Origin of the sequence: Methanobacterium veterum (genome assembly GCF_000745485.1) — an archaeon.
Classification (GTDB): Archaea; Methanobacteriota; Methanobacteria; order Methanobacteriales; family Methanobacteriaceae; genus Methanobacterium_D; species Methanobacterium_D veterum.
In genome coordinates this window covers 1-50,409 of record NZ_KN050693.1, presented here as the reverse complement: position 1 = coordinate 50,409, position 50,409 = coordinate 1, and the positions used below count along the sequence as shown (strand labels likewise).

Sequence of the window (50,409 nt, the reverse complement as noted above, 5' to 3'; positions counted from 1 at the left end):
CAGAGGGTTTCCATTGCGCGCGCCCTTGCAAATGATCCATCACTTTTACTGGCCGATGAACCAACAGGAGAACTCGATACAGAAAATGCAAGGATAATAATGGAATTACTTCAGGAATTAAATCAAAATGACGGGTTAACAATAGTAGGAGTTACACACAACCCGCTATCTGCAAAATATGCAGATGAAGTAATCAGAATGCAGGACGGAAATATAATCAGCTGAAAAAAGGTTTAAACCTTTATTTATTTCTTTTAATTTTATTATAATCACCATAAACAGAATGTAGGTCTCTTTTTCAAGAATTATTTATAAAAAACGTTTTTTTATTAGAAAAATATACTGTAAAAACACATTTTACTGATAATTTCACCCAAGGGTAATAATTATCTCATAAAAAATCAATAATAATGTATAATGCAATTAGTCTGTCATTAACCCATATAATAACATAATTCCATTAAATTTAGTATTTAGCATTTTTAACTGGATACAGCTAAAATTTATTTTTAGTAACTTAAAATCATTATCCAGTTATATACCATCAAAAAAGAGAATATGAAAAAACTAAACAAACTAAATTTAAAAAATAAACTTCTTTTAAATGGAGTATTACCTCTTAAGGCCCCTTTAACTTCTGAAATTATAGCAGGCCTCATATTAGCTGCAGTAGGGATTCCCGAAGTTATGGGATATGCAGAAATAGCAGGAATGCCCATCATAACAGGTATTTACACTATTTTGCTCCCCCTTGCAGTATTTGCTCTTTTTTGCTCTTCACGTCACCTAATAGTTGGAGCAGATTCAGCAACTGCAGCAATTTTATCAGGTACCCTCGTCTCAGTAGCTGCACTTGGAAGCCCCCAGTATATTGCACTTGCATCTACAGTTGCACTATTATGTGCTATTTTACTAATTTTTGCCAGTATATTCAAATTAGGATTTATAGCAGATTTTATGTCCAGAACTGTCCTAATAGGTTTCTTATCCGGAGTTGGAATCCAGATAACTGTGAGTCAGCTTTCACACATGCTCGGAATAGCTGGTGAAGGCGGTTTAAATACAATTCCCCAATTAATCAATGTTTTCACACACTTACATGAAATTAACCTGATTACAACAATAATATCCATTATTGTAGTATTCACAATCATCATAATTAACCGTATTTCACCCAAAATTCCAGGAGCATTAATAGCATTTGGAGGCACAGCCCTAGCTAGCTTTTTGTTTAACTTTCAAGGTATTGGAATTCCAGTTTTGGGCAATATACCTGGCGGCTTTCCAAATTTTATAGTACCCACCATAGATCCAAATGTTTTATCAAACCTAATTATAGCTACAGCTGCGTGTTTTGTAGTTATATTATCTCAAAGTACTGCTACATCCCGTGCTTTTACAATTCAATACTCAGAAAGTAATGATGAAAATAAAGATATTTTTGCTTTAGGTCTTGCAAATGGGGTCGCAGGAATAATGGGCACATTTGTAGTAAATGGAAGCCCTACAAAAACAGCAGTAGTCGATAATGCAGGAAGTCGTACTCAAATGGCATCATTTGTAACTGCTGCTGCAGTCCTAATGGTTATCTTATTTTTCACCAAACCATTATCTTTTTTACCTAGTGCAACTCTTGCAAGTATTGTTTTTTTAATTGGGGCTAATATGATTGATATATCCCATTTAAAAGATATCCGCCGCAAAGTACGGGCAGAATATTTCTTAGCTATTATTACTACAGCAACTGTAGTTATTATGGGCGTACTATGGGGAATATTACTTTCAATTATTCTTTCAGTTATTTTACATCTAAGTAACAGCTACAGACCTACAAATAGCATTTTTGCAAGAGATAAAAAAGGTAACTGGATGTTCAAACAAGTTGAAGTTGGTGAATCAACTGAAGAGGGCTTAATTATATACCGATTTAACCGAGACTTATACTTCGCAAATTCAGATAAATTAAAAGAAGAAGTGCTTAAACTAGTAGATGCAGCTGATCCACCCGTAAAATTATTTGTATTGAATACTGCAGGTTTTTCAAGGGTTGATTACACATCTGCAGAAATGTTTAAAGATTTATACCATGATCTTAAAAAAAGAAATATCCAGTTTGCGCTGACATCAATGTTACCTGATCTTAAAGACCAATTCGATTATTTGGGGCTAACCAGACTTATAGGTGAAGAAAATATTTATGAAAACGTGCTTGAAGCACTTGAAGCTTATGGAAAGAAGAAATATTAAATTTAAGATTAAATACTTAAAAAAGGAATTTTCAGCAGATGAATTATAAAAATAAAATGAAATTAATGGTTTTTATTCATCCCCAGGAGAAATCCATTTATCCCTGAATGCCTGTTTTTCTTCGGCACTCATCCAGTGTCTTCCATCACAAAAAGGCTTATTTTCAGATTTCCCACACCTGCAGAGTGTAACTCTATTCCTGACTTCGTAGGTACTTCCATCTGCAGATTCAATTGGAATTCCTCCCCTCACCCAAACAGGACCATCACATTTTTTCTGCGGATCATTAACCAGAACTATGGATGGTTCAAATTCAGGTTCAACAGGTTTTCCTGTCTCTTTATCCCACAGCACAAGACGGCCTGAGGGGCAGCTTTTAGCTTCTTCAACTGCAAGTTTAATATCTTCTGGATCTTCAGACTTTAGCAGTTCCCTTATACCCCCTCCCCTCAGGCAGAAACGGGAGTGGTCGCATAAATCCCAGACGTCATTCAGCATAAAATCGTTTGTTTCGAGCTTTCGAGCTCTTTCCATGTAATTTTCTTTAGTCGCCACTTCAGTCCCATCAAAATTAATTTTTATATGCGATCCATCACAGAAAGGTTTCCTTTTGGATGCACCACAGCGGCAAATCGTATACCGCTCTTTAAGTGGATATTCCTTGCCTTCGCTCCATTCACATACATGTCCTTCTTCATTTGTTACCATTATCTGTTCAAATAAAGGTACATTTCCTGAAATCATGTACGGTCCATTTTTAAGTATCTTTATTTTCATTTTTTCCGCCATATTTATCCCCCAATTACAAATTTAAAGCTAAATTTATAAACTCAAAATTTATTTTAGAGTACAGTCTACTTCAGGTAAAAATGGTTTAATATCAAGTAAAGGAGAGCCGTCAAGGGCATCCAGCCATTTTACAGTAAGAACATTTCCCTCTACTTTTATAAGTTTGACCATGCATAAAGCAATTGGATTTGGCCTTACAGGAGCTCTTGTAGAAAATAAACCCTGTTCTTTTGTTTTTCCCGGAGGAATTACCATCAGTTTGTAATCTTCAGCCCTATCTAACCCATATAAAATAATCAAATGTTCACGTTTTTCTATATCCTGCAAACCCTGAGCATATTCTTCAAAAACAGTTATTTTACTTAATTCTTCTGAAAAACGTCCCTGGCGAGGGGAATCTCCTTTTACTTTATATGGAGAATTTATAGTTCCTATTGCTTTGAGTTTCATGCGTAAATATATGTTCATAAAAATAGTTAAAAATTGCGGCTTTAAATTAGGGAAGCTAAGAATGGAGATCCCACAGCAAATGCCAGAAATGTTATACCCATACCTATTTTAATCCTTTTTGAAACCTTTGCAGTATTTTGGATGGATTGATCCTTTAATATGGACGCTGCAGATATCAGAAATACCACAATTGCAGCAAAGAGTGGTGCTAAATAAAGTATATTAAATATACCTATAAAATAAAGCACGGGACTTGCAACACTTGCAATTATCATGAAGGCTGCTGCAAGGATCGAGGCTGATTTCATCCCATAGATTATTGGTAGTGTAGTTGCCCCTTCTTTTCTGTCACCTTCTACATCTTCCATGTCTTTAACTATCTCACGGGCCATCGTCATCAAAAAAGCAAATAACCCCAGATAAATTGAAGTCTCCATAGCACCGACTACCACACCTCCAAAAACAAACGTGAGGCCGGTAAAGAATGAAACCACAATATTTCCAATGAGGACCATTTTTTTAAGATTATAAGCATACAAAGCCAGTAGAATTGATGTTAAAAGAGCTATGATTCCAGGTAAAAGCCCAATTATAAATGCAATAATTGTCCCAACTGCAAAAAGGGATAAAGAATAAGTTCCAGCTGCCTTCAAAGATATTCTTCCAGATGGAATTGGGCGGTTTGGTTTGTTGATGGCATCTATTTTATGGTCAAAATAATCATTTATTGCATTTCCGCCCCCTATTACCATAAAAACCACAATGCACGCTAAAAATGCGCTTAATGTAAAGTTTCCACTTATAAATATGACTAAAATCACAGCTATAACAGCCATCACCGCATTCCCTGGCCTTATTATCTCTAAATATGCATTCATGAAATCACTTTAAAACTAATTCTGTTATCAGATAATCTAAAACTAATCTGTCAAATCTGGTTATTTAAGTTAATGTAATTATCTTCTATAAAACTAAATACTCCAAAAAACTTAGTAATAAAAGGAGGTGATTTTATGTTATTTACTGCAGTTAGCAAACATGATTCTAAACAATGCCCGCTTAAAACAGGTGAAGGCGTGAAAATGCTTAAGGACATGTTTTCAGAGGAAAACTTAAAAAAGAACAATATCAATTTATCCGACGCTTTTATCAGCTGTCCCAAGGAAAAACATTCCACACATGAAGGAGTTTTTATAATAAATGCAGAAAGCGAAGCTGATGTGAAAAAATTATTTGGAACTATGGATGTTGAAATAAAAGAGGTGGTTCCATTTAAGGATATAGTTAAAAATTTTTAAAATTAAGTTAAAAAATTATAGAATAGTTTTATCAACTTTTTTTAAATATTCAGACGAATACTGGATAAATGCTTCTAATTTTTCTTTTAATTTATCATCTAAACGACATAATTGTTGAAAATGATGATTATGTGTATCAAAGGAGCTTTCTTGATTAATAAGCATATTCCTTTCAGATAATTCTTCATTTAATTCGGAGGTTAATGCCCTTATTGATATTAATTCTTCCAGCATCACAGGATCAAAATCTGCAGTGATAATGTTAGAAGCAAATGTATTCCAAACCTCCATTTTAAGAACCTTAAGATTTACAGGGGAATTTTCTTTAATATCCGTTAAAATGCTTTCAGCACTTTTTTTATTGTCTTCTACAGTTAGTTTTAATGCTATAACTATTCTTTTTATTTGTCTTTGTTCTTTCTCCAGCCCTATTTTATAGTTTAAATAAAGACCAATGATGGCCACAATTATTGAACCAAGCAGTATATAGATAGAGGCGAAAACACCTGAAATCCACTGCATCCCCAGCAAAGTAGTTAAAATTAAGATACAAACAAATACGGCTCCAAAAATCGCCTGAGTAATCTTTCCAATAAAATTAGTAATGACAGAACTCCTTAAAATAATTAAAATCATCCATAAAAATAAAAAAAACACTGCAGTTAACAAAAAAATCAATATATAAACTCCAAGCGTTTTTTCACTGCTAAATAAGAAACTCAAAATGAGCAGTAATATAAATACTAATGATGCTCCCCCAATAGACATTATAACTTTGTTCTCCATTTTAGCTCCCCCAACCTGAGTTAATAAACATTATTTTTCAATATTAATAAGGTTTTTTAAGTATTTTATTTGATCAGCTAGTTAAAGTATTCAATAAATCAAAAATAATAGAAGAAATTCAGTAATCTATTAAAATATTATTAAAACAAGAATATGAAATATTTTATAGAATTACAACTAGTTTATTATCATCTATGTTTTTCCAAAGATGCATTTCTTCTGATTTTTAGCTGTTTTATTCATAGATAAGCTCCTATAACTGCAGATATAACATATCCTACAAATGTAACCATATGAATGTAAACCGACCAATGACTTGTCAGCATTTGTATTAGGCCAACTACTATTATAATTGCCAATATAGTTAATCCAGTATAAATTCCATTTTGTATCTTTTTTCTTTAGCGAAATAAGTAGCTATAAAACCTCCAAGTATATATGAAATAATTAATAAAAACGTTTCAAACCATGAAGCCCCTTGGATAGCTTGAAATGCACCAACCCATCCCATTACTCCAAAAACAGAAATTGCAATTAGATACAACATAAATGAAATAATAACTCCAAAAATTATAGATACAACAGGATGAAACCTCATAACACAACCCATTCTTTATAATATAAAAAGATTATTTAATACTTTTGATTGAAAATATGTAAAAATAATATTTATGGCAAAAATAAAGTAATATTAGTTATAATTTGCAATACACCTTGTTATATACATCTATAACAAAAAAATAATATTAATAAAGCTGCATTCTGACTAATTTTTATTTATAATCTATTAATAGGTAAATATGGCGAGAATAAACTTTTATGAGATCTATAAATTTCAGTTAAAAATAGAATTACTATAACCTAAAAAACTCAATAAAATAATAGAAAAAGAAATTTATATCTAAACCAGCTGGTCAACCATCCATTCAGGTTTAAATTCCATTATATCTTCATATGATTGGCCGACACCTAAAAACAGGATTGGTTTATTAATTACATAGCCAATGGAAAGTGCTGCTCCACCTTTTGCGTCTGCATCTGCTTTGGTTAAGACAATTCCATCCACACCAACCGCTTCGTCAAATTTTGAAGCCTGTTCTACAGCATCGTTTCCTGTTAGGGAATCACCGACGTAAATAATAAGATCTGGTTTTACAACACGCTTAATTTTCTTCATCTCATCCATGAGATTAACATTTGTCTGCATCCTTCCGGCAGTGTCGATTAAAACTATTTCTTTTCCTTTAGCTTTTGCGTGTTCAACTGCGTCGTATGCAACTGCAGCGGGATCTGCACCTTTTTTGTGCTTTATAATTTTTACACCAATATTATCGGCGTGGTGAGTTATCTGTTCAATTGCACCTGCCCTAAAAGTGTCTGCAGCTGCAATAACTGGCGTGTAACCCTCATTTATGAAATATGTGGCCACTTTAGCTATTGTGGTAGTTTTACCTGTACCATTTATTCCTACAAACATGATTTTAAGCGGTTCTCCAGATTTTTGTGCTTTATCAGCCATTTCTTTGAGGTCTTTAGTTTCAACTCCCAGTATTTCAGAAATAGCTTTTTTAAGGGCGTCTCTTGTAAATTCTGCAACGTCGCTTCTTCTTCGGATTTTTCTACCCACTAAATCTTCTTTTACAGAATTAATTATTTTTTCAGCGACTTCCATTGCAACATCACTTTCCAGGAGTGACATTTCAAGTTCAAATAGTATATCATCAATATCTTTTTCAGATATTGTTTTTTTGGTAACAAACGAGAACATTCCCGATTTTTCTTCCTCTACTTCTTCAGGCTTTTCAAGTTCTTCAGGAGTTTCTACAGGTTTCTCTTCTACCTTTTCCTCTACTTTTTCTTCCTTCTTTTCTCTGGAAAAAATTCCGGATAATCTCCCCCTAACTCCAGTTTCAGACTCTTTTTCTTCAGCTGGAGGTTCTTCAGTCTCAAGCTCTTTTTCTTCAGTTGAAGGTTCTTCAATTTTTTCCAGTTTCTCGAAGGTTTCAGTAGTTTCTGGCGCGGTTTCTTTGGTTTCCCCTGGAATTTCTTCCTGGCGAGTTTCTTCTGCTTCCTCTTCGCTCGAGAGTTTATCACTTAGTTTTCCTATTGTGCCGCTAAATTTCTTTTTAAGTGATTCAAACAAAATGTTCACGTCCTCATTTACCAGTAATTACTTAAAAAAAAAGAATATTATTGCCTTTGGGCTTCTTCACTTTCAACTTTTTGAAGTAGTGCTTCAGCTTCAGGACTTTTTCTCATAATGAACTCAGTTAACTTCTGTATATCTCCAGACATTTTGTCCACTAACTGTTCCAGCTCTTTTCGCTGGGAAGATATACTTTCTTTAGCTTCATCTATATTTTTCTTTGCAGCAGCGCCTGCTCCAAGTCCCATTATAACTTGATCAGTATTTTTAATCTCTGCAATAAGAAAAGAACCTGCACCTACTGGTACAAATGTTTCTGTACCTTCTTTTCCTTTAACAGCTTCTAAAGTTTCTTCAGCTGACATTAATTCAGCTATAGAAGCATTAACTGATTCAACTTGTTGTTTTAAAACGTCCAGTTGGCCCTGGTACATGTTAATTTCATTTACCATCTGTTCGAGCCTTTGTCTGTCTTCCATGAGATCACCCTATTAAGGCTTTAATCATTGGATCTTGGACGTCATCTTTTGAGATTTCTTTGATGTCTTCTATGACAATTTTGTTTCTGTTTATTCCGTGTTTGCTTCCAAACTCTGAATAAATTTTTTCGTGTATATCGTCTTCATTTATGGCTTTCAATTCCTTTGTAAAAGGCTGAAAGGCGTTTCCCATCATAAATTTACCTTGAATTCTAAATATTTTTGTTCTCATTCATATCCCTCAAGAAAACCTAATGCTTCTTCAATTCTTGCAAGTTCAGGACCTGTAGTGTTCAATCCTACAACCACACCATTGGAATTTGCAACTGCACATGCTCCAACAAGCATTATACCCTTATTAACTGTCCCAACATCTGCAGGAACCTTCATTATACCTTCTACAAAGGAGAGTTCTTCTTCAGTTGCAGAGGGGTGTGCCAGTATTCCTTTATTTGTTGCAGTAGCAACAGATCCTGTAATTTTATAGTTAGCTATACTTCCTCGTTCGACTTCAACGTCTAAAACGTCACTAATTGTTTTTAATGATTCATCAGAAAGCAGCGGGTTAACAATAGCTCCAAAATCATTTGCAAGTATGATATTACCTACTGCAGTGAACTTATCAGCAATTCGCTCTACTTCCACTCCAGATTCTTTGATAGCTTTTATCTCACTGTCAAGAGCATATGGTGTTACTATGAACCCATTTGAATTCCCAACAGCCAGTGCTCCAGCGAGATTACTACCGCCGATAGGGGTCTTAATTACAGAAACCCCTAAAGTATCCTCTACAAGATTTTCCAGCGCTTCTGATAAATTAGAGGGAACTATTGCAATTTTATCGGTTGTAGAAATTGCAACACCAAGATTCGGGTTCCCATTCAAATTAGCTCTTCTTATCATCAAGTTCACCTATTCAACTAAGGTGACTGCAACTGAACCATCTTCTTCCTGTACAGCTTTTACTTTGATTTTAGGAGGTATCTTTTGAATTCCTCTTTCCCATATTTTTTCGTTGACAGATGCGTCTATTTTAACGTCTTCTGTTTTCATATGTTTTCCTATGAATTCTTTTACGTAACGTATTGCTCTTGGGGACCTGATAGTCCTTGGAACATTTTTTACTTTCCTTAATGGTATAACATAGACTCTTTCCATTTGAAAATCCCCTTAAACTTTTAAGCTACTTCTTCTCCAATGTCTTCTCATTTTTGGATGAGACATTACTTTTCTATTGGTTTTAATTCGTACCCATACAGGCACAGTCCTACTTTGCTTGTTAGCTTTAGCAAGCCTTAGTTTTTTAGCTAATGGCCTATTTCTACTCATTTTTTCACCACATTAAATATTGATTTGTGTTAAATTTTATTTTTCCAGCCCACAACTCGGGATTGGATATGACTTGGAAATATCCTGCTCGATGCGCTTTCGCCTTCAATTTCATTTATGAGGTATCTGATTTCAATCTCATAATCAGAATTGTTTTCCATACTGGTCTGTTCCTTTTTGACTTCAAAAAGCACATCTGAGAGATTATTAATAGTCTTGTGACCAAATCCGCGGAGGGTTATATATTCAACATTCTGTCTGCCTTCAAGGCTGTTGATTTCGTTTCCTTTAAGTTTAGGGATTCTGTCATCCCTTCTTGTACCATCTGCAACCACGTTATAATCACGTGAAACAAGGTCTAATGCTTCTTTATGAATATAATTTATTCCATTATTTGGAAATCCATCATTGATGATAATATCAGTTGCATTTTCCAGTATCTTTTTATCGGCTTTAAAAACGCGGTGTTTAAAACCAAGCGCAGATGCTGATTTTGCTGCAGGTTTAAAGGAATCAAATATCCCAAAATTCAGGGTTACAAGTTCAACCTCATATCCCAATTTTGTAAGGATTACAGCAATAAGCGAACTATCTTTTCCTCCGCTGTAGAGAACACACGCTTTCATTTTCTTGTTATGTTAATCTCTCTTTTTTGACCAACAAGATTTGTCAGGAGATGTTTGAGCTGATCATCAGTTATTTTAGATTTTACTCGCCCCATTTGAGCAAGCTGAATAAGTTGAAGTTCTATTTGTTCAACGAGTTCAGGTTTAGTGAGTCTCAAATTCGCAAGTCTGCCCCGGGCTTCAGAAGTTAATATCTGCATCATAGCCTGCTTTTTTTGAGCTTCCATCTCTTGGCGGGCTTGTTCTTGTTGTTGGGGTGATGCCTGCTGCGCTGCAGCTTGCTGCTGTAACTCTTGCATCCTTTTACGTCGTAGTTCTTCAATATCGCTCAAAATTCAACCTCCATTATTATCTTAAATTTAATGAAAACTTTACTTAATATTTAGCAAGTTCAGGAATATCTTTTTTAACGATGTTTGATGCTTTGTCAACGAAGGATTTTCCTTCAGGAGTTATGATTCTTCCTTCTTTTATTTTGGCAATGAATCCAGCATCTTCAAGTTGATGTAAAGCTGTTCTTATTACAGAACCGCTGCCTTTCCTGAATTTTTCTGGTTCGCTTCCTCTATCTTTTTTTCCACCATAATAGGATCTTAAACTGTTCAGTCCAACAGGGCCATCAATGTAAACCTTTCTTAAGATTGATGCACATCTTGTGTACCACCAGTCTGCATCTTCAGGTCGTCTTTCTTTGTGAACTCCTGTTTTGACAAATTTCGCCCATTCTGGCGCGTTTATACTTTTATTTTCATTTAAATCCTTTGCAATTGCACTGATAAGCAAATCTGCAGGAACATCATAAACTGTAGTCATATTTAGCCTCCTAATTACCTATTTTTTTTATAAATTACAGCAACGTTACCTCTTAAATCAACGAGTTTAGACTTTGATTTTTCAGTTATCTCAGTTATATAATTTTGTTTTTCTGAGGATATACTTTTTGAAAATTTCACTTTAATTACTTCGTGAGCTTTAAGCTGTCTTTTTATTTCATCTATAACATTTTCATTTATTCCAGATTTTCCAATATTTAGTGTGAATGTTGAAAGTGATCTATTCATTAATTCCTTCTTTGATAATGTGGGACTCAACTCTTCTCCTCCTTTTATCTTTCTGCTCTCTTATATATGGAAGGGTTACTACATTTCCACATTCAAGGCATTTTATAATAATACATGAATTTTTCAACCGGATTTGACAATTCTTTCCAGGTTTCAGAAATTTATAACAGTTTTTACAGAATCTCCTCTTCCAGATTCTTGGCATTCTTACATTATATTTTGTTGCAATGTTTCTGGCCATTTCTACATAGCGATCTGACCTATGCGGGTGGGTATTATATGATTCTTCTGCAAGTTTAAACAGGACATCTATTCTTTCTTCTGCTATTTTTAACATCCATCTTGGTCTTCTTCCCCTTCTCAAAGTCTAGCCTCTAATGAGTCATTAGTTAATGTTAGAATATAGAAATGGATCTTAAGTTCTTGTGTAGGGGTTGAATTGCTGAATCAATAATTAACACAGTGATTTACAATTGAATCTGCATTATCCGTAATCCTAATACAACATATAATCTACTTAAGAATAATATTATAATTTATCTGGTATTCTATTTAAAAAGCTTTTCCCTCTACCCTACAAAACTTTCAAACCTAAATGAAATTTGCAAAAAGGTGAATCAAAATATGAGATATCAAAAATGATTGATTTAAATCATAGGATTGAAATTAACTATTTGATACTCCCATTCTATCAAACTGAAATTATTTTAAATATTCCAGAAAATCCACATTTCCTACAGGAAAACTTTTATCACCATTTATCACATCGATTATCAAATCAGCAACTTGTACTGGTGGGATGTCACTGGTATCTATTTCATTGACTTTATCGCCGTGAATTTGGAACGCTTCGTAGGAACATACATCGATAGCTTCAGCTTCAATATTTTCACGTATTTTAGCTGCTTTCCATCCTTTAATCTTCATACGATCACGCAAAACATCAGGATTTGCCCTTAAAACAATTACTATATCTGAATTTTCAAAAAGATGTGAAAGATGCCCTTCCACAACTACATACCTGTCAGGGCCGTCTACCTCCCTAATTATCTCATCCATCTCATTGAAGAGAGCATCCAGGTCTACTATTTTGTATCCCCTCTCTTCATCAATTCCATTATATAGATGTTTTTCATCAACGAGTTCATTGATGTTAACGAGGTATGCATCTATTTTTTCTACAAGTATCGATGATACAGTAGTTTTTCCAACACCAGGCGTTCCTGTAATAAGGATTATCATTTTTTCATTTATTTTAATTTTTCAATTAATATTTCAGCTATTCTTTCTCCTGAAAGGAGCATTCCACCAAATATTGGACCCATTCTTGGAGATCCGTAGACTGCATTTGCTGCCATTCCTGTGACATACAAACCAGGATATACTTCTTTGGTGTTATCCATAAGAGCTTTTTCTCCAACTTCTGCCCACATTGGTTTTTCACCTATGATAGTGCCTGTTTCAGTGTTGAGTTTTGGCCCTACTTTTTTCTCTACAACTTTTACAACTTCACAGTCGTGTCCAGTTGCATCGATTACTGCTTTAGTTCTTATGGTAAGCGGATCAACGTGCAATCTTCCCATTTCAACTGCACTCCAGTTCAAGACAAGACCAGCGACGTCTTTACTTTCTTTCATCATTACGTCTTCAATACTTATTAAATTAAAGATTTTAAGACCTGCTTGTGTTGCTTTAGAACAGAGTGTTGACACGCATTCCACTGAATCAGCGACATAGTAATCGTCATCATATTTTTGGGAGCCGATGCCAAATTCATCCAGAATTCTTTTACTTTCTTCCTGGACAACTATCTTATTGAACATCATGCCGCCGCCCCACATTCCGCCGCCGATGCTTAGTTTTCTCTCAAATAATGCGACTTTAAGACCTGCTTTTGCAAGGTAATATCCGGCTACAAGTCCTGATGGGCCTCCACCACCTATTGCAACATCAATATCTGTGTAATCTATGAAATCTTCCATGAAACTTTCAATTATCGCTCTGGATATTTTTACGTCATCTAATTCCATTTTTTTCACCACTGTTTCATAATTATTTGAGTTTTACTTCTTTTTAACAATTATCCTTAAAACATCCCCATCATTCAGCACATGATCCAGTCCAACTTTTTGACCTTCAAATTTTACTGATGCCCCCCAGCCCTTTGCATGCCTGAAATTCCTGACAAATTCACGGTGAAGTTTACCTGCCACTTCTTTCACTGTGGAACCTTTCCTCACAATAAGTGGTTCCTCATAATCTGCTTTTCTGCCTTGAGGTTTTAAATAAATACGGATAAGAGCTAACTTATTAAATATTTCTCTTTTAAGTTCTTCAACATTAATTTGCTTGTTTGCAGATATAAATATTGCATCAGGCATATGAGACTTAACTTCATCAAAATAATCTTTATCAATTAAATCTATTTTATTTACAACTTCTAACATCGGGATATAACGGCAGCTTACATCCATACTATCGATAAACTGGTCTACAGTTACATCATCCCTTATAAGGACATCGGCACTGTGAATTCCATACTCATTCAGCACCGATCTTATGGTTTTTTCATCTATGTGTGTAAGTTTTACAGTAGAAGAAACTGTCAGCCCGCCCATTTTTTTGGGTTTTACCGTAACATCAGCCCGGGTTTCATTAGGCCTTATCCCTATATTTCTAAGTTCTTCAGATATGACATTTATATGCTGAGGGTTAAAAACATCGAGTATTATAAGTATCAGATCAGCATTTCTTGCAACTGACAGTATTTCTCTTCCACGACCTTTTCCCTTTGAAGCGCCTGTTATTATTCCCGGAATATCAAATACCTGAATTTTAGCGCCTTCATACTCCATAACGCCTGGAACTATCTCTAATGTTGTAAATTCATATGCTCCAATTTTAGATTCAGCATTTGTAATATCGTTTAAAAGGGTTGATTTTCCAACTGATGGAAATCCTACCAGTACCACTGTCGCATCCCCACTTTTTTTCACATGGAAGCCTGACCCTTTTGTTCCTTTACTGCTTCTCTTTATAGACTCCTCCTTAAGCTGAGATAATTTAGCTTTAAGCTTACCTATATGATGTGAAGTAGCCTTATTATACGGCGTTTTCTTAATTTCATCCTCAATCTGTTTAATTCTATCTTCAAGAGCCATAATTCTCACATAAAATTAGTTCAAGTTATAAAAATCATTATAAATACATAAAATACCTATTTACATAAATACTGCAAATATGACACATTTCATAAAATGACAGTTCATTAAACGTTAACTATTAAATAGAATTACTATTAATAATTACTGTTAGCGTTTTCATTCTTAAAAATGTTTTTAATCATTTCATTTAAAATTACAGTTCTTTAAACATCATTTAATTAAATATAGTTACTATTAGCTTTTTCATACTTAAAAATGTTTTCAGTTTCAGATCATATTATCACCATAGAAAGTAATAATAATTAGTTGAAACTTAATATCAAGTGTCAGATTGGGTAACATATTTTTATAGGAGTTAATTAGGTGATATGATGGATGTTAGAGAAATTATGGTAGAGGGAGTAGAGACCATAGATGAAGATGAAAATCTAGAAGTTGCTTTAAAAAAATCTACAGAGGAAGGTGAAGGCGGAAGCCTTATAGTAGAACATGATGGAGAAGTAGTGGGAATAATTACAACATGGGATGTTTTGGAAGAAATCGGTAATGACCATAATTTAAAGGATATCAAAGTTCATGATGCAATGGAAACACACCTCGTAACAATTCATACCGATGATAAAATAGAGCATGCTGCCAAAGAAATGGTAGACCATGGTATCTGGAGATTACCAGTAGAAGAAGCTGGTCAAATTGTAGGTATTGTTAGTGCAACTGATATTCTTGTAAATAGAATACGGAACATCATGTAAATCATAATTTAGTCAATAAATATCTATAAAAGCTCGAATTTCCCAATTATAAATTAATAAAATGAATTAGATCCCCAATGATCTAATTCACGTTCCAAACTACATATCCGCCTACAGAATGTGCAAATTTGAATCTACTTAAACCTGCGCCATTTTCAAAGTACAGCCGTGTAAACATGGAATTTTCAAGTTCCTTGTTCATAGCCACAGCCAGGCAACTGTTATTGTCCATAGCTAAAAGTATGCTTATTGAGCTCTGATTAGAAACAATTTGATTCATTACTATTTGATTATTTTTAATTACAATCAGCTTATGAGGCGCCAGTATTTGAGTTTGATTATTCTGAGTATATGCCAATCCCGCAGTTATCTGAGTTCCATTTATCTGCGCAACAATACCATTTTGCGCATGAATCGCTACAGTACCGCCTAATGGGCTGACAGATGCCTGCTGTGCAGAATAACCATAACCCTGTCCAGTTCCGTTTTGGAAATTCCAATTTCCAAATTCTGACCACACTCCAGCCTTAATAATCATATCTGCACTTAATATAAGCTTGTATGGAGCAGAATTGGTAGGATGTGTATACTGTAACACATTTTGAGCCTGAACCGGAGTTAAATTATAATCTTTTGTAAGCATAGTTTGGGCTGCCTGTTTATCAACTGGTAAAATTTTGTTCAATATTTCAACACTTTTACCAGTATCATGTGTATAATTTTCAAGGGTTGAAATACCCTCTTCACCGCTTGAAGTCAACATCCTAAGTATTCCGACAGATAAGTTTTCGTTGCTCGTTAGCAAAGCCCTTCCAACCCAGTAGGCACGAGGCGTATTTTGAGACCCGCCGTCAAAAGTAACCGGCCTGTCCCCTACTGCCGTGAAAAAATGGCCAAAATCCCACCATGAAGTTAAAACCGTATTTGGAGGGGTGTTATCTTTGACCCATGTTAATAATTCATACATTGAATCATCTGCACTTGGAACTATTTGATTTGAAAATGTATATGCTGTTGCTACAGGTGAATATGCCACAACTGCAATTACAAATAAAATGGCCAGTGCAGAGTATCTGGTATCTTTTATGTATTTTTTGAAGTAAGGTACAAGTAAACCAATTAAAATTCCTGCACCTAATACTATTGGGACTGAAAAGTTTTCAATAAATCGTTGCCCTTTTGTTAGAAGGTAACCCAATCCCAAAAGCCATATTGTAAATAAAATTACGTATAAAAGGTAATTTTTTTTATCTTCTGTTATATGAGGATCCTCTAAAGTATTCCTTTTTTCTTCAATAACATTTGCTCTTTTTTTAGACTTTCTTCTAGGTTTACTCTTCCTTTTTGGTGCTTTTAATTCTTTTGTACGAGTATTCTGACTTAGTTTCAATAAAAGGAAAGGAATAATCATAATTCCCAGCATAAATGGTAATATTCCACCTACCCCATCTACAACATTCCAGAATCCAGGGGTTAACATCTCTCTAACTGACAAATATACATTTGGATATGATGTTCCTTGAACTGAACTCTGTAATTGAGTAGCTTGAGAAATACTGGAAATAATACCTGTAAATTCCGAGAATCCCATGATGATGCTTACTAAAAGAAATCCTGCAACCGCAAATACTACCAGCGAAAAGAGTACTGGCTGATCCAGAAACCATTTGAACCTATTAGGATACTCTTTAGATGGTTTAACTGTCTCCATTTTGAGAATATAATTTGAAATTAAAAGATATATAATTCCAGTACCTATCACGAGATAAAACATATACCACCATTCTTGCCATGCCATTGAGTAAACAAGTACTGAAATAGCAGATAACATTATATAAATCAATCTAGTCTTGATATTCTTTGCAAGCGTGCCTACAATAAAAAATCCGACAATCAGAATTGGGAATAGCGCGGCAAAAATGTCAGTGTCAAAAAATCCTGCGAATGTGTGGGAAAAGTACCATGGAGCTAGACCCGCTAAAATTCCCGCAGTTATCCCCCCATAATCATTGGTAAGCCTCCTCACAAATAAATAAGCAGGAATAACAGCCAGCGATGCTATAAATGGGGCCAGCCACACAGCAACTCCATTTAAGGGCACGTTTGTAAATGAATTAATCAGCTTATATGCAAACGCAGTGATATAAATAATAAGCGGGGGGTACTCTGCTGATCTACCCGAGGGATAATAAGAATGCAAATCCCATGGAGTTCCATTTATTATTGTATCTCCAAGATAGCCGTGGTTAAGATAATCCTGAGTCAATCTATAGTTGTAGTAGGAGTCCATTTCACTGAAGTATGGAAAACCATTTTGATCCTCAAAATATGCTTTATAATCCTGGGGCACCCCCGATACAGACATTGCATCCATTCTAAGTAGGAAAGCCATTAAAAATAACAGGAGTATAATCAGCGCTGGTTTAAGTTTGAACAAAGTCTCTTTTGCATCCATATATGATCCTCTAAATTACTATTTTATGAGTGAATTTTATTATACTCAGTTTAGTACAGAGGTGTTTAAAAAGGTATAGATACTACGGCTTTTGTACTTTCAAAAACTCAGCCATATTTATAAAAGCATTAAGTGATTTAAAGAATAAAATATAACAAAACAGATTATTAAAAATAGTTTATAATAAAATAAAGATCTATAAAGTCTATTTTAAAAAATTAGAAAATGAACTAAATTAATTCAATTATTTAGCTTCCTGTTCTTCTACAGATTTTGTAAATCTGCATTTTGGGAACCCGCTGCAGCCTATAAATTCTCCATACCGACCCATTCGTTTAATAAGCTGTTCACCACATTGAGGACAAACGCCAACAACTTCATTTGTCGATTCTTTACCATTCCTACCACATTTTGGATCCAGACATGCCCTCTGACGTGGTTTTCCAAATGATATCATTGGAAGTCCGCACTTTTCACATTTGGTTTTAAGTACGTTGGTACCTCTAGGTATAGGGTAAGTTACCTTACATTTTGGATAAGCAGAACATCCCACAAATGTGCCTTTGGTCCTGTAAGAATATTTCATAACCAGGTTACCGCCGCACTTACATTGGCCTACAATTCTGCTTTCCTGGTAAGCCTCATAAAGTTTCTCACCGATCTTAGATTTATTTTTCTCAATATCGTCGAGAATAGATGAAAGTCCAACTTTAGCTTCTTCTATAACGTTGTCTTTGGTAATCTTATCCGCCATGATATCTTCAAGTTCAGTTTCGAACTTTCTTGTAAGTTCCTCGCTTGTTATATCCTCAGAATACTCTTTTAGTGTATCTATAAGGTGTTCACCAAGTTCATTAACCTGTATTTTCTGACCTTCAATGTATTTTCTGTCGTAGAGGATAGATATTATATTTGCCCTGGTTGATTTAGTACCGAGACCTCTTTTCTCGAGTTCACGTATTAAAGAAGCTTGATTGTATCTTGCAGGTGGTTTTGTTTCCTTTTCTTCGCATAAAATTTCATTAACCTTTAATGTATCCCCTTTCTTAATGTCAGGGAATTTTTCATCTTCAATTTTCCTGAAGGGATAATGTTCAAGCCATCCCATTTTTGCCATTCTTTTTCTGCTGAATGAAAATTCCTGCGAATTAATATTTAATTTCGTTTTCATGGATTCTTGAAGTGCATCTTCTCCAAATACAGATATAAACCTGTAAACTATAAGTTCATACAGTTTCTGTTCATTTGTATCCAGCCCAGTAGGTAACGTACCTGTTGGGTGAATAGCAGGGTGCGCTTCATCTGTTTTTTTACCTTCATTTGGTTTTAAAGGTTTTTTGAGTGCATCTACATGCTTTTTGAACTCTGCATTTTTACTCAACTGCTTAAGTATCTTATCATATCCGATACTTTTTGGGAGTTTCTGTGAAGAAGTACGGGGATAAGAAGTGTAACCTTCTGTATAAAGGTTTTGAGCAATTTGCTGGGTTCTTTTAGGGCTGAATCCAAATACTCCGTATGCCTCTGACTGGAGACTTCCCAGATCAAAAGGAACTGGAGGTGTTCTTTTGTTTTCCCTTAAAGTAACATCTGTTACAACTGCATCTGCATCCCCACAGTCAGCTAAGATGCCGTCTGCTTCTTTCCTTTCAAATATTTTCCCAGCCTTATGATCAGCGATTATATCATCTTCAAGAGCTGCTTTTATAAGCCAGTAAGGAATTGGTTTGAAGTTTTTAATCTCTTTTTCACGATCAACCAGTATAGAAAGTGTTGGAGTTTGAACTCTACCTGCAGAAAGCTGAACATACCTTGATGTAGCTTCTCTTACAGAATCAGTGAGATATTTGGATATATTAACCCCAAATAAGAAATCAAGTACGTGTCTTGCAATACCGCTGTCAACCTGATGAAAATCGATAGGGATTGGATTTTCATAAGCTTTAACTATATCTTCTTTGGTAAGGGTTGAAAATTTCATCCTTGTAGCTTTATCTATACTGTCTTCACCACATGCATACTTCAATGCATTATATCCAATTACAGTTCCTTCTATATCGTAATCGCAAGCATGAATAAATTTATCAGCGCCTTTTGCAAGCTTTTTAATGGCATCCACATAATTTTTAACGTATTTTTTCTGTTTATCTTTATCATAAAGTGGAACCCAATCTATATCAAAAATTTTGTCCTGTTTTGAATTTGTAGGTGAAAGGGAGTATAAATGTCCTACCGCAGATAACACAGTTGTTTTTTTCCCATTTTCTTCAAATTCATAGTACGGAACCTTTTTATAGCTATTTTTAATTGTATTTCTAGAAAGCGCATTAGCTATTTTCTCAGATGATTTTGGCTTTTCACAAATTATGACTTCATGCATGATATCACTCAAAATAGTACTCAAATAACATTTTATATTATATGTATTATTATAGCATATTGATTTAATTATTTTTAATATTAAGATAAATATATGTAATAATCATCTTATTTAAATCTATGATCTATTAATATAGTAACCTTCGTATATTTAAAGACATATACAATTTATTGAATTATAAAATTTTTATATTTCAAGTCATGTAAAATAGTTAAATACTTCTTATTCAAGATTTAAATGATATACATCAAGTAAATTATATTTAAATTCATGAAATAATTAAACCCTGATTTTCAAGCAGTGTACTCACAATCTTTTTCTATTACATATTGATATTATTAGATACAAAGGAGATTAAAATGTTAATTGGCGTTATATCCGATACTCACATTCCAGAGAGAGCTTCAAAGATACCTGAAAAAGTGTTTGACATATTTAAAGATGTGGATATGATCCTGCATGCAGGAGATCTGGTATCTTACGATGTACTGGAGGAACTTGAAAAAATAGCTCCAACTAAATGTTCTCAAGGGAATATGGACCGAGCTTGCGGCATTAAACTTCCAAAAAGTGTTGTTTTTGAGGTTGAAGGCATAAAAATTGGGCTCAACCACGGCCAAGTCTATCCCCAAGGAGACACCCAACAGTTAAAATATATTGCAATGGAACTTGGAGTTGAAATCCTTATTACAGGCCACACACACTGGTCATTCATAACTGAATTAGAAGACGTGCTTCTTTTAAATCCAGGCAGTCCAACTGTTCCAAGGTTATCCGATCCATCAGTTATGCTTCTTAAAATTGAAAATAAAAAAGTTGATGTAGAAATAATTAAAATTGGAAAACCAGTATGTAAGGCCCTTAATTTTCAGAAACCATAATAAAATCAGTTTTATTAAATTTGACAATATAAAATAATTTTAAAGGAGTTTAAAATGAGTGAAAAATGGAAAATTGAAAGTAAAAGTGAACATTACTATAAAATGGCAAAAAAGGAAAAATACAGATCCCGAGCATCATACAAATTAATACAGCTTAATAAGAAATTCAGAATTATTAAACCTCGAGATTACGTGGTAGATTTAGGTGCTGCACCAGGAGGCTGGTCTCAAGTAGCGCTGGATATAGTTGGAGATGACGGGAAAGTTGTTGCTGTGGATCTTCAAAGGATAAGACCATTTGAGAATGAAAACTTTATTCAGATTACAGGCGATTTTACAGAAAGTGAAACTGTGGAAAAAATAAAGGATTCGCTTGAATGGAATGCAGATATAATCTTATCTGATGCTGCACCTAAACTAACTGGAATAAAAGACATTGATCAGCTTAAATCCATTGATATCGTGGAAAATGCATTAAAAATTGCAGATGAAGTCCTTAAAATTGACGGCAGCATGATTATAAAGGTATTTCAGGGAGAAGGATTTCAATCACTTCTTAAAGAGGTTAAAAAGAAATTTAAAATAGTTAAAACAACAAAACCTCCGTCTTCAAGGAAGAAAAGTGTTGAAATGTATTTAATAGCCTTAAAAAAATATTAGTTTTTGAATAAGAATTAATTTTTATAGTGGGGCATATGGCTAATGAGAAAATACATCCAAACAAGAATATGTTCATTTAATTAACATTACTAACTGATAACGAATATATTAAAATGTAATTCGATTAAATAACTAAATCTCAATAATTTAGGGATAATTCAAATAAAACATTGGAATTATACCCAAAGATCATAATCATTGCCCCAAATGCATCCCTATTCTCTATTAAAGATCAAATAGTGTACTCGTTTTTACTACTTAGAATTAGATTTTAACCTTTTTATTGTTATTACTTTATTGAATTAAATTATTATCATAAATGAATAACAATAATATTTTTATTTGAAATAAGTATTATCTAAAAGCAGTGCATAAATTATATTAATGAATAAAAATAATATAATAATGTATGAAGCACATAGATGAAGAACTTTTTAAAAACTCATTTTATTTCTTGTTAGAAAGTGAAGAACTACCAAGAGAAACGTTAATAGAACGTATCAAAGAATTACCTCGAGATGAACTGGAAGATATGGCCCATAGAGCCATAAGTTTGGCATTGCGCGAACGAGAAGCACGTCATGCTCTGCAGTGCAAAATTAATCAGCGATTTCATGACACGTTAGAAATGACTTTTTACTAAGTCTTCTTTTATTCCTTTTTTGTGCTTAAACTAAAATTAATGTAAACAAGCCGGATTCACTCCAGCTGTCCACCTATAAAAAATATTCATTTTTAATAGCTAAGAAACTTCACCAGTTACAGTACTTACACTTTTTTGAGTTTTCTGTAATTGAGCAATAGCTGCATTAAGTCTAGTGTTAACTACATCCTGAGGCTGATTTGTAGATAATGCACTTTCCACATCTGTTATTGCAGTCTGCGCTTTTACAAGCTGAAGTTCAGCATCAATAGTATCATTTCTAATTTTACTACTTGAAGATTTACCCGCTTTAGACTTAACTGTATTAAATGAATTATTCAACGTAGAATACTCCGATTTTAACGACGCCAAAGTATCATAAGCAGAACCAGTACCCACATTAGAGGAAACTTTAGATGATACATCAGCAACGACTATATACGCAACAACACCTATGAAAAGGACCAGCAATATTATTCCCAGAACTGATATTGTCATTGATGTAAATTTGAATAAGTTTAACCTTGATCTTTTCATTATATCACCAGATTAACCGTTTTAGGTTTTATAAATTATTGAAAATAAACTTCATTAATTAATTAATTTTTATCATTTGTATAGTAAAGGATATTATATTATACATAGATATACTTTAACAATGGACACCATAACCGAAAAATCAAAAACATCAGTAGCAAAATTTGAAGAGTTTTTCAGCACACCCGAATGTAAAGAGATTGTTTCTGAAGCGCTCGCCAAGTATCCTGACGAAAGATCTGTAGTAGTGAACTATTTACAGCTCGAGATGTTTGACCCGGACTTGGCTGATTTGCTGATCGAAAAGCCAGAAGAAGTTATACAGGCAGCACAAAAGGCAATAAAAAACATAGATACAGCCAGAAAAAATGCGGATTTACAGGTGAGGTTTGAAAATTTAAGTAATGTAATTCCTTTAAGGGACCTAAAAAGTAAGTATATCGGTAAATTCGTTGCAGTTGACGGAATTATTAGGAAAGCCAATGAAATCCGTCCGCGAATTGTAAATGCGATGTTTGAATGTCGAAGCTGCATGAGGCTTCATGAAGTTCCCCAAAAAAGCAACATGATAAGCGAACCTGCACTATGTCAAGAGTGCGGTGGCAGATCATTTAGATTAATTCAAGACGAATCTGAATTTATTGATACTCAGACTACAAAGCTTCAAGAACCTCTTGAAAATTTATCTGGGGGAGAACAGCCCAGACAGATTAATGTAGTTTTAGAAGATGATCTTGTGGACACCATAACTCCAGGAGACATAATAAGGATTACAGGAACTTTAAAAACAGTTAGAGATGAACAGACAAAACTTTTCAAAAATTATATCTACTGTAACTACATTGATGCACTTGAACAGGAATTTGAAGAACTTCAAATAAGTGAAGAAGATGAACAGGAAATAGTAGAACTCGCAGCCGATCCTGACGTTTATAATAAAATTATTAATTCAACAGCGCCTTCAATCCAGGGTTATAGAGAAGTAAAAGAAGCTATAGCTCTCCAGTTGTTTGGAGGTTGTGTAAAGGAGCTTGAAGATAAAACCAGGATCAGGGGAGATATTCACATACTTATTGTTGGTGACCCCGGTATTGGTAAATCTCAGATACTTAAATATGTATCAAAACTGGCACCAAGGGGAATATATACAAGTGGTAAAGGTACAAGTGGTGTAGGACTTACCGCAGCTGCTGTTAAGGACGATCTTGGAGGATGGTCGCTTGAAGCAGGTGCATTGGTCTTAGCAGATAGGGGTAATGCTTGTGTAGACGAACTGGATAAAATGAGGTCTGAAGATAGGTCCGCTATACACGAAGCATTAGAACAGCAGACAATAAGTATTGCAAAAGCAGGTATAATGGCAACTTTAAACTCTCGATGCGCCATGCTGGCAGCAGCGAACCCGAAATTTGGAAGATTTGACCGTTATAAATCTGTTGCAGAACAGATAAACCTTCCAGCACCGATACTTTCCAGGTTCGACCTCATATTTGTTGTGGAAGATAAACCTGACGCTGAAAGGGATAGAAAACTTGCAGGCCACATTTTGAATATACATAAAAGTGCGGAAATTCCTTTTGAGATTGATCCGGAACTTTTAAGGAAATATATTGCATATGCAAGAAAGCAGCCCAGCCCTGAACTTACTGATGATGCCATTGAAGTACTTAAAGAGTTTTATGTTGGAATGAGGGGCAGCGCAGAGGATGAAGATTCTCCAGTTCCAATTACAGCCCGTCAGCTTGAAGCGCTGGTCAGGTTATCTGAGGCAAACTGTAAGATACGTTTAGGAGAAAAAGTTACTGCGGATGATGCAAAAAGGGCCATTAAGCTGCAGCAGGAATGTATGAAACAGGTGGGATATGACCCTGAAACCGGAAAAGTTGATATTGACAAAGTAGAAGGACGTACACCTAAATCAGAACGTGATAAAGCCAGAGTTCTTCTTGATGTCATTAAAGAGTTAAGTGAGGAATACGGCGGTAGAGTACCAGTCAACATACTCACTGATGAAGTTTCCGATAGGTACAACATAGGTGAAGATAAAGTCAAGCAGATAATAACAAAACTTAAACAACAGGGACTAGTATTTGAACCTGCATCTGGATATCTTAAAACAGTGTGATTTATCCACACCCCATTTTTTTTATTTTTCAAAATTTTGACTATTTTTCCATGTCCAAAGAAATTTATAATTTCACAGCCGAGATCATTACTTTTTTAAGTCATGAAAAGTATAACTATATCCATTATAATTTAAAATGTTATTTTTAAGATTATAACTAAACCAATTCAACTTTATTGGAGGTTGATAATATGAGCGATTACGATAAATTATTAGATAGAGCTATAGACCAGTTACCCCAAAAGGTTTTTGAAACAAAACGATTTAGCGTTCCTAAAGCATATTCAGTAATTCAGGGAAACAGGACAATTATACAGAACTTTAAAGATATTACAGAAGCATTAAACAGGGACCCTCAGCATGTTCTCAAATTTTTACTCAGAGAATTAGGAACTGCAGGGAATTTAGAAGGAAGCAGAGCTATAATGCAGGGTAAATTTACACACTACCTCATAAATGAAAGAATAGACGACTATGTAAAAAGATTTATCATGTGCCACGAGTGTAACAGGCCAGATACCAAGATAGTCCGAGAAGACCGTGTATTTTTACTTAAATGCGAAGCATGTGGTGCTAAAGCTCCACTTAAGACATTATAAATGGTATTTCCCATTTATAAATACTATTATTTTTAAATGAATGATTTTTATGTTCTGTCCAAATTGTGGAAAAACTGAAGAGAAACTTTTTGATAATCTCTGTAAATCCTGTTTTTTAGAAGATGTTGTTTTAGCTGAGGTTCCTGATCAAATAGAAATAACAATATGTGCCCACTGCGAATCTCGCCTTGAGAAAGGAAAATGGCATGATTTAGAAATATCAGACGAAGAAGTTATACTCAACACGTTAAATGACAATATAACATTAAACAAATATGCCGAAGATGTTGAAATTGATCTTGAACTGATTTTAGAACGAGGATCTACCCTTGAATTTATTGTACATATCACAGGATCTATTTTAGGGGAAATAATCGAGCAAGACTATAAGTTAAATGTTAAAATCAATAGAAATGTCTGCCCAGAATGCAGTAAATACATGTCAGGATACTATGAGGCCGTAATTCAACTAAGGGCAGATAACAGAAATCCCGACGAAGAAGAGATAAACTCCATTGACATGCTCGTCGCAGACAGTATCAATAAAATTTCAAAGAAGAACAAAATGGCATATATAGCAGAGCGCTTCGTGCTTAAAGAAGGAATAGATTACTATGTTGGTTCTCAGAAGGTTGCTAAAAGATTATCGAATATCTTGAAGGACCACTTTGGTGGAGTTATTAAAGAATCACCTCGGCTAATGGGCCGTGACAAATCTGCTGGAAAAGACCTTTACAGGACATGGATTTCTTTTAGAATACCTTATTTCAGAGTTAATGACTTTGTTAAATATGGAAATATTTTAGGTCAGGTTACAAGTATAGAAGGTAAACGAATTTCAGTCCATGATTTAGTTTCGCAAAGCCAGACCTCAATCCAGTGGCGTGATTACGATAAAATAGAAACAGTTGCAAAGAAAGAAGATATTAAGGAAACAACTGTAACTGCAAAATCTCCAAATTCAATTCAGATACTTCATCCCGTTTCATATGAACCGTTAGATATAGATATAAATCCTGAAATTGCTGATGTTGAAATTGGGTCTCAAGTACCTGTAGTTGAAATAGAAGGGAATGTTTATATTTTAGGGAACTTTAAAAATAATTAAATGTGCAAAGTGATAATTTAAATATTAATAAATTATCTGATTTTCAATCATGATGATAAAATTCATTTTTAGATAATTTACGGTGATATAATGGACATAGATAATACAATAGACATGATAGAAAGAGGAACACTGGAAATAATATCCCACGATGAACTTAAAGAAAAACTTCAAAAAGATTCTCCTGTAGCTTATATCGGTTATGAACCCTCGGGAAAAGTCCATCTTGGACATGCTATCACCGTTAAAAAGATGATAGACCTGCAGAAAGCAGGGTTCAAAATTAAAATTCTTCTTGCAGACCTCCATGCATATTTAAATGAAAAGGGAACCCTTGAAGAAATTAAGGAAATTGCAGATTACATGAGGAAATGTTTCCTTGCCTTTGGATTGAGTGAAGAAACTGAATTCATTTTAGGTTCCAGTTTCCAAACATCAGAAGAATACACCTGTAAAATATACCAGCTTGCACTTTCAACTACTCTTGCACGTGCAAAACGAAGTATGGCACAGATAACAAGACATGAAACTGATCACCGCGTTGCAGAAGTAATATATCCTCTTATGCAGGTTATAGACATGCTGTTTTTAGATGTTGATGTTGCACTTGGTGGAATGGAACAGAGAAAAATACATATGCTTGCAAGGGAAAACCTACCGAAAGTAGGGTCTTCTGTACCAGTTATAATCCACACACCACTTCTCCATGGAACTGACGGCTCTGAAAAGATGTCTTCAAGTAAAGAAAATTTCATAGCTATTGATGATTCTCCCGAAACTATAAAAAAGAAGATTAAAAACAGTTTCTGCCCAGCAGGAGAAGTGGAAGGAAATCCGATAATTGAAATAGCAAAACACTTCATATATGACCATAAAGACACCATGTTAATTGAAAGACCTCCTAAATTTGGAGGAAATCTTGAATTAAGTTACAATGAGCTTTTAGAGTCATATAAAGATGGAAAATTACATCCCCTTGACCTCAAAAATACAGTAACAAATGAATTAATTGAAATTTTAGAACCTGTAAGAAACTATTTTGAATAGGTGATTTTATGGAATATGAAATGAGAATACCTCCAGGAACTCCATCAAAATTGGTGGAAGAAGTTATGGAAAAATACGACAAATTAGAATTTAAACAGACTGAACACGGACCTGTAATTGTCGGTGAAAAACAGGACCTCGAAGGTGCACAGGACATTATTATCAGGGGTTTAAACCAGAGAATAAAAGAATTAGAGGATAAATAATAATTATCCTTTAAATATTTTGGGCTATTTACCACTTATAAATGAATTTGAACCAGAAAATAAAATAATTAATGGATAAACAATAATTATCCTTTAAAATTATTAGTTAAAATTTAAAATCTTGAACTATCAAGATGCATGCTTATTTTTATTGTATTTTTACAACATCTCTAATATCATCAATTATATCCTCTACTATATCATCTATACCGTTTTGATCGCTCCATGTGCAGAGTTCTGTTCCTGGAACATCACCAATATCTTCAAAGGTGCTTTCATCGCTCCAGGCTCTTTGTAAATCTTCAGAACAAAAACCTAAATCCGTATCATGATTTTCATAAATAACATCCCATGTTTCAGAGTCCCTAACTTCCCAGTACCAGCTGTAGGTAATGGCACATTTTTCCTCATCTGTTCCACTGGTTAAATCTTTAGTTAACCCCTGACAGACTTTTGATTCCTCTTCATAGCCTACAACTAAAGATCGGCCGTCATCAAGATCAATCTTCTTTTCCCAGATATCTTTAGGGCCATCAACTTTCTCTAAATCCATATTAACTATCATATCTGTAAGTTCATCTTCATTTACCATACTTGTTTCTCCGCAAATAGTAAATAAACTCAGAATTTCATTAGAGCTTGTTTTTTGTACAGATGATATTTATGATTTAAATAATACTTAATTTTTGTGCATATTCATAATTCCATTAAAATAGATCTATAATTTGCATGTATTATTTGCATGTATTATTTGCAAACAAAACAAATTGAATATCTCCCTAAAAAAACAGGTTAAAAATTTAAAGAAATAAAAATACAATTAACTAAACACATCTACCAATTTTGGAAGATATTACCCTCTTTGTTAATTCCATTATTTACAAACAAAACAAATTGATATCTCCCTAAAAAAACAGGTTAAAAATTTAAAGAAATAAAAATACAATTAACTAAACACATCTACCAATTTTAGGAGATATTACCCTCTTCATTTCATCATAAACTTTGTTAATTCCATTATTTGCATTTATAACAAAGAAATCATTCTTTTCTGCAAGGTCAAGGTATCTTTCCCTTATTTTTTCAAGAAAGATCTTATTTTCAAAGCTATCTTTACCATCGCACCGCTTAAGAGCAGTTTCAACATCCAGATCAAGCAATATTACCATGTCCGGTATTTTAACAAATTTATTTAATTCGTAAAGCCATGAAGGGTCATTTTGATAAACAATACTCGAATAAAAACACCTGTCACTTATTACAATTTTACCAGATTCTTCTGCAGCCTCGATTTCATCCATAAGTACCATGCGGTCGGCAGCAAATAAAAGAGCCAATGTTTTCTGGAAATTTTCTCCAGTTGCGTCAGGATCCCTGAGCATTTTCCTTATTAATCTCCCAGTATCAGAATCAGTGGGTTCAAAAACCCGCATAACTTCAAATCCGCATTCATTGAGCCATTCCTCAAGAAGAAGAATTTGTGTTGATTTTCCCGAGCCGTCAATGCCTTCTAAACATATATACATACTGGTTAATTATTTCCATAATCCTAAATATAGTTTGAGCTTAATGATCTGTTACACATCTGGCATTAAAAAGTATAATTAGCTAAAACTAAATAAACTACTATACTAAAATTTATTTTAACGCTCATGTCTGATCCTGTGCACGGTTTATACTTCATGTTGTGATACTTTTAATTTAAGTTGACTTGTTTAAAAAAAATTCATTATTTAATCAATGATTAACATAAATTACAGCACTAACATCAACACCATGTAAAAATTACATATTTTAAGGTCACAAAACTAACAGTCTTCAAAATCATATAAAATCAAAGATTTTTTTTATGCTCAGAAAAATACATAGCATGCGAAAATCACGGATTTTCGCGGTTATAAAATCTCTGATTTTGTAAACATTTTTCTCTAGCTGTTAACATTCCAATACATGAGCGTTTTTGAAATTATTTATGATTATAAATCCTGTTATTTACATTTATCCGGAGGAATACAATGAAAATAGAAATACCAGAACTACTGGCACCTGCAGGATCTATGGAATCCCTGAAAGCAGCTGTGAATGCAGGGGCAGATGCCGTATACCTTGCAGGGAAGCAGTTTGGGGCACGGCATTATGCAGCTAATTTTGATAACACAGATTTAAAAGAAGCTGTTCATTACGCTCATTTAAGGGGTGTAAAAGTTTATGTAACAGTTAACACTCTCATTAAAGATCAGGAACTTCCAGATTTAGCTAAATACTTATTATTTTTATATGAAGGTGGAGTAGATGCAATTTTAGTTCAAGATATTGGCGTTGCACATATTGCAAAAGAGCTTGTTCCAGATCTTGACCTCCATTCATCCACACAAATGACAATTCACAACACTGAAGGAGTTAAATGGGCAGCAGAATTTGGATTCAAACGGGTGGTGCTTGCAAGGGAAATGAAACTGGCAGAAATAGAGGAAATCAACAAAAATATTGAACCCGGAGAAATTGAACTTGAAATATTTGCACATGGAGCTCTATGCTACTCCTATTCAGGACAGTGCCTTTTATCTTCATTTATCGGCGGGCGCAGTGGAAACAGAGGTATGTGCGCACAGCCGTGCAGGAAACCATATGATCTAATCCTAGGCGAAAAAGATGAATACGGCCGGCCCATTAATACAACTAAAGTTGAGATAATGCAAAGCATTATCGAACATCAAAAATCAAAGATTTTTGAAGTGAAAACTAAAGAGAAATATTTATTATCGACACGTGATTTAGCGATTTACGAATATCTTGATAAAATATCGAAATCATCCGTAAGTTCACTCAAAATTGAGGGCAGAATGAGGTCTCCAGAATATGTGGCAGTTGTTGTGAGCACATATAGAAAAGCACTGGATTCTATTAAAAAAGGAAGATGGAAGCCCAGAAAAAAAGACATTGATGACCTTAAATTAGCGTTTAACCGTGATTTTACAGGAGGGTACCTTTTAGAAAAAGACGAAAGCTCGGTAATGAGTCGGGACCGTCCTGGAAACAGAGGAGTTTATGTTGGGCCTGTCACTGATTACAAGAAGAAAGATAAAGAAGTTGTAATTGAAATTAAAAATCAAATTATCCCTGAAAAGGGAGACGGCATCGTTTTTATAAATAAAGATCAAAATAAAAACGATTATGGTATGGTAATACATGAATCTCCATCTATTTATAAAAATAAAGCTACGTTCACTGTTCAACGCCCATTAAGACCTGGAACTTTAGTTTATATAACACGCAGGAGATCGCTGCTTGATAAAGCTCAAAAAATAATTAGTGATGATAAACATCAAATAAAAGTTAATTTAGATATATTTGTAGAAAATGATGGTTCTATTTCACTTAAAAGTAAATTTAATGGTCCAGATAATGCTCAAATTGAGCTGGAATTAGTTCCTGATTTTAAAATGGAAAAAGCAGTTAAAAAACCCGTAACTGAAAAAATAATTGAAACCCAGTTTAGAAAAACTGGAGGTACCCCATTTGATATAAAAAATATAAATATACATTATCCAGGGGGATTTTTTGCACCAGTCAGTGAATTAAACAAGCTCCGCAGGGAACTATTTGAAAAAATAGAAGAAAAATTAATTTCAGCATCCTGTCCAGGTAAAAATAAAATGAAAGAAGCGCATGATAAATTAAACAAGCTGCTCCCTCAACTGGACACAAAAGCAAATAATGCTAAACTAGCTAAAAAATCAATTAATTTAGCGGTATATGCCGACAATCTGGACGTCCTAAAAGGCGCTGCCAGCGGGAAATGCGATAGAATTTATTTTGACCCATTTACCGGAAATACAGCACGGGACTGCTGCCCTAATTTAAATATGGAATCAACCTTAAATTTAATCAATGAAGCTGTGTCGATCTGTAAAAATACAAATACTGAATTACTTTTAAAATTACCTAAAATTACTCCAAGCCATTATTTAGCCTCTTTAAATTCTTTTCTAGCTAAAGCTTTTAATGCAGGGATTAGTGGAGTTATGACCGATTCTATTGGAGCTGCAGAATTTATGTTAAATCTCAATTCTCAGATTAATCTTTTTGCATCTTCCGGACTTAATATATGGAATTATAAATCAGTTGAAGAACTGCAAAACATTTTTAGTAATTTTACTGTATCCCCTGAGCTTTCAAAGGATGAAATTAAAAGGCTTGCTTTCAATATTCAAACTAGAGGAATTGATTCAAATTTAGAACTTTTAGTACAGGGAAATATGGAATCTATAGTTTCTAAAGACTGCATTCCCCATATTGCAGGAGATAAAGTTCTTAAAAATAAAAATGCCGGAAAATCATTTCTGGGAATAGAAGATGCTAAAAACCACTTATTCCCGATAAGATTGGATAATGAATGCAGGACCATCATTTTAAACTCAGTGGAGTTGTGCCTGGTAGATCATATGCCCCAAATTTCTAAAATAGGCCTTGATACAGTTATAATTGATGCAAGAGGCAGAACTCAAAAATATGCCCATGATATGAGTCATATCTATAGAAAAGCCATTGAGATCGGGGCTAAGAATGACCAAAAATCAAAACATGAACTTAATGCTTTAAAAAATAAAGTTAAAAAGATCTCTTTAGGTGGGATAACAACTGGGAACTTCCTCAGAGGAGTTACAGAACAATAAATTTCCCGACCAATTACCCCCCCCCCAATTTCATAACTTATAGAAAAATATTAATAATTTTTTTAACATAGTTGTTATGGGGGAGAGTGATTAATTGAGCAGAATTAACAAATACTTATCCATAATACTTATTTTTGCGGTGATTTTTACATCGGGTTGTGTTAATACACAAAATAATTCCACAGGAAACAATACCAATCAATCTCCAAACACAAATAACAGCTCTTTTACACCAAATGTGATTGTAACTGTAGCTTATCAAGGATCATGGAATGGTACTATTTCAGACAACACAGGAAATAGAACGGTGCAGGGAACTTCCAGCAATAATTATAATTTAGGCCCAAATCCCGGTACAGTATCCGTTACTTTTAGAAAAACAGATAACCGCACATTGCCGTTACGGGTACAAATATTTCAAGGAAATAAAGTTATTGAAAGCCAGAGTACCAATGAATCGTTTGGAACCGTGTCTATAAGCCATATATTTTAAATATTCTTTATTTTAATTATTAATCCATTATAGTAAATGATCCTGTGGCTCAAAATATCCATTTCAATTAATTTGAAACTTAATTTTAATTAAAAAGATGTTACAAAATTTGCTAAAATCTTTGGTTAGTAAATTTAAATCTTGTTTACTGCCATATCCACCATTTAATTTTAAAGTCATCCCCCTAAATTTTATTTTTAAATTTTTAGTTGCACCCAATTAGTATTAAACTTTTTATATTAATTATTACATATATAAATAAGAATTAAAAAAAGTTTCAGTTTTAACAATTTATTTTAAGGTTCCTGAAGAGTGGTATGATGAATAAAGATAAAAAAAAGCAGAAAATTGATGAAAAAAGCAAAGTTGAAGATCTAGAAGAATTTAGAGAATATCCTGAAGGAAAAGGACTCACCACAGACCAGGGGGTAAAGGTAAATCATACCGACGACTCCCTGAAAGCTGGAAAAAGAGGACCTACACTGATGGAAGACTTTCATTTCAGGGAAAAAATAACCCATTTTGACCATGAAAGAATCCCTGAAAGAATAGTGCATGCAAGGGGCGCTGGTGCCCACGGTTACTTTGAATGTTATGAGTCAATGTCTGAATATACAATGGCCAAATTCCTCCAAGAACCTGGAAAAAAAACACCAGTATTTGTGAGGTTTTCAACAGTAGCAGGATTTAGAGGTTCTGCAGATACTGCAAGAGATGTTAGAGGCTTTGCAACTAAATTTTATACTGAAGATGGTAATTATGACCTCGTAGGCAATAATATACCCATATTTTTCATACAGGATGCCATTAAATTCCCTGATTTAATCCATTCAGTTAAACCAGAACCCGATAATGAAATACCCCAGGCATCAACTGCCCACGATACATTCTACGATTTCGTGGTAAGCGCGCCGGAAACAACCCACATGATCATGTGGGCACTATCCGACAGGGCAATACCTAGAAGCTACAGGATGATGGAAGGCTTCAGCGTCAACACCTTCAGATTCGTGAACATGGAAGGAAAAGGCAGATTTATCAAATTTATATGGAAACCACTGCTTGGAGTGCATTCATTGGTCTGGGACGAGTCAATGAAGCTTGGCGGAGAAGATCCGGATTATCACAGGCGTGACCTCTACGAAGCAATAGATAACGGAGATTATCCTGAATATGAGCTTTATGTTCAGATGGTTGAAGAAGAGGATGAACACAACTTCGATTTTGACATTCTTGACCCCACCAAACACTGGCCTGAAGAACTTATAACGCCTAAAAAGATTGGTAAACTTGTTTTAAACAGAAAACCAGATAACTTCTTTGCAGAAGTGGAACAGGTAGCATTTTGCCCTGGAAATGTAGTCCCAGGAATAGATTTCAGTAATGACCCACTTCTACAGGGCAGGCTCTTTTCATACATTGACACGCAGCTTATCCGGCTGGGCGGCCCAAATTTCCACGAAATACCTATAAATAGACCATTAGCACCGGTGCACAATAATCAACGCGACGGATATCACCGACATACAATTAATACTGGTAAAACCAGCTATTTCCCCAATACACTGGGAGATAACTGCCCTAAACCCGTTCCTAGAGAAGATGGAGGCTATGTCCATTACATGGAAAAGGTGGAAGGTAAAAAAATAAGGGACAGAAGTGATAAGTTCAAGGACTTCTACAGCCAGGCCAGATCATTTTACAACAGCATGTCTGAGCCCGAAAAGCAGCATATTATCAGTGCTTTCCACTTTGAAGTTGGAAAAGTAGAGTCAAAAGAAGTCCGCCAGAAAATGGTGGATCAATTTGCAAATGTAGATAAAGGGCTTGCTGTAGCAATTGCAAAGGGAGTTGGTGTTTCACCACCACCAAACGGTGCAGATTCAAGCACTGCAGACAATTTCCCATCATTCAGTATGGAAAATACAGTAAAAGACACTGTAAAAACCAGGAAAGTTGCCATACTTGCAGAAAACGGTTTCAATTATGATGAATTAGTGAAGGTAAAGGACGCCCTTGAGGACGCTGGGGCAAATTCAGAAATCATATCCATGTACCTCGGAATGATCAAAGCAGATACTGGGCAGGAAATTGAAGTTGACAAAAATTACATTTCTACAGCATCTACTCAGTTCGATGCAGTCTACGTACCTGGAGGTAAAGAAAGTGTGGAAACACTGAAAAAACGTGGCGATGTAATTCATTTTGTAAATGAGGCGTTTAAACACTGCAAAGCCATTGCCGCAGTTAGTGAAGGCATGGATTTACTTATAGAATCAGATATAACAGGGTTTTCAATTTCAAAAGGAGAAATAACTTCAGATAAAGGTGTAGTTACTACCGTTGACAATACTCAGATAAAAAATTTTGCTAAAAGTTTTATTGAGGCAATTGCCGTGCACCGCCACTGGAACCGTGGAACAAAAGAAGAGATACCCGCCTGAATTAAATTCATTTTTCTTTTTAATTGAAGATCAAGTTTTTTTATCGAATTCAGAAAGTATCCTACCGTTAAATTTTATGGACTTCATATTTTAGGGGAGTAAAAAAATAGGATTATGGTGCAGCCCAAGATCCCTCAAAAAAACAGATATTTTTACACATCCAAGCAGGAGAAACTAATTAGAATATACATATATCAAAAAAGAGTTATAACGCCATTATTTTAAAACCCTTTGAGACATATCACAAGAAAAGTATTAAAATTGAACTGCTCAAAAAGGTTAAAATTAGATAAAATAATAAAATAAAGTTGATTTTTTAATAAAAACGTATTATAATTTATAAAATTACGTATAAATTATTATTATCTCTTTAAACCATAAAATTTATATACAAAACCACACATTAGTAATTTAGGTCAATACTGATAAGTATTGATCTCATCCCCTTTTAATTAATATTTTAAGTAAAGTACTTAAATTCATGGACATTGAATATTTTCATTTGGTGTCCATGGATACCCTCTAATTTTATAAAAAACCCCTTTTTATGATATTTGCAGGAATTATACTTCCTTTTAAATTGCAGATATAGAAATTATCCTAAGAACATGGATATTTACATGAAATTTACCTGTACAACCTCATTATAAAAAATGATTAAAAAAATAGATTATGAACGTGAAAAACATGTTCTTAATGTTTTTAAACTATACCATTATTTAATCTTATTAATTATCCTTAGAAGGGCTTTATTTCTAACAGGTATGGTAAAATAAAATGTCGAACCTTTACCTAACTCTGATTCAACCCAAACACGCCCACCATGACGATCCACTATTCGTTTAACTATAGCCAGACCTATTCCTGCACCTTGATACTCATCAATTGAATGTAATCGCTTGAACACTTCAAAAATATGGTCACTGTACTGTTCTTCCATTCCAATTCCATTGTCACTAACTGAAAAAACATATTCTTTATCTTTTTTTCGAGCTGAAACGTGAATTTCAGGCATTATACCATCCTTACAGAATTTAAGCGCATTTCCAATTAGATTCTGGAATACGCGTGCAATTTGATCTTCATCGGCGAAAATTACAGGAAGAATTGGATCACTGGTTATTTCAGCATTATTTTCAGCAATTGAAGATTCTAAGTTACTTAAAGCATAATCTAAAGCTTCTTGAGCATTGAATTCTTTAAATTCGTTTCCTTTTGTCCCAACACGGGAATAATCAAGCAAGCCCTGAATCATGCTTTTCATTCTCTTTGCACCATCAACCATGTACTCAATGAATTCATCAGCGTCATCATCAAGCTTACCCTTATAACGTCTTTCAATTAACTGCGCATAACTGGCAATAGTCCGCAGCGGTTCCTGCAGGTCATGGCTTGTAATGTAAGCAAAACTCTGTAATTCTTTATTAGAACGCTGCAGTTCAGTTATAATTTCTTTTAATTGTCTTTCACTATTCTTTCTTTCAGTAATGTCACGACTTATAGACAGTATCGATTCAATTTCGCCTTTAGAATTATATTCAGGTACGGCAGTGGTCTCAAAATATCTAAAACCATCATTAGTTATAGAACTGTATTCAAACTTCTGTAATTCACCAGTATCCAGTAATTTTTGATATTTTGACCTCCACATTTCAGCATATCTCATAGGGGTGCCTGTTTCCTCAAAGGTTTTACCCATATAAAAGTCAGGGTAATTACCCTGCAATTCTAAAATTTTAAAATTAATAAAAATGTATTTAAAATCAGTGTCGATCCGTGTTATAAGATCAGGTGAATTTTCTGCAAGTGCCCTAAATGATTCCTCACTATCTTTAAATTTTCTAACTAATTCCTCTGACTTAATTTTATACTCTGTTAATTGATTTCTGGATTTATAACTCATTAAAGCTTCCATAACTACAGTAGATATTAATTCAACTATTTCTAAATCATCCTGACTAAAATCTCCATCTGTATGAACCAGTCCAATTTCGCCAAAAACTTCACCAGAATACATTAAAGGCACGCCCATGAAACTTTTAATTTTAACATGGTCTTCTGGAGGTTCAATCCATTTTGGATGTTTATTAATGTCATTAAAAATTAAAGGCCTTGCTTCATTAATAACACTCCACCTAATTCCTTTAATAGGTAAATCTGTTTCCATAACCAACTGTTTACCCTCGGGTGTTTTACGTTCGCACGCCCCAGAAAAACTTGTTGCAATAGTATTTAATAATTTTTTAGGTGTTATCTCACATATAAAACCAGAAGAGCTGCCCATAATTTCCTCAATAATTTTTAATGACATTTGAGCTAATTCTTTTTTACTTTTAACTCTTAAACCGGCCTGAAATATTTTAATTATGCCGTTTAATACTTTGTTATTTCTTTTGATCTCTTCTGCTGATTTTTTTAACTCTTTTTCAATTTCTGTATGTTCAGTAACATCCCGAATTTGAACTAAAAAACCAAAATCGGCTTTAGAGATAGTCCAATCAATAAAAGCAGTTCCAGAATTTACAGAAGCATAACTTCCGTCATTTCTGATATTTTCATAGTTTAAACTAGATTGAAACTTAACCAAACCTGTTTTAATCAATTCATCCTTTCTTAATGCAATATCATGACTATCAAATAAATTAATTTTTTTAAAATCATCTAAAGAAGTAATACCTGTTATTTTTAGGGCAGTATAATTAACATCAATTAAATTACCCTTTTTATCATAACAAAAAATACCAGTAGGAGACTTATCAAATATTTCCTTGAATATGCTATTTTTTGTATTTAATTCAATACCTCCCCTGAAAATATTGATTAATATCTTTTTAAAAACTATAAAGAAGTTCTTACTATTACTTTATTTTTAAAAGGTATAACTTTTTTCATCAGTTATTCAATGAAGTTAACGTTCCCTAATTCTAGCTATTTTCATAAAATAAATGTTTTTATTGGTTAATTTAATTTAAAATATATAAATATACAAAATTATTCTTTAAAGCAGTTTTAATTAATTGATCCTAAATTTGAAAGTTATATCCCTAGTTTATAAAAGTGTAATGAGAGCATTAAAATTAATTAATAACTCATTTAATGCTCAATCATTCCTCAACTTTTATTGCTTCATCTGGACATACATCCATACATACTTCGCACAAGCTGCATTCCCCTTTGTTCTTGATTACAAGAGTATCTTCCTCAATTACAAGAACTTCCATGGGGCATACATCTGCGCATTCCCCGCATTCTGCACCTTCGCATTTATCGTAATCTACTGTTATTTTAACCATTTAACTCACCTGCTGTTTTTCACTATGCTGATCTAATTGTTCCCAGAGAACGTTATTATCTATGCCTAATTCCACCTAGGCTTTTACCCCTTCCAGGAAATCCTGAAGATACTGAGTCTATTTCATCTAATTTACCTTCCCCAAAGTATCTAATGTTTTTTTCTACACTTCCAGGACTGATTTTATAAATTTTAATTCCTGCATTTCTTAAAATACCAAAGGCAACATTACCTAATTCTCCTATAATCAGAGCTTCAACACCTTGATCTACTATAAATTGTGCCGCTAAGTTCCCGGCTCCCCTTTCATTTTTTGCAGGATTTTCAATGGGTAAAACATTTTCAACTTTACCATTTTCCAGATCTGCAACGATAAAATTGGGGCTTCTTCCAAATACGTTGCTTATATTTGATTCCAAACTAAGTCCAGTTGATGTAATAGCTACTTTCATTTAATTCACCTCCAGTATGTCTACAATTTGTAACATTCCAACTTCCCATCCCCAAATACCCTCCATATGCACTGAAATTACTTCTATTTCCCGCCAGAGTTTAAAATTTTATGAAAAGTTGGCTGATAAATACCCATTATTGCTGTTTTTTCTGTTTAATACGTTTATAATCTATTTAACCAAATCGATTATATCTCACCCAATGTATTCTCTGTTGGTTCAATTTTGCCTATTTATTCCGTTGAATATGTTTTAAAATACCTGATCTAGGTTCTCAAGTATGAACCTTACCCCAACATGTTTTGAATATATATTCATAACTTTAATATAAACTATTGCATTTCAAAGCACCAAAAATGAGGTAGTAAATAAAACTAAAAATTTAAATTAACAGGTGCATTTAATAAATACAAATTAAATTCCATATTCAATCAAGTATTATGAAAAATTTCTAACTATAAAGACATATTTACAAAATATATGCATAGAAAACATTTAAATATCTAAAATTCAGCAAAAAGATCCCAAATATAACTGCAGATCTGTAAGTATCAAAAATATTATATCTTAGTTTTGAATATATATTCGTTTATCCTTTAAATACAGCACAAATTAGAGTGATGAAAAAAATGTTAGAAACATTAGAAATATACAAAATTATTATAGCAGCAGCCTTTATCGGTTTTATCATCTACGCAATGGTCAATGACCCAATAAAGAAAAACAGACTGCATTAAAATACATAACAAATACTTAAAAAAAAATAATAAGAAATAAACTCAAACAAAACTAATATGGTTTATTTTTATTATAGAAATCTTCAAATATGGGGCGGTAATATTCAGCAATTTCATTAACCTCAGGAACACTAGAATCATCTTCAGAATAATATAACGCCATTATAATTCGACATGTTTTATTTAAATTATCAAAGTAAATTACAAAGTCTATATTTTCAGCATCACCATCAAAATCATGTTCATTTAATTTTCCCCAAACCTCAGGAATAGATCCTTCAGTTAGTTCATAATCAGTGTAAACCAAAATAAAACTTTTAGGCAGGGAAGTCTCTTTATCTCCAATATCTTCAATCTTTACATCTTCTGTATCTTCTTTTATTTCCTCAAACTGCAACATTTTATCACATTTATTATTTTCATAGAATATGTTTTTAAAGTTAAATTATTTTATATTTTTAGCTGAAACCTTAAATTGACTTTTAAACAGAAGTTCTATATTTTAACCTGTAAGTCAAAAACATAATTTCCAGCCTTGCTATTTAAATTCAAGTTTTTAATGTTTTAAATGATTAAAAAACTTGTTTTAAAACTTTTTTGAGAATTTTATTTGCTCTTACAATAACTAATTTTAAACTGAATTTTAACTAATTTAAAATTTATAGGGACTCCTTAAAGGGTATCATGAAATAAAACGTAGAACCTTCACCATACTCTGATTCAACCCAAATTTTACCATTATGGCGATCTATAATTCTTTTAACAATTGCCAAACCAATTCCTGCCCCATCATATTCTCCAACAGAGTGTAATCTTTTGAACACTTCAAATATTTTATCACAATACTCCTTTTCTAACCCTATTCCATTATCTGCAACAGAAAAAATGTATCCTTTAATTTCTTTGCTTGCAGAAATATGAATTTTAGGTTTAAGCCCAGCACTATGGAATTTAAGCGCATTTCCAATTAGATTCTGGAACACACGTATCATCTGGTTTTCATCTGCAAAAATTATTGGAAGAGCATCGTAAGTAACTTCTGCATTATTTTCATTAATTACAGGCCCTAAATTATTTAAAGCATGATTTAAAGCACTTCCCGCATTAAAATCCTGGAATTTTCCACCTTTTGTTTCAATACGGGAATAATCAAGCAAACCCTGGATCATCTGCTTCATTCTTTTTGCACCATCAACCATGAATTCAATGAATTCATCGGCTTCATTATCCAGCTTACCTTTGTAGCGCCTTTCAATCAGTTGAGCGTAACTGGCAATGGTCCTTAAAGGTTCCTGGAGATCATGACTGGTAATGAAGGCAAACTGCTGTAGTTCATCATTTGAACGTTTTAATTCATTTATTGTATCCTTTAGCTGCTCTTCTGCATTCTTACGCCGAGTAATATCTTTAGAAATTGAAGATATTCCAACAATATTACCTTTATCATTTTTAATTGGAGAAAATGTTATAGACAAGTAAAAATGGGATCCGTCCTTTTTCAAACATTCCAATTCAACATGTTCTATACTCTCCCCATTTTTAGCTCTCTCAATCAATCTCAAATTATTAACCTGTTCCTCAGGTTCCATTAAAATAAATATATGCTTTCCAATTATTTCACCTGAGGAATATCCGTACATTTCTACTGCGCCATGATTCCAGCTGGATATTCGAAAATTTAAATCCATTCCAATAATAGCATCATCCGATGACTCCACAATGTTAGCTAACCTTTTAACTTCTGCCATCCTTTCTTCAATCTGATCTTCAAGATTATAATTAGCCTGCTCCAACTGTTTTATCAGCTTTTCCCGATCATTTAACACAAAATAAGCGAGAATAGCAGCTAAAATTGTTGTAAAAGAAATAGTCATAACATGTGATTCCCATATATTTATACTGGGAAACAATAATTGTTTTACAACTTCATAAAGGGTCATACCCACTAAAAAAGCCAAAAAAACAATTACAATCTGGCTTTTAATGCTTTTAATGTCTTTTGATATAATAGAACAGTATCCCTCCTTAAATTTTAAATTATATTGTAATATGGTAATTACTAAAATAAATCATTTAACATAAAAAGTAGTCCCTAATTAATACATGTATTTTTATAATCCAAACTGCTGTACCTTTGAGGCAGTAATTTCAACTACAGATAGTGTTATTAATCAAATAGTTGAAGAAAGATTGTAATTGCAGGCCTTAAATAATCCCTATCATATTTAAACCCACATAAATCAGCAGAGCTATGAATATATAATTCAGTTTATCTGCAGGAAGTTTATGTGCTGCCTTAACCCCCAATTGAGCCATGGGGATACTTGCACCTGCCAGGATAATAAACTGAAGAAGGTTAATATAACCTAAAGAATATTGAGGTAATCCCGGTACGCCCAGCCCATTAAAAATATAAGAGATAATTCCCCCTATAGATGTAAATATTATAACCGCTGTGGAAGTCCCAATTGATTTATGTATGTCATACCCCATGGCAATTACAAGAAATGGGACTATGATAAATCCTCCACCAACTCCCAGAAGGCCGGACATTATTCCAACGACGAACCCTCCAGCAATAAAGTAATTATTATTAGTTTTAGGCTCTTTTCGTGTTTCAGGAGATTTATAAAGAAGCATTCTAACAGCGACCGCCAAAGCTGTGACCCCAAAAAGGATTTTAAGAATATCTCCAGGCACATGAGAAGCAATAGTCCCTCCCAAAATACCACCAATACTCCCAGTAATAGCTAAAAATGCCATTGGTTTGATTAAAACTGCATTCCTGCGGTAATGCCCATATGCACCACTTATAGCTGTGGGGAGTATAACCGCAAGGCTTGTACCTAAAGACATTCTTATAGCAAGGGTAGGATCAACACCAATGGATATAAAAAGCCAGTATTGGATAGGGACCATTATAAAACCTCCCCCAATTCCAAGAAGGCCTGATGCAAAGCCTATACCTGCTCCTGTGATTGCAAGAATTATAATATAAAAAATAGTGGGATCCATAAATTTATTCCTTCATAATTAGACTATACCTTAACTTTATTTTTAAAAGAATTATACTTTACGTTTAAAAAAAGTGATACCATGTGTAATTAATGTAATAATAAACTATATTAAAATAAATCACACATGTAAGTACAATATGAAAATAAATCTATAAATTTTCTAAATTAAGTTTAAAATTACACAATAAAATAGTAGAACCATGAATATTTCTCATTTTTTATTCAAATTTTCTAAACTTTTTTGAAATAGGTAATTATTAATTTAAATTCAATTACTAGTTACCAAATGCTTGAAAACTATTAGTTTTCACATGCTACCCAACTATATTTAAGTTATACGTTTATATATTGAAAATAGTTAATAATAATAAAAAAAATTTGAAATTTATATAAAGTTTCAAACTGAATATTTTAATGTTAAAATTATTTAAGATCAAAACAATCAAATAATTATGCCCTAATGGTGATAAAAGGTGGAACTTACAAAAATCAAAGGCATCGGTGATAAACTAGCAAAGAAAATTGTTGACAGCTTCGGCAGCGAGGCAGATTTACAGACAGCAATCAGTAACTTCGAAGTTGATAAACTTTCAGAAATTGAAGGCGTAAGTCAGGCTAAAGCTATAGAGATAATAAATGAAGCTTTAGGCAATCCAAGGGAAGAGTTTTTAAAGACAGAACAGGTCATCCAAATCTATGATGACATTATCGCCAGAATTCTTAAATACGCGAGTACCAAATATGGAAAAAACAGGGTTCTTTTAATGAGCCCCACAAAGGATACAGCAAAGATTCAGGAAAATCTAGACTTTGTAATGAACGCCAAGGAAACTGTATCCAAGCTTCCAGTAAATGAAATCAGTGACCTGCTTAAAAAAGTAAATCCATCTGGAAAAGACAAACCAAAATATGATCCATCAAGAGCCATACTTGTAGAGTCTAGAGAAGATTATAACCGGCTTATGGATCTGGATCTACACAAATACTCAACTATTATCACCGCAGAAGAGTCAGAAACTCTTGATGACTATGAATTTGTAGTTTACATATTTTCAACAGGACAAGTAGACCTTGATGATGCATATAATATTGCTATGGTCACAGGTGATTCTTTAAACTATGAAATTGTTCCTGAAACTGTCCTTTCATATTACTACACAAATTACGAGCTTCTCTGCAATGTTTTGGAAATTAAAAATATTTTAGGACGAAAATCAGCTGTTGGGGAAGTTATAGAAATTCTTGACTCTCTCGAATCAGCTAAAGTTGATGAAAGCGTATTTGATGCAAGCGTCGAAGATGCAAAGAAAAAAGCCGATGAAAAGCTCGCTGAAAGTATTAAACAGGTTGACCTTAAAGGGGATGAAGTTTTAGCCCTTATGAATGAAGGAATGCCTGCTAAAATACAGAGCATATTTGATGAAGTGATAAAAGAAGCCAGAGATGAAATTAAGGATAAAACTGGATGTTCATTTGACCCCTTCATTCAAAAATACCCAATAGAAATTGATGAACAAGAACTTGAAAGAGTTAAAAAACAGGAAATTGCAAGACAGCACATCAACACATTCGATAAGAAAGTAAAAGCCGCATCACGGCTCTCAACCCTTAAAGAAGGAATTGAAGCAGAAATTCAGGAAATTCTGGAATTCGATTATGAGTTTGCACTGGGATGTTTTGCATACTATTACAATTTAAATTCACCGCATATCGGAGATGAGTTCAACTTTAAAGGTGGAATACATCTCAACCTGGCACTTGAGAAGGAAATCAACATTCAAAAGATTGATTACTTCCTGAAAACTCCTGAAAATGTTGCACTTTTAACCGGGGCAAACAGTGGAGGTAAAACAACACTCCTTGAAACCCTTGCCCAAATTTCCATAATGGCACAGATGGGGCTCCCTGTCTGTGCAGAAGAAGCTACAGTTAAACTCATTGATGAAGTTTATTTCTTCTCAAAGAAAAGATCCCTTGATGCAGGAGCATTTGAATCATTCCTAAATACATTCATGCCCGTCGTAATTACAGATACACATAAACTAGTTTTACTGGACGAACTGGAAGCAATTACAGAACTTGAGGCTGCAGTTAAAATAATTGCAAGCTTTATAGACTTAATAAAAGATTCTAATTCTTATGCAGTCATTGTAACTCATATGGCACATGAGATAATGAAATATATTGAAGTCAGGGTTGACGGAATTGAGGCAAAAGGCCTCGATGATAACTACAATTTAATTGTAGACAGGACCCCTAGAATGAACTATCTTGCAAAAAGTACTCCAGAACTCATCCTTCGAATGATTTATGAGAAGTCTGATGGAAAGATGAAGGATATTTACGGCCAGATACTGGAGAAATTTTAATTTTTCATTTTTAAATAAATTACAGGTAATCCGTAATGATATAGTTTCAAAAGTTCATAATAATATTGTAAAAAATTGTGAGATGGTATATTATGAAAGTTAAATACACCAATATTGCGGTTGAAAACATGGATGAATCTGTCAAATTTTATACTGACGTATTAGGGTTTGAAGAAAACAGGCGTTTCAATCCAGAAAAAGGAGTAACCATTGCTTTTTTAAAAGGAGAAGGGGAAAGTATGCTTGAACTGACTGAAGGCATGGAAAACCTGGATCCAAATATGAAAGGAAAAAATGGACTTTTTATGGTAGGACTGGAAGTTTCTGATATGGACAAAACTGCACGAGAAATTCAGGATAAAGGCATAAAGTTTACAAGAGGCCCGATTGATACTCCTAACGGTACAAAAATAGCATTTTTTAAGGACCCTCAAGGTGTGCAGATTGAACTCATACAACCACCTTAATTAATTTCTTTTTTTTAATAATTAGTTGAAATTTATCAATGAAATTACTGATTTTAACCTTAGTCTGAGCTATACATAAATCAAATAAATATCAACAATAAACCGCAGTTAAAATATTAATGGAATATAAATCAAAAAGAAACTTTTTTTCAAATTAAAATAAATCACTGCAGACAATAAATGAATAGACCAAACAGAGCATCTATACGCCAGTATCTTGATGCCCGCCTTATTGTAAGGGTTAGAATTTTCAGCATCATTTCCATTGCCATGTTATCTTTAATAGCATTTGAAATGTTAAGAGGTACAATTAACATGTCCCTGGCCATAGCTGGAATACTTATTGGATTAGCTGTCAGTATCATAGTCAGCAGAATGTTTAGACTGATCTGGGACGAAGAAACCAAAAAAGTAATTGGAAATATGGACTGGATCGGGGCAGTGGTTCTTATATTTTATATAAGCTTCATGTTAACCAGAACATTATTTCTAGGGTACTATGTACAGGGATCTCTTTTCCTGGCCATAGTCCTCAGTATTACAGCGGGCACTTTTATTGGCAGAGTAATGGGCACAAAACATGGTATATGTAGGGTTTTGAATACCTGGAAAATTTTGTGAAAACTGCCATGCATTATTTTGTAAAATTTCTAATTGAGCCTTTTTGCCTGAAGCCAAAAAATTACTTCTTTTTTACTAAACTATTTCTGAATCAGTTTGAGAACCACCTATTATATCCTCATCCATATCTTCATATCCGCTGTGATGAGTTTTTGCCCAGTGTCTTTCTTTTCGTGTAATCATCCCTGCAAAAGACGCGACGAATAAAGGCAGAAGGTACAGACAATAAGCCCAGTATTCTACAGATCTATAAATTATAACATGTGGAAGTGCTTTTTCTCGATATAGGCCTATGAACAATGATGGGAAAAACGCAAAAGTTGACAGGACCCCTATAACAACTGGAGCGCCGAAATGGAACTGCATAATATTTCCTATTTGGAGTATAAAAACCACATACCCTATCATCACAAATGCAATAAGCAGGAGGAAAAAAAGCTGTTCTATGGCATTTATTTTCTTATAAAGAGGAATAGGTGCATTCATTAGTTTTGTAAGATAAACAAACAGCGTTTCAAGATTTCCTGTTGCCCACCTGATTCTCTGTCTAAAGAAAAGATCCCACTGGGGTACAGCTTCCTGATAGACAACAGCTTCTCCACAGTAGCGAATTTTATAACCGTTCATAATGAGTTTAATACTCATATTCAGGTCTTCTGTGACTGCAAATCCATCCCATCCCCCGATCTCTTTTATAACTTTCTTTGTGGCTATCTGACCGTTGCCCCCTAAGAATGCATTTTTACCCATTATATCCTTTGCTCGAAGTATCACATTTCCAAATATAGCAAATTCAATTTCCTGCATAGCTGTTAAAAGGTTTTCATTACGATTGTACATCCTAACCCTAGCCTGTACACCTTCAACACCATCCTCATTCAGGTAAGGTATTATTATCTTTAAGAAATCAGTTTCAATACGGGCATCTGCATCGAAAACTGCTATTATTTCACCTTTACATAATTCTAAACCATCATTAAGAACATAACCTTTACCTTTTCCAGAGCGTGGCGTTTTTCTGGTTACAATCTTCATAAAATTGAACTCTTTTTTGAGCTCCCTCAGTACAGCTGCAGTGTTATCAGTGGAACCATCATTTATAACAATTAGTTCGTAGTTTCGCTTTTCTTCAATATAATAATCAAGTTGTGCAAGGGTTTTAACACATCTAGCTATTGTAAATTCCTCGTTATGGGCCGGGATCATTATGCTCACAAACGGCATCTCATCAAAAGCCACTGCAGGGCTCTGTTTTTTGAGGCTGACCACCGCAAGCAGAACCCCATACATTGCAGGTATAAACAGCATATATTCAAGCCACGTCATATCTCTGGTTAACAGGCCGTATGCAGCAAGTGAAATAGTCACTGCAGAGACAAAAAAAACTCCCGTTTTTTCTATTTTAAGCTCATCAGATTTCTCCCTTATTTTATTTTGAAATTTCACAACATTTTCCACGTCACTCCTGTGTTTACTGAGCGCCATTTCAACTGTTGTATAGAGTTCTGCATCTTCAAAAGGTTTTACCAGATACCCATAAGGAGATGTTTTCCTGGCCCGTTTAATTGTTTCACCATCGGCATATGCAGTGAGATATACAATTGGAATATCCAGTTCCATTAAGGTTTCAGCTGCAGTGATACCATCCATTTTACCTGCAAGCACTATATCCATAAGTATAAGGTCCGGTTGGATAGTACATGCTTTTTGAACAGCTGATTCACCGGAACTAACAGTTTCAGGTACACAGTAGCCAAGCTTTTCAAGCCTGAACTTTATATCAAGTGCAGTTATCTCCTCATCTTCTACTACCAGTATAACCGGCTTTAGATTATCCCTGATTGCATCAACAGGTGTTTGAGTAATTTTATCCTCGGCATATATAATTTCACCCTTGAAATTTTCCTGTTGTGGGGATTCAGGATCCAGTAATTCAGGAATTAAAGTACATGCTCTTGGACGTTCCCCATCCATGTACACTCCCACTTTACCATTTCTAGATCCATGGGTTGGATTTTCAATTTCGTCAATTTCTTCCAGATATTTCCTTTGCCTCTCAAGGGTAACCTCTATGGTGTTGTAAAGTTTTTGAGGTTCAAAAGGCTTTACAAGATACCCTGAAGCAGGATTTTCCGTGGCCCGCGATAGAGTAACTTTATCTGAGTGAGCAGTTAAGTAAATAACTGGTATTTCTAATGCCAGTATACTCTTAGCAGCATCAATACCATCAATATCTCCTTTTAAAAAAATATCCATTAAAACAATATCTGGCCTGAGTTCTGCAGCAAGTTTAACAGCATCTTCACCGTCTGAAACTATCCCAAGCACCCTGTAGCCGTAATCTTCTAATTTTAACTTTATATCCATTGCAATGATATGCTCATCCTCAACTACAAGAATATCAGAACTCACATACCCAGCCCCCACTAAACAAAACGATAAATATCACCATACCTTCCCCATAAATGTTTATAAATATACACCTATTTTTATGAAAATGATAGAAAATTAGACTGTAATTAAACAAGTACTAATACTTATGGTATTTAGCAGGTTTTTAATACAAAATAAGCTGTTTTTTATGAATTAAAGTAATAATTCTAATATTTAATTGAATACAGAACTCAAATTACACCTATAAAAAGGAATTATAAATAATTTTAATACGTTGAAAAATTTAATTTTTGTATTTTAAAAGAAATTTTTACCCGCCTCAATGGAAATTACACTAATAAAATTATTACAATTAAATTTATATTTATTACAAATCATAATTAGTATAACAAAGGAGGTTGAATGATGGGTATTGATGAAGAATTACATGATAGAATTGTTAATGCATTAAAAGGAGCAGACTTTCCAATAAATAACTATGATAAACTTATGGAATCATTTCCCCATGGTAGAGGAGGAGTGTGCAGAGCTCCAGGATTTGAAATAACAGTAGAAGATGCTATAACTTCCCTTGTAGAAGAAGACTTTCCATTTAATAATGCAGAAGATGTAGCACATGTAGTAATTAAAAGAATAAGACGTGGCGGAATAATGTAAAGCTTTATTTAACTTAAACTATTTTTTAAATAATTATTTTTTAAAGTAAAATAACTATTAGATATCCTAGAACTAATTTAAAAGTAATGAAATAAATTATTTAGAATTAATTTTTAAAAATAATATAAAAATAAAGGTTAAGTAATTTTGCCTGCATACTAACTCACTGGTTCACAGGTAGTTCACCCTTTCCTCCCCGAGCAACCCTCGAAGCAGGCAGTCTGTCCAGTACTGGGTTTCTCCTAATCATAGAAGGCTCAGCCAACCTCATAGAAGGACCGTAGGCACCAGTCAAAATAATGATATGACAGTAACTATTTTGTAATTGGTTAAGATAAGCTTTTTGATGGAACCTTTTACGAATCCCATACAAACATTTACTTTTGCGAGATTATTATTAAATTGAATAAAATTATATCAAAAAGAACTTAATATATTTAAAAAAATTTTCAGTTATAAAAAAATAAACCAAAATGTGATTATGAGAGTGGCCGGCAACGTTTTAAGCTTCCCATAAAAGACATTATAGTACCACTTAAAACGCAGGAGGACTTTACTTCTGGGATCGAAACGAGACCAGGTGTAACCCCTCCGCTATGGTCGCCGAACCATAATATGAATATAAAAAACGGACTATTTAAACTTTTCCATGCATACACTTCACCCAAACTGTAAACACCTAACCAGAACAAACAAAAAACCAATTAGACTAACAAATGCTAATGAAATCACACCAAATGGACGTTGGAAATAGCGGGCTGAACAACTCGGTCCGAAAACCTCGAAGCTTACACCCCTACCCCATCAATCAGGTCTTCTACCCATGTCCAAAAGTTGCTTATTTTCGGGGGAAACCTCAGGCTTAGATGCTTTCAGCCTTTATAATCTAGCGCGTAGCTGCCCGGCACTGCCTTGTCAGACAACCGGTAGACCAGTGGCGCCGACGGCTCGTTCCTCTCGTACTGGAGCCACCTTCCCCTCAAGCAACCAACACTTCTAGTAGATAGCAACCAACCTGTCTC

50 protein-coding genes, 2 rRNA genes and 1 pseudogene are annotated in these 50,409 nt (G+C 33.9%); 19 read left to right on the top strand and 34 right to left on the bottom strand.

From position 1 onward, the window contains the following. Together EJ01_RS10445 and EJ01_RS10440 are read left to right on the top strand one after the other, a co-directional pair. Nucleotides 1-225 (top strand): annotated as a pseudogene (locus EJ01_RS10445) (ABC transporter ATP-binding protein); the annotation flags it as partial. A 333-nt stretch (nt 226-558) separates the two neighbouring features. Continuing rightward, the gene (locus EJ01_RS10440) at nt 559-2,247 is read left to right on the top strand and encodes a SulP family inorganic anion transporter (protein WP_048080981.1); all 1,689 of its coding nucleotides are present in this window, start codon (nt 559-561) and stop codon (nt 2,245-2,247) included. 72 nt (nt 2,248-2,319) lie between these two features. On the opposite strand, the gene EJ01_RS10435 is transcribed toward EJ01_RS10440, so the two are convergent. Genes EJ01_RS10435 through EJ01_RS10425 form a run of 3 tightly spaced genes read right to left on the bottom strand, consistent with a single transcriptional unit; the run spans nt 2,320 to nt 4,364 of the window. Continuing rightward, a complete protein-coding gene (locus tag EJ01_RS10435; RefSeq protein ID WP_157197558.1) occupies nt 2,320-3,036 on the bottom strand; it encodes a CDGSH iron-sulfur domain-containing protein in 717 nt (238 codons plus the stop codon). Nucleotides 3,037-3,084: 48 nt separating this feature from the next. After that, nucleotides 3,085-3,486 carry a tRNA (N6-threonylcarbamoyladenosine(37)-N6)-methyltransferase TrmO gene (gene tsaA / locus EJ01_RS10430; protein WP_048080983.1) on the bottom strand — a complete coding sequence of 134 codons (402 nt, stop codon included), beginning with the start codon at nt 3,484-3,486 and terminating at the stop codon, nt 3,085-3,087. A gap of 41 nt (nt 3,487-3,527) precedes the next feature. Continuing rightward, nucleotides 3,528-4,364, bottom strand: coding sequence for a UbiA family prenyltransferase (locus tag EJ01_RS10425; RefSeq protein WP_048080984.1), 837 nt, complete (start codon nt 4,362-4,364; stop codon nt 3,528-3,530). 135 nt (nt 4,365-4,499) lie between these two features. On the opposite strand from EJ01_RS10425, the gene EJ01_RS10420 reads away from it, so the two are divergent. After that, complete coding sequence (locus EJ01_RS10420) at nt 4,500-4,784, top strand: hypothetical protein (RefSeq protein WP_048080985.1); 285 nt, start codon at nt 4,500-4,502, stop codon at nt 4,782-4,784. A 15-nt stretch (nt 4,785-4,799) separates the two neighbouring features. On the opposite strand, the gene EJ01_RS10415 is transcribed toward EJ01_RS10420, so the two are convergent. The 16 genes from EJ01_RS10415 to EJ01_RS10340 form a co-directional block, all read right to left on the bottom strand. Further along, nucleotides 4,800-5,570: a hypothetical protein gene (locus EJ01_RS10415; RefSeq protein ID WP_048080986.1), complete on the bottom strand. Its 771-nt coding sequence runs from the start codon at nt 5,568-5,570 to the stop codon at nt 4,800-4,802. 364 nt (nt 5,571-5,934) lie between these two features. Further along, nucleotides 5,935-6,168, bottom strand: a complete 234-nt coding sequence (locus EJ01_RS10410) for a hypothetical protein (protein WP_048080987.1) — start codon at nt 6,166-6,168, stop codon at nt 5,935-5,937. A gap of 303 nt (nt 6,169-6,471) precedes the next feature. After that, nucleotides 6,472-7,713: a signal recognition particle-docking protein FtsY gene (gene ftsY, locus EJ01_RS10405; RefSeq protein ID WP_048080988.1), complete on the bottom strand. Its 1,242-nt coding sequence runs from the start codon at nt 7,711-7,713 to the stop codon at nt 6,472-6,474. A gap of 47 nt (nt 7,714-7,760) precedes the next feature. Beyond that, complete coding sequence (gene pfdA, locus EJ01_RS10400) at nt 7,761-8,195, bottom strand: prefoldin subunit alpha (RefSeq protein ID WP_048080989.1); 435 nt, start codon at nt 8,193-8,195, stop codon at nt 7,761-7,763. A 4-nt stretch (nt 8,196-8,199) separates the two neighbouring features. Next, nucleotides 8,200-8,427, bottom strand: a complete 228-nt coding sequence (gene rpl18a / locus EJ01_RS10395; RefSeq protein ID WP_048080990.1) for a 50S ribosomal protein L18Ae — start codon at nt 8,425-8,427, stop codon at nt 8,200-8,202. After that, on the bottom strand, nt 8,424-9,098 hold the full coding sequence (locus tag EJ01_RS10390; protein WP_048080991.1) for a translation initiation factor IF-6: 675 nt from the start codon (nt 9,096-9,098) through the stop codon (nt 8,424-8,426). The genes rpl18a and EJ01_RS10390 overlap by 4 nt, the downstream gene beginning before the upstream one ends. Before the next feature lie 9 nt (nt 9,099-9,107). After that, a complete protein-coding gene (locus EJ01_RS10385; protein WP_048080992.1) occupies nt 9,108-9,353 on the bottom strand; it encodes a 50S ribosomal protein L31e in 246 nt (81 codons plus the stop codon). A gap of 12 nt (nt 9,354-9,365) precedes the next feature. After that, a complete protein-coding gene (locus EJ01_RS10380; protein WP_048080993.1) occupies nt 9,366-9,524 on the bottom strand; it encodes a 50S ribosomal protein L39e in 159 nt (52 codons plus the stop codon). A gap of 29 nt (nt 9,525-9,553) precedes the next feature. After that, nucleotides 9,554-10,150: a DUF7411 family protein gene (locus EJ01_RS10375; RefSeq protein WP_048080994.1), complete on the bottom strand. Its 597-nt coding sequence runs from the start codon at nt 10,148-10,150 to the stop codon at nt 9,554-9,556. Further along, entirely contained in the window at nt 10,147-10,482 is a 336-nt protein-coding gene (locus EJ01_RS10370) for a DNA-binding protein (RefSeq protein ID WP_048080995.1), read from the bottom strand. Before EJ01_RS10370 ends, EJ01_RS10375 begins: the two co-directional genes overlap by 4 nt. 43 nt (nt 10,483-10,525) lie before the next feature. Then, nucleotides 10,526-10,963 carry a 30S ribosomal protein S19e gene (locus tag EJ01_RS10365; protein ID WP_048080996.1) on the bottom strand — a complete coding sequence of 146 codons (438 nt, stop codon included), beginning with the start codon at nt 10,961-10,963 and terminating at the stop codon, nt 10,526-10,528. Between the two features lie 14 nt (nt 10,964-10,977). Then, entirely contained in the window at nt 10,978-11,211 is a 234-nt protein-coding gene (locus EJ01_RS10360) for a YhbY family RNA-binding protein (protein WP_048080997.1), read from the bottom strand. Continuing rightward, entirely contained in the window at nt 11,204-11,575 is a 372-nt protein-coding gene (locus tag EJ01_RS10355) for a ribonuclease P protein component 4 (protein ID WP_052376068.1), read from the bottom strand. The genes EJ01_RS10360 and EJ01_RS10355 overlap by 8 nt, the downstream gene beginning before the upstream one ends. A 338-nt stretch (nt 11,576-11,913) precedes the next feature. Then, on the bottom strand, nt 11,914-12,453 hold the full coding sequence (locus EJ01_RS10350) for an adenylate kinase family protein (RefSeq protein WP_048080998.1): 540 nt from the start codon (nt 12,451-12,453) through the stop codon (nt 11,914-11,916). An 8-nt stretch (nt 12,454-12,461) separates the two neighbouring features. Beyond that, on the bottom strand, nt 12,462-13,241 hold the full coding sequence (locus EJ01_RS10345) for a sulfide-dependent adenosine diphosphate thiazole synthase (RefSeq protein WP_048080999.1): 780 nt from the start codon (nt 13,239-13,241) through the stop codon (nt 12,462-12,464). Between the two features lie 33 nt (nt 13,242-13,274). Then, entirely contained in the window at nt 13,275-14,372 is a 1,098-nt protein-coding gene (locus EJ01_RS10340; RefSeq protein WP_048192879.1) for an OBG GTPase family GTP-binding protein, read from the bottom strand. A gap of 374 nt (nt 14,373-14,746) precedes the next feature. On the opposite strand from EJ01_RS10340, the gene EJ01_RS10335 reads away from it, so the two are divergent. Beyond that, nucleotides 14,747-15,127 (top strand): CBS domain-containing protein, encoded by a 381-nt coding sequence (locus EJ01_RS10335; protein ID WP_048081001.1) that lies wholly within the window; start codon nt 14,747-14,749, stop codon nt 15,125-15,127. An 82-nt stretch (nt 15,128-15,209) separates the two neighbouring features. Here EJ01_RS10335 and EJ01_RS10330 read toward each other — a convergent pair whose 3' ends face one another. Together EJ01_RS10330 and topA are read right to left on the bottom strand one after the other, a co-directional pair. Beyond that, nucleotides 15,210-17,582, bottom strand: a complete 2,373-nt coding sequence (locus EJ01_RS10330; protein WP_048081002.1) for an STT3 domain-containing protein — start codon at nt 17,580-17,582, stop codon at nt 15,210-15,212. Between the two features lie 244 nt (nt 17,583-17,826). Beyond that, nucleotides 17,827-19,962, bottom strand: a complete 2,136-nt coding sequence (gene topA / locus EJ01_RS10325; protein ID WP_048081003.1) for a DNA topoisomerase I — start codon at nt 19,960-19,962, stop codon at nt 17,827-17,829. Nucleotides 19,963-20,321: 359 nt separating this feature from the next. On the opposite strand from topA, the gene EJ01_RS10320 reads away from it, so the two are divergent. The 3 genes from EJ01_RS10320 (at nt 20,322) to EJ01_RS17305 (ending at nt 22,146) form a co-directional block, all read left to right on the top strand. Further along, on the top strand, nt 20,322-20,843 hold the full coding sequence (locus EJ01_RS10320; protein WP_048081004.1) for a metallophosphoesterase: 522 nt from the start codon (nt 20,322-20,324) through the stop codon (nt 20,841-20,843). A 54-nt stretch (nt 20,844-20,897) separates the two neighbouring features. After that, nucleotides 20,898-21,503, top strand: coding sequence for an RlmE family RNA methyltransferase (locus EJ01_RS10315; RefSeq protein ID WP_048081005.1), 606 nt, complete (start codon nt 20,898-20,900; stop codon nt 21,501-21,503). Between the two features lie 409 nt (nt 21,504-21,912). After that, nucleotides 21,913-22,146, top strand: a complete 234-nt coding sequence (locus EJ01_RS17305) for a hypothetical protein (protein WP_048081006.1) — start codon at nt 21,913-21,915, stop codon at nt 22,144-22,146. Between the two features lie 99 nt (nt 22,147-22,245). Here the strand turns inward: EJ01_RS17305 and EJ01_RS10310 are convergent, their stop codons facing one another. Further along, nucleotides 22,246-22,683: a hypothetical protein gene (locus tag EJ01_RS10310; protein ID WP_048081007.1), complete on the bottom strand. Its 438-nt coding sequence runs from the start codon at nt 22,681-22,683 to the stop codon at nt 22,246-22,248. Between the two features lie 121 nt (nt 22,684-22,804). Between EJ01_RS10310 and mcm the strand changes: the two genes are divergently transcribed. The 5 genes from mcm (at nt 22,805) to EJ01_RS10285 (ending at nt 27,768) form a co-directional block, all read left to right on the top strand. After that, nucleotides 22,805-24,808 carry a minichromosome maintenance protein MCM gene (gene mcm / locus EJ01_RS10305; protein ID WP_048081008.1) on the top strand — a complete coding sequence of 668 codons (2,004 nt, stop codon included), beginning with the start codon at nt 22,805-22,807 and terminating at the stop codon, nt 24,806-24,808. Nucleotides 24,809-24,999: 191 nt separating this feature from the next. Beyond that, complete coding sequence (locus EJ01_RS10300) at nt 25,000-25,407, top strand: translation initiation factor IF-2 subunit beta (RefSeq protein ID WP_048081009.1); 408 nt, start codon at nt 25,000-25,002, stop codon at nt 25,405-25,407. A 49-nt stretch (nt 25,408-25,456) separates the two neighbouring features. Then, nucleotides 25,457-26,515, top strand: a complete 1,059-nt coding sequence (locus EJ01_RS10295; protein ID WP_052376066.1) for a 60S ribosomal export protein NMD3 — start codon at nt 25,457-25,459, stop codon at nt 26,513-26,515. Nucleotides 26,516-26,605: 90 nt separating this feature from the next. Beyond that, nucleotides 26,606-27,562, top strand: coding sequence for a tyrosine--tRNA ligase (locus EJ01_RS10290; protein WP_211251417.1), 957 nt, complete (start codon nt 26,606-26,608; stop codon nt 27,560-27,562). An 8-nt stretch (nt 27,563-27,570) separates the two neighbouring features. Then, nucleotides 27,571-27,768 (top strand): hypothetical protein, encoded by a 198-nt coding sequence (locus tag EJ01_RS10285; protein ID WP_048081011.1) that lies wholly within the window; start codon nt 27,571-27,573, stop codon nt 27,766-27,768. Nucleotides 27,769-27,916: 148 nt separating this feature from the next. Here the strand turns inward: EJ01_RS10285 and EJ01_RS10280 are convergent, their stop codons facing one another. Then, a complete protein-coding gene (locus EJ01_RS10280) occupies nt 27,917-28,360 on the bottom strand; it encodes a hypothetical protein (protein ID WP_048081012.1) in 444 nt (147 codons plus the stop codon). Nucleotides 28,361-28,718: 358 nt separating this feature from the next. Further along, a complete protein-coding gene (gene tmk / locus EJ01_RS10275) occupies nt 28,719-29,294 on the bottom strand; it encodes a dTMP kinase (RefSeq protein ID WP_048081013.1) in 576 nt (191 codons plus the stop codon). 489 nt (nt 29,295-29,783) lie between these two features. Here tmk and EJ01_RS10270 point away from each other — a divergent pair, with 489 nt between their 5' ends. The 3 genes from EJ01_RS10270 to EJ01_RS10260 all read left to right on the top strand — a co-directional run bounded on the left by EJ01_RS10270 (nt 29,784) and on the right by EJ01_RS10260 (nt 35,381). Beyond that, nucleotides 29,784-32,444: a DUF3656 domain-containing U32 family peptidase gene (locus EJ01_RS10270; RefSeq protein WP_048081014.1), complete on the top strand. Its 2,661-nt coding sequence runs from the start codon at nt 29,784-29,786 to the stop codon at nt 32,442-32,444. 94 nt (nt 32,445-32,538) lie between these two features. Continuing rightward, nucleotides 32,539-32,937, top strand: a complete 399-nt coding sequence (locus EJ01_RS10265) for a hypothetical protein (protein ID WP_048081015.1) — start codon at nt 32,539-32,541, stop codon at nt 32,935-32,937. 320 nt (nt 32,938-33,257) lie between these two features. Continuing rightward, nucleotides 33,258-35,381: a catalase gene (locus EJ01_RS10260; RefSeq protein ID WP_048081016.1), complete on the top strand. Its 2,124-nt coding sequence runs from the start codon at nt 33,258-33,260 to the stop codon at nt 35,379-35,381. Nucleotides 35,382-36,096: 715 nt separating this feature from the next. On the opposite strand, the gene EJ01_RS16570 is transcribed toward EJ01_RS10260, so the two are convergent. From EJ01_RS16570 to EJ01_RS10230, 6 genes are all read right to left on the bottom strand, one after another. Continuing rightward, nucleotides 36,097-38,157: an ATP-binding protein gene (locus EJ01_RS16570; protein WP_269221224.1), complete on the bottom strand. Its 2,061-nt coding sequence runs from the start codon at nt 38,155-38,157 to the stop codon at nt 36,097-36,099. 328 nt (nt 38,158-38,485) lie between these two features. After that, nucleotides 38,486-38,674 (bottom strand): 4Fe-4S binding protein, encoded by a 189-nt coding sequence (locus tag EJ01_RS10250; protein WP_048081017.1) that lies wholly within the window; start codon nt 38,672-38,674, stop codon nt 38,486-38,488. A 55-nt stretch (nt 38,675-38,729) separates the two neighbouring features. Continuing rightward, complete coding sequence (locus EJ01_RS10245) at nt 38,730-39,125, bottom strand: NifB/NifX family molybdenum-iron cluster-binding protein (protein WP_048081018.1); 396 nt, start codon at nt 39,123-39,125, stop codon at nt 38,730-38,732. Between the two features lie 789 nt (nt 39,126-39,914). Further along, complete coding sequence (locus tag EJ01_RS10240; protein ID WP_048081019.1) at nt 39,915-40,262, bottom strand: hypothetical protein; 348 nt, start codon at nt 40,260-40,262, stop codon at nt 39,915-39,917. Between the two features lie 259 nt (nt 40,263-40,521). After that, nucleotides 40,522-41,802, bottom strand: coding sequence for a sensor histidine kinase (locus EJ01_RS10235; RefSeq protein ID WP_052376063.1), 1,281 nt, complete (start codon nt 41,800-41,802; stop codon nt 40,522-40,524). A gap of 265 nt (nt 41,803-42,067) precedes the next feature. Then, nucleotides 42,068-42,877, bottom strand: coding sequence for a sulfite exporter TauE/SafE family protein (locus EJ01_RS10230; RefSeq protein WP_048081020.1), 810 nt, complete (start codon nt 42,875-42,877; stop codon nt 42,068-42,070). 475 nt (nt 42,878-43,352) lie between these two features. On the opposite strand from EJ01_RS10230, the gene EJ01_RS10225 reads away from it, so the two are divergent. The 3 genes from EJ01_RS10225 to EJ01_RS10215 all read left to right on the top strand — a co-directional run bounded on the left by EJ01_RS10225 (nt 43,353) and on the right by EJ01_RS10215 (nt 46,336). Further along, nucleotides 43,353-45,248: a helix-hairpin-helix domain-containing protein gene (locus tag EJ01_RS10225; protein ID WP_048081021.1), complete on the top strand. Its 1,896-nt coding sequence runs from the start codon at nt 43,353-43,355 to the stop codon at nt 45,246-45,248. A gap of 92 nt (nt 45,249-45,340) precedes the next feature. Next, nucleotides 45,341-45,715, top strand: coding sequence for a VOC family protein (locus EJ01_RS10220; RefSeq protein ID WP_048081022.1), 375 nt, complete (start codon nt 45,341-45,343; stop codon nt 45,713-45,715). A 180-nt stretch (nt 45,716-45,895) separates the two neighbouring features. Further along, complete coding sequence (locus EJ01_RS10215; protein WP_048081023.1) at nt 45,896-46,336, top strand: hypothetical protein; 441 nt, start codon at nt 45,896-45,898, stop codon at nt 46,334-46,336. A gap of 75 nt (nt 46,337-46,411) precedes the next feature. On the opposite strand, the gene EJ01_RS10210 is transcribed toward EJ01_RS10215, so the two are convergent. Further along, complete coding sequence (locus EJ01_RS10210; RefSeq protein WP_157197559.1) at nt 46,412-48,748, bottom strand: response regulator; 2,337 nt, start codon at nt 48,746-48,748, stop codon at nt 46,412-46,414. Nucleotides 48,749-49,132: 384 nt separating this feature from the next. Between EJ01_RS10210 and EJ01_RS10205 the strand changes: the two genes are divergently transcribed. Next, nucleotides 49,133-49,387: an MTH865 family protein gene (locus EJ01_RS10205; RefSeq protein WP_052376061.1), complete on the top strand. Its 255-nt coding sequence runs from the start codon at nt 49,133-49,135 to the stop codon at nt 49,385-49,387. Nucleotides 49,388-49,550: 163 nt separating this feature from the next. On the opposite strand, the gene EJ01_RS17300 is transcribed toward EJ01_RS10205, so the two are convergent. The 3 genes from EJ01_RS17300 to EJ01_RS17700 all read right to left on the bottom strand — a co-directional run. Further along, entirely contained in the window at nt 49,551-49,760 is a 210-nt protein-coding gene (locus EJ01_RS17300) for a hypothetical protein (RefSeq protein WP_157197560.1), read from the bottom strand. Nucleotides 49,761-49,876: 116 nt separating this feature from the next. Continuing rightward, nucleotides 49,877-49,995: ribosomal RNA gene (rrf, locus tag EJ01_RS10200) — 5S ribosomal RNA — on the bottom strand. Nucleotides 49,996-50,112: 117 nt separating this feature from the next. Continuing rightward, nucleotides 50,113-50,409, bottom strand: a 23S ribosomal RNA gene (locus EJ01_RS17700); the annotation flags it as partial.

Bases quoted from the DNA above. Each gene is read 5' to 3' on its own strand.
- EJ01_RS10440 (WP_048080981.1), top strand. From the start codon at position 559: ATGAAAAAACTAAACAAACTAAATTTAAAAAATAAACTTCTTTTAAAT.
- EJ01_RS10435 (WP_157197558.1), bottom strand. From the start codon at position 3,036: ATGGCGGAAAAAATGAAAATAAAGATACTTAAAAATGGACCGTACATG.
- tsaA (WP_048080983.1), bottom strand. From the start codon at position 3,486: ATGAAACTCAAAGCAATAGGAACTATAAATTCTCCATATAAAGTAAAA.
- EJ01_RS10425 (WP_048080984.1), bottom strand. From the start codon at position 4,364: ATGAATGCATATTTAGAGATAATAAGGCCAGGGAATGCGGTGATGGCT.
- EJ01_RS10420 (WP_048080985.1), top strand. From the start codon at position 4,500: ATGTTATTTACTGCAGTTAGCAAACATGATTCTAAACAATGCCCGCTT.
- EJ01_RS10415 (WP_048080986.1), bottom strand. From the start codon at position 5,570: ATGGAGAACAAAGTTATAATGTCTATTGGGGGAGCATCATTAGTATTT.
- EJ01_RS10410 (WP_048080987.1), bottom strand. From the start codon at position 6,168: ATGAGGTTTCATCCTGTTGTATCTATAATTTTTGGAGTTATTATTTCA.
- pfdA (WP_048080989.1), bottom strand. From the start codon at position 8,195: ATGGAAGACAGACAAAGGCTCGAACAGATGGTAAATGAAATTAACATG.
- rpl18a (WP_048080990.1), bottom strand. From the start codon at position 8,427: ATGAGAACAAAAATATTTAGAATTCAAGGTAAATTTATGATGGGAAAC.
- EJ01_RS10390 (WP_048080991.1), bottom strand. From the start codon at position 9,098: ATGATAAGAAGAGCTAATTTGAATGGGAACCCGAATCTTGGTGTTGCA.
- EJ01_RS10385 (WP_048080992.1), bottom strand. From the start codon at position 9,353: ATGGAAAGAGTCTATGTTATACCATTAAGGAAAGTAAAAAATGTTCCA.
- EJ01_RS10380 (WP_048080993.1), bottom strand. From the start codon at position 9,524: ATGAGTAGAAATAGGCCATTAGCTAAAAAACTAAGGCTTGCTAAAGCT.
- EJ01_RS10375 (WP_048080994.1), bottom strand. From the start codon at position 10,150: ATGAAAGCGTGTGTTCTCTACAGCGGAGGAAAAGATAGTTCGCTTATT.
- EJ01_RS10365 (WP_048080996.1), bottom strand. From the start codon at position 10,963: ATGACTACAGTTTATGATGTTCCTGCAGATTTGCTTATCAGTGCAATT.
- EJ01_RS10360 (WP_048080997.1), bottom strand. From the start codon at position 11,211: ATGAATAGATCACTTTCAACATTCACACTAAATATTGGAAAATCTGGA.
- EJ01_RS10350 (WP_048080998.1), bottom strand. From the start codon at position 12,453: ATGATAATCCTTATTACAGGAACGCCTGGTGTTGGAAAAACTACTGTA.
- EJ01_RS10345 (WP_048080999.1), bottom strand. From the start codon at position 13,241: ATGGAATTAGATGACGTAAAAATATCCAGAGCGATAATTGAAAGTTTC.
- EJ01_RS10340 (WP_048192879.1), bottom strand. From the start codon at position 14,372: ATGGCTCTTGAAGATAGAATTAAACAGATTGAGGATGAAATTAAGAAA.
- EJ01_RS10335 (WP_048081001.1), top strand. From the start codon at position 14,747: ATGGATGTTAGAGAAATTATGGTAGAGGGAGTAGAGACCATAGATGAA.
- EJ01_RS10330 (WP_048081002.1), bottom strand. From the start codon at position 17,582: ATGGATGCAAAAGAGACTTTGTTCAAACTTAAACCAGCGCTGATTATA.
- topA (WP_048081003.1), bottom strand. From the start codon at position 19,962: ATGCATGAAGTCATAATTTGTGAAAAGCCAAAATCATCTGAGAAAATA.
- EJ01_RS10320 (WP_048081004.1), top strand. From the start codon at position 20,322: ATGTTAATTGGCGTTATATCCGATACTCACATTCCAGAGAGAGCTTCA.
- EJ01_RS10315 (WP_048081005.1), top strand. From the start codon at position 20,898: ATGAGTGAAAAATGGAAAATTGAAAGTAAAAGTGAACATTACTATAAA.
- EJ01_RS17305 (WP_048081006.1), top strand. From the start codon at position 21,913: ATGAAGCACATAGATGAAGAACTTTTTAAAAACTCATTTTATTTCTTG.
- EJ01_RS10310 (WP_048081007.1), bottom strand. From the start codon at position 22,683: ATGAAAAGATCAAGGTTAAACTTATTCAAATTTACATCAATGACAATA.
- mcm (WP_048081008.1), top strand. From the start codon at position 22,805: ATGGACACCATAACCGAAAAATCAAAAACATCAGTAGCAAAATTTGAA.
- EJ01_RS10300 (WP_048081009.1), top strand. From the start codon at position 25,000: ATGAGCGATTACGATAAATTATTAGATAGAGCTATAGACCAGTTACCC.
- EJ01_RS10295 (WP_052376066.1), top strand. From the start codon at position 25,457: ATGTTCTGTCCAAATTGTGGAAAAACTGAAGAGAAACTTTTTGATAAT.
- EJ01_RS10290 (WP_211251417.1), top strand. From the start codon at position 26,606: ATGGACATAGATAATACAATAGACATGATAGAAAGAGGAACACTGGAA.
- EJ01_RS10285 (WP_048081011.1), top strand. From the start codon at position 27,571: ATGGAATATGAAATGAGAATACCTCCAGGAACTCCATCAAAATTGGTG.
- EJ01_RS10280 (WP_048081012.1), bottom strand. From the start codon at position 28,360: ATGGTAAATGAAGATGAACTTACAGATATGATAGTTAATATGGATTTA.
- tmk (WP_048081013.1), bottom strand. From the start codon at position 29,294: ATGTATATATGTTTAGAAGGCATTGACGGCTCGGGAAAATCAACACAA.
- EJ01_RS10270 (WP_048081014.1), top strand. From the start codon at position 29,784: ATGAAAATAGAAATACCAGAACTACTGGCACCTGCAGGATCTATGGAA.
- EJ01_RS10260 (WP_048081016.1), top strand. From the start codon at position 33,258: ATGAATAAAGATAAAAAAAAGCAGAAAATTGATGAAAAAAGCAAAGTT.
- EJ01_RS10250 (WP_048081017.1), bottom strand. From the start codon at position 38,674: ATGGTTAAAATAACAGTAGATTACGATAAATGCGAAGGTGCAGAATGC.
- EJ01_RS10245 (WP_048081018.1), bottom strand. From the start codon at position 39,125: ATGAAAGTAGCTATTACATCAACTGGACTTAGTTTGGAATCAAATATA.
- EJ01_RS10240 (WP_048081019.1), bottom strand. From the start codon at position 40,262: ATGTTGCAGTTTGAGGAAATAAAAGAAGATACAGAAGATGTAAAGATT.
- EJ01_RS10235 (WP_052376063.1), bottom strand. From the start codon at position 41,802: ATGACCCTTTATGAAGTTGTAAAACAATTATTGTTTCCCAGTATAAAT.
- EJ01_RS10230 (WP_048081020.1), bottom strand. From the start codon at position 42,877: ATGGATCCCACTATTTTTTATATTATAATTCTTGCAATCACAGGAGCA.
- EJ01_RS10220 (WP_048081022.1), top strand. From the start codon at position 45,341: ATGAAAGTTAAATACACCAATATTGCGGTTGAAAACATGGATGAATCT.
- EJ01_RS10215 (WP_048081023.1), top strand. From the start codon at position 45,896: ATGAATAGACCAAACAGAGCATCTATACGCCAGTATCTTGATGCCCGC.
- EJ01_RS10205 (WP_052376061.1), top strand. From the start codon at position 49,133: ATGATGGGTATTGATGAAGAATTACATGATAGAATTGTTAATGCATTA.